Source organism: Ruegeria sp. CDSC054 (assembly GCF_059610645.1).
On the sequence record NZ_JBXWOA010000015.1, the window covers coordinates 1 to 57,671 of the forward strand.

Sequence of the window (57,671 nt, forward strand, 5' to 3'; positions counted from 1 at the left end):
TCCTGCTATTCGCCGAGATCGCAGGATAGGTGTATCCAGTAAGTCGCTGACTTTGGCCGTTCCAAATATTTGCGACAGAACCGTTTACAACAGATGCCTTTCCGAGGTTGCCCACCAGCGCAATGCGAATGCCATCACAGCTTGGTCGTCATTTTGTAACCAGAAGGAAAATAGAGTTTGGCGTGAGTTACGTTGTTCTCCACCAGCCAAGTGGTTCTTTCGATGGTGAACAAGGCCGTTCCTTCGTTTTCCCCTAGGAACTCCGCAACCTCCAGATTGGCGTTGGTCGCTGAAAACGTCAGTTCGATCTCGGTAAACGGAACCTCACGGACAAGCCACTCGTTTGGCCCAATTTCTTCGAACGACTGATCGCGTGCCTGAGGAATGGTCGCAAGATTGATCCAGCGCTCTTCGAACTGAAAGGCTTTGTTTGAGGCAAAGTGCATACATCTGAGATGTAGAACCTCACCCCCTTTTGGGATTTTGACCTGAGCGCGCAACCAGCCGGGGGCGGCGATGATCTCGCGCTCTACAAGCGAATATCGATAGGCGGCCCCGAGGTTGGTGATTTCTTCCCGAATAAGCGGAATTGTGATCCGGGCCTGGCGCGTCGGGGCTGTTTTAACCCGTGTTCCTGCCTTGCGCTTACGCTCAAGAACACCATCATCAACCAGTTCGCGCATTGCACGGTTTACCGTGGCCCGTGCACAGCCAAATTCCTTGGCAAGCTGAATCTCACCAGGCACTACCGCGCCGGGAGGCCAGGTGTTGTCGCGGATGCGGCCAAGGATGTTTGATTTTATATCCTGATAGCTCACCCGCACGACAAATGGCCTATTATATGTCTAAATTTATTGCATAATGTTTGTACTCGTATGTGGCGAGGGATTGCAACCGTCGGCGCGTCCAATTCGAACAACAGCAAGCATATGCAGCTTTCCTATGATCGACCCGAAATGCGAGCAGCAATGAAGCATGTCCGAACCAGAACCCTGGGGCCCATCCTGTGGAAAAACGGCATGGGGACCACGCGAGAAATTGCACGGGCAAGTGGCGAGCAGGGCGTCATCTGGCGTGTGAGCCTTGCTGAAGTCGAAGCTGACGGGCCATTTTCCACATTTCCGGACATGTCTCGTATCCTGACCGTTGTCGAGGGAGATGGCTTTGATCTGGTTGGCCCTGCAACACCGTTGAACGCGCGGTTTTCCGATCCACTGAGGTTTTCAGGCGATCTTGAATTGTCGTGTCGGCTGACAGCGGGTCCAGTGCGCAATTTTAATGTAATCTATGATCCTGTTCAGTGCGCTGCATCCGTGGATTGCCTGACCGGTGAGGACACTCATGAGATCCAAGCGGGTCCGAACGAAGTTCTGTGTCTGTTTTCAGTGTACAAGGGCTGCTCTATCGACGGACACAGGGTTGAGCCCACTGAGGCTGCGATCCTCAAGGATGGCAATTTCACAGCCATCGGTTTTGAAGACAGCATTACATTATTGGCGCGCCTCAAGAACCGATAGCGGGCAAGAGAACCTCAACCTACTATGGGAGGTAACTTGGCTGTCACGCATTGAAATTAGCCCGGGGTGCATTTTTGCGCGCGAAGTTCCGACAGGTGGCTCAGCAATGCGTTCGCTGTTTTCCACGTCACCTGCTCCTTTTCTTCGGCGGTCAGTACTGCCGGAACAACCGCATGCGTATAAGGATCGTCCGTGAAGATCGGATAATCCGATCCCAGCATAATCCTGTCTGCACCCAAAAGCTTAACAGCTGCCTCCAACGCACGTGGCCCAAGCGAAGCGCAATCGTACCAGAGCCGACGCAGACGCTGGGTCGGGAACGGATCATCCGGGTTGCGATGCCGCGCAATGCTTTCTAACCGCTCAAAAATAAAGGGGAGCGTGCCGCCCAAATTGACTATCTGAAAGGAAACAGCCGGGTAAGAATCCAACAGGTCTGACATGATCATGGTCAAGGCGACCTGAGAAGCGCTGGATTGCAGTTCCACTGCGGACAGTCGGTATTGCATCAGGTCCGCGGGGCGCGGCGGCGGGTTTTGCCCGACTTTCAGACCAGGGTGCAGCATGATGTGACAGCCGTATTCGTTTGCCGCTTCCAATAGCGGTCGCAATGAGTCAGCTTCGGCCAGAGAGTTGAAATAGTTCGACGGCAAAATAATTCCCGGCAAACCCAGATCGCGACGAACACGGCGAAGCTCTGCACAGGCAATATCAAGATCATCCAGCGGCACTCCGGCCAGCCCGATCAGGGCACCATCGCTATCAATTCCCAACTGGGCAAGGTGATCGTTAAAGGCAGAGATGACCGGTGCAATTTCCGTGGCGGGCAACAGATCAGCGCCAAGTGCTCCGGGGAAGGTCAGCAAGCGGTGCGTCAGTCCCTGCTTTCGCATTTCGGCCAGACACACTTGCGGGTCATGATAGGCATCGGTGAACGGAAATTCTCCATTCATCGCTGACATCACAGTGACCCCATCTCTGCGCGTTCGGAGGCGAGGATGCGACTTTCGGGCGCGCAAAGTTTCGACCAGCCCACCACCGTAGTAATGGGAATGCATGTCAATGCGCATATCGGTCTCTCCTGACATCTCGATTACTGACGTAGCGCACAGAAAAGGCCCACCGATTGATTATCACAGCGGGCCTTTTACAGTGTCAAAGTCAGAACGTTACAGGCCCCATTTTGCGGCGGTCGCCGCGAAGAATCCCTGCGACTGGCGCAGTTCGATCCAGCTGTTCACGTAGTTGATCCATACCTGATCGCTTTGGGGCATCAGCATCGCGATCGGTGTCGGTGCACGCGCCTCAGTTACTTCAATCTGACGCAGGTTTGGGAATTTTTCGAGCAAGGTCGAACCTTCGATATTCGATGTGATGAAAACATCAGCGCGCCCTGCCAGAACCTCTTGGAAACCGCGTGCCGGTGCCTCAACAACCTTGATATCAGCGTCAGGGAACCACTCGCGGACGCTTTTCTCGAATGTCGTCCCCAAGGTGGTCGCAACCTTGAATTCCCCGTTGTTGATCGAGTCCCAATCCGAGAAGTTTTCAGCCTTTTCTTCAGTCGTAAAGGGATAGATTTCAACTGAGATATAGCTATTCGAATACCCGGCAGCTTTCAGGCGGGGCGGGCTGATAGAGGCCGAACCTGTAATGTGATAGTTCCCGGCAACGACACCGTTTACCAGGGTCTTCCAATCCGTTGCCACGAATTCAAGCTCCACGCCCAGATCTTCGGCGAGTTGGGTCATGACGTCGATATCATATCCCTTGTAGGAATTGGTTGCCGGATCCCGGACGGACATCGGGTTCCAGTCGCCGGTTGTCCCGACTTTCAGCACCCCATTGTTCAGTATGTCATTCAGAGCCGATTGGGCATTGGCCGCCCCTGTGAGCATTCCAAGTACAAGACCCGCGGCCAGGCCCATTGATTTCAGCAGCTTCATCGCTTCCTCCCCTTTTGTTCGCGCGTTCGCAACCAGATTTATGTCTGTATTTATCACATTTTGTATAGTTTTAATTTGAAGGCAAAGCTAGTCTTACGCTAACAATCTCAAAGGGGCAGGTCTATGTCAGATGCATCGCCGGTCATCACAATCCGCGACTTGAATAAGTGGTACGGAGACTATCACGCGCTCAGAGACATCAATCTGGATGTCTCGCTTGGGGAAAGAATTGTTGTATGCGGGCCTTCGGGATCCGGCAAATCAACGCTCATACGATGTGTGAATTCTCTGGAGGAGCATGATTCCGGTTCGATCACGGTCGACGGGATCAAAATGACGGACAAAAAGGCCGCCGAAGAAATCCGATCCGAGGTTGGCATGGTGTTTCAGCAGTTCAACTTGTTCCCCCACCTGACAATTCTCCAAAATCTGACGCTAGGACCAATCAAGGCACGTGGCCTGTCGAAATCGGACGCGGAAGAACGCGCCATGACATATCTCGAACGAGTCCGGATTCCTGATCAGGCGCACAAGCGGCCAACCGAACTTTCCGGTGGTCAGCAACAACGGGTCGCCATAGCGCGCTCACTTTGCATGGAGCCCAAGATCATGCTTTTTGACGAGCCCACCTCGGCGCTAGACCCCGAAATGATTTCAGAAGTGCTCGACGTGATCGTGGATCTTGCCCAAGAGGGAATGACGATGATCTGCGTCACCCACGAGATGGGGTTCGCGCGCAAGGCAGCGGACCGGATGATCTTTATGGATCAGGGCGAGGTGATCGAAACAGGTACACCCGAAGATTTCTTCGAGGCACCTAAATCAGAACGTTGCAAGCTTTTCCTCAGCCAGATCCTTCAGCACTAAGGGGTATCACATGAAACGTACAACGCTTGTCGCTCTTTGTGCGCTTGTCATTCTCGCCGGTTGTAGTTCTTCGGGCAACTGGGGATGGTACGTCGTCAACCCCTCTACAGAAACGGGTCAGAACAACATCCGATTTCTTTTGTCGGGTTTCTGGTCGACGATCAGCCTGTCGTTGATTGCCGCCGTTCTATCAATGGCCATCGGGCTTCTGGTTGCCCTGCCGGGCATGTCTTCAAACCGATGGCTGCGGTTACCAAGCAGGGTCTACATTGAATTCATCCGCGCCATACCGCTCCTGCCGATGTTGTTCTGGGTATTTTACGGATTCCCGGTTGTTCTGAAATCAATCGGTATCAATATCAGCATCGACGCGTTCTGGGGCGCGATCATCACGCTGGCCATTTCGGATAGTGCATTCACCGCCGAGATCTACCGCTCGGGCATCCAGTCGATTGACAAGGGTCAGACCGAAGCGGCAAAAACTGTTGGCCTGAACTACCGCCAGACGATGCAGTATGTAATCCTGCCGCAGGCGATTAAGCGGATTCTACCCCCGTTGGCGAACCAGTTCATCTATATTGTAAAGATGTCCGCCTTTGCCTCGGTGATCGGGATGCAGGAGTTGACGCGCCGTGCCAACGAGTTGGTCGTAACGGAATACCGACCGCTTGAGATCTATACGCTTTTGATCTTTGAATATCTTGTTCTCGTCCTGATCATCAGCTTCTTCGTGCGCTGGCTGGAACGAAAAATGAGATCGGACGAAAGCCGCTGATCAATGAACAAAGCTGGCGAAATCCGCGGCGACGGCCTGCGCCGCGGCATTGACGAGTTCACGCCCGTGTTCGGGTCGGGCCAGTTCAGAATAGGACCCAACGCGCCCATCGGGAAAGTCGCGCCGATGTTCATCGGGCGGCCCATGGCGGTCACCCGCGTGGGCCGCGATGTACTCGGCAGAAAGCTTGCGCGGAGGACTCGTGACTCTGGCCTGAACAACGCGATGGGTGGCCTGTGTAATCGCGACCTCGGATGGGGTGGCGTGCATACCCTCCCAGTCGCCGTAGTAGCCACGTCGGAGTTTGTTGACCCGGTCAAAGTCCCACCAGCTCCGAATTCGGACTGTCGCACTTACGTCGTGGGCCGCCTTCCGCAAGGGCTCAAGGTTGGCACCGTGGCCGTTCAAAACATAGATCATCGAGAATCCATGGTGGGCCAGCCCATGCATAACCTCTCTCGCCAGATCGCCGTAGAGACCGGTGCTCAGCGAGACGGTGCCCGGAAAGCTCATGTTGAACGGCGCAGGGGCGTAAGCCAGTTCGGGTGCCACTATCGCGCTAGCGATATCGGCCGCAGCCCAGGCGATCTCGCGCGCGCAAATGGCATCCGTACCGATCAGACCGATGGGTCCGTGCTGTTCGATGGACCCGGTCGGCAGAATAACTCCCTTTCGGGTTTTGAGGTATGTCTCGACCTCGGTCCAGGTCATCTCTTCCAATCGCATATTGCCAGCTAACAGAACCATTCAAGAAAAGGAAAGACACGATGTCCTGGAGCGGATTTCTCACTGAAACAATGGAACGTATAGGCGTTTTGCAGAAACAGGCGCCGGATATGTTCGAGGGGTTCAACTCGATGTCCAAAGCCGCCAAACGCAATGGCGCGCTGGATGAAAAGACCAAGGAGCTGATCGCCCTGGGCATTGCAATTTCGACGCGTTGCGACAGTTGTATCGGGTTTCACACCAAATCGCTTGTCCGGCTCGGCACTACCCGCGAGGAGTTTTGCGAAGCATTGGAGATGATCGGCTATATGGGTGGCGGTCCTTCGATCGCCTTTGGCGCAAAAGCGCTGGAAGCGTTTGACGAGTTCACTGGTGCCGGTGCTTAGGGGCCAAACTAAGGCAGCGTGCATCTTTTTCTGTCATCCGTCAGAGCTGTTGACCCACTGAACAGTACCTTCATCTGGTTTTGTTGCCAAGATTTGAGCCCGTTGAGTTGTTTGAGCACTCGCTTGTGAGTCAGGTGGCGAGCTCAGCGAACTGCTGAAATGGACAAAGTTCGGGCGTGAGTTGGCCGCTATGGATCATGTGCGACACTTCGCTTCCGTCGAGCGTTGCCGCCGCTGAAGCAATGGTCTTGAACCTGCACATGTGGCGTACCCTCTGAATGAATGGGATGTGTCGCAAACTTTTGGAAGGGCCAGTGGCGGCGATTTACTGGCACGCCTATGGTTCTGTTGCAAATTTTTGAGCATGGCGAGCTGAATCAGCGATCGTATCGGTGTTAACCGGCGAGTTCGGCAAAATGTTTGAATGGACAGACTCCAGGCGTAAGTTGCCGTTTGCGCACATGTTTTGAGAACTGGGGCAAGCCGCGGAGCTTTTGAGCCGCAGATCCAATTGAATTCCTGAGTCAAGCTGGTCAATTTCGAACCAGTTGTTTCCAATTTTGCACGAACTCGCGTGGTAGTTGCCGTTATGACATTGCGTAAATGGATTTGATCTGAGGAAACTCCATGGCAACGCCCGGCAATTTTATCTTTTTTGTGACAGACAATCATGCGCGCAACTTTCTTGGCGCAGCGGGGCATTCAATTGTGCTCACCCCGAGCCTGGACAAACTTGCCGGGCGTGGGGTTCGTTTTGAAAACGCTTACGCCGCCACAACTTTGTGTTGCCCAGCTCGCGCAGCGATCGCCACGGGCCAGTATCCTCACCAAACCAGGTTCTGGGATAACGCGACGATGTATGATGGATCAGTTAAGACCTGGCACCATCGGCTGCGCGACGCAAACGTGCCAGTCACTGCAATTGGGAAACTGCATTATCGGTCAAAGCAAGATGACAATGGATTTGCCGAGGAAATTCACACGATGCACGTTGTCGATGGCATTGGATCCCCGCTGACGTTGTTGCGAGCAACTGAAGATGGAGTACCAAGTCGGGCGGGTCACAAGGCAATCTATGGGAATTCTGGGCCGGGAGAGACAGATTACCAGATTTATGACCGCCAGATCACCGAACGCGCAATCGACAGGTTGCGCGACAATGCCGACAACGCTGAGCCGTGGGCCTTGATCGTGTCTTATCCCAGTCCGCATCCCGCGTTCCGGGCGAAACAGGAGTTCTGGGATCTGTACCCTCCGGAAGACATGCCTTTGCCGTCCACGTGGGATGCGTCTGATCGCTATGACCATCCAGCTATGGCGTATCTTGCGTGGATGAATCAGTTGCCTAAGGGCATGGACGAAGCATTCTTGCGAAATGCCTATGCCGGATACTGCGCCCTGATCACTCAGACCGACGCAGAAATCGGCAAAGTAATTGATATGGCTGAAGAACTGGGCCTGACTGACAAGACGCGGATAGCTTACACATCGGATCACGGAGAGGCAATCGGTGCTCATGGTATTCTGGGCAAGGCCAATCTGTATGAGCATTCCGCCGGTGTTCCACTAATTTTGGCCGGTCCAGGATTGCCGGAGGGTAGGACGGTATCAGATTGTGTCAGTCATGTGGACCTGTTCCCGACTATTTTGGATCTGTTTGACGTGCCAACCCCAAAGGACGGGGGCCTGCCGGGTTGTTCGCTTTTGCAAGTGATCAATGGCGAGCAGCCAAAGAGAACGGGGTTTTCCGAGTATCATGCGATGGGAAGTGTAAATTCCAGTTTCCTGATACGGCAGGGTGACTGGAAACTGATCTATCACGTCGATATGCCCAACCAGCTTTTTAATCTGGCGACTGACCCTGATGAAGCAATCGATTTGCTGGCCGGTGGGAACACCCACCCAAAAGAGGCAGAGCTTTCGGCACTGCTGTGCGAGATGGTCAATCCCGAAGAGCTGAACGCGCTCAGCAAGGCTGATCAGTTGGCCCGGATTGATGAGTTGGGCGGCTATGACGCGGTAAGAAACTCCGGCTCCATTGCGGCCTCGCCCATTCCCGGCAAGAAAGTCAATCTGGAGAAGATCTGAGCCTGCCGATTAGTCGGCATCCAGTATCTTGTCCAATTCTTGCCTATACGCCAGAACCTCATGTCGGATCGCTTCTTTCATGAGTGCAGCGGCTCCGTCGACTTCATTGTCGACGGGGACGACGAAGCCAACAGGAATAGAATGCTGTGTATTAATGCGGCGCAGCACATGGGTTTCCCCAAGCAGGGCCTTGGAGAAAATGCCGTCCGTAATGGTCAAACTGCCGACTGCCAGCCCGATATTGATCGCGACGTCAACCGTTCCGCTTTCTTGCCGAACGTTTGGCATCAGCCCCGCGCTGTCGAACACCCGAGCAATGCGTTGACGCATGATCGAACCGCTCTCTATCAGCGACAGAGGTTCATTGGCCAAAGCCTGAACAGGAATTTCACGTTGGTCAGACAAACCATGTGTCCGAGGTAAAGTAACGCACAAGGGAAAGTCGATGATTGGCTCTCCGCGAACGCCAGCATGCACAACGGGAACCGTCGTGAGTGCAATGTCGAACATGCGCGATGCAGCCCAACGTTTGATACTATGTCGGGCCTCAACGCTGATGCTGACACGAGTGTTGGACTTGGTCTCACGGTAATAGCGGCGAACAGCGTTTGGGAGAATTTGCTCGGCCATTCGCGGAAACCCGAGTATCCGGATCGTCTGCTCCTTGGTCGCGCCATTCCGAATGGCATCGGAGATTCGCGGCAGCCCATCTACGACACTGAGCGCTCGAATTGCTTCGGGCAAAAAGGTTTCAGCTGCCTCGGTAGGGATAAGGCGCTGCCGTTCTCTGCGAAACAGTTTCAGTTCCAGATCACGCTCTAACGCCGATAGCATTCTGCTGGCCGCAGATGGCGTCAAATGCAACTTCTCAGCGACGCTTGCAATTGTCCCTGCCTGCATGACCTCAACAAACAGCCTGAGTGAGGGAATTTTGGGCATTCTGGCGGACATTTCTGAACCCCGACTTGGTGCCAATTTGGTGTGTTTTGGGAACCAACTTGCCGGAATTATTCAATCCGTGCACGAGCTAATCCATCAGCTCGTGATCCGAATTTCTTCTAACACTCATATCAAAAAGGTATTTTTGAACCGAATCCCGCGTTGATACTGTTTTTACCAAATCTGGGATCTCTGATTGGATCCGTCGGTTCGAAAGTGGGGCACAAATGAACAATGACGCAATTGCGGCCGCCAAAGAGGTCATGCATCGCCATGTGCAGGCACTGAATGCGCGTGATGCCACGGGCATATCAACGACGCTCCACTTTCCACATTATCGATTGTCCGGCGAGGCGGTAAAGATCTGGGAAACCCCAGACAGCTATTTCAGCGATTTTAAGACGAGGGCTGGGGGCGATTGGGGCCATACCGAATGGGGGCATCTGAACGTGCTGCAATCCAGCGAAAGCAAAGTGCATTTGGACGTAATGGTGAACCGGTTCGACCACGACAGGCTGCCCTTGGTGTCTTTTCCTTCGCTGTGGGTGGTTACACGGATTGATGGTATTTGGGCGGCGCAGATGCGGTCATCGTTTGCGCAGGATCTGCGTTGAACTGATATCAGATTTTCTTCTTTCTCTGGCACGGCTATAGTGGTTTAGACTGCTTAAATTGCTAGAGTTTGATATGAACATCCGTCAGCTTCGCTATTTCATTTCAATCGTTGATCAGGGCAGTGTTTCCAGTGCCGCGAGGGTACTGCATATTGCCCAGCCCGCGTTGAGCCAGCATATCGCAAATCTGGAAGAAGAACTTACCACCGAATTGCTGATACGCTCATCACGGGGGGTCAAACCGACAAAGGCTGGCGAAGTTCTGTATCAACACGCCCGCAAGATAGTGGCGCAGATGAAGCAAGCCACCGATGACGTCCGGAAAGAGGCGGATACGCCCCGTGGTGAAGTTTCGATCGTCGTGCCGCCGATGTTGGGCGTTCATGTTGCGCCGTTGTTGTTGGAAAGGGTGGCCGAGAAGTATCCCGAGGTCGAGCTTCGAATTCTGGAGGAGCTGGCGTTGAACGTGAAAGAGATGATTGAAAACAGCCGCGTGGATCTGGGTATCCTGGCGACCCGCGAAAAAGCGTCCAAGGCTGAGTATCTGCATCTCTATACGGAACCTTTGTACTTGGTGACCCGACGCAAAGAGGGCGACAAACCCTGTTCCGGGGATGAAACCATCGATGTCAAAGCCTTGTTCTCTACGCCATTGGTCTTGAGCCAGCAGTCTCATGCTGTCCGCGAAATTGTCGAAGATGTGGCTGAAAAGATGGGTCGAGCGCTGAACTTGCGTGTCACAACAGAATCCGCCCGGCTGAGGCTTAGCTACATCCGCAGCGGTGTAACGTCGGGTGTGCTGCCGTGGCCGTCAATTGATGCACTTTGGCGCCGCGGGGAAATCTCTGCAAAACGTTTGGTCAAGCCAGATTTGATCCGCGAAGTTTACTTGACCTGGCCACGCAATCAGCCGCTGAACGCGGGATCGCGGGCCGTTCGGCAAGAGTTGCTGGATATCTGCCACGAACTGTTTGACAGCGGTATTATCCGAGGCACGTTTCGGCATGTGCAAACCGAAGGTCAGAAGCCGTAAAGGCGCGCCGGATTATCTGACAGGATTGCTTTCCGAGTTTCTGCGGATGGGGCCCAAGTCGCCAATTCATCCAACAAATCGCCGTCATTGGGCATAGCGACCGGAATATGTGGGTGCGGCCAGTCGGTCCCAAAGACAACCTGATCTGGGTTCGCCGCAACCAATGCCTGCGCGACGCGTGTGACATCTTCATAAGGCAGCGTAGCCCGACCAGTGATCCGATATGCGCCTGAAAGTTTGCTCCAGGCCTTGCCTGTGCCCATCAGGTTCAACAAAGCCTGAAACCCTTCTGAATCGATGCCCCCTGCCACTGGAAAGTGCCCCATATGGTCAAAAACGGTCTGCAGCGGCAGGGTCGAGAAAAAGGCGTAAAGATCGGGGAAAGCGCTGACGTCGAGCAACACCTGAAGATGCCAGCCCATCGGCGCGATCTTGTCGGCGATAGTGCGTACCTCGGTCATCGCCTTTTCACCGCTGAACAGCAGATTGGCCCGGACTCCGCGCACGCCCTGATCATGCATGTGCTGCAACTCATCCTCGGTGATCGAAGCGTCAACCACGACCACAGCACGGTAGCGTTCAGGGTCGGTAGCCGTGGCCTCAAGCGTCGCACGATTGTCGGTGCCGTAAATGCTGGGCTGTACGATAACAGCGCGCTGAAACCCCAATGTTTTAAGCAAATGTTCATATGATGCCAATGACGCTTCCGGAGGGGTATACAATCTGTCCGGCACCATCGGGTACCGTTCTGGCGGGCCGAACACGTGGGAATGGCAATCGCAGGCCAATGGTGGCATTGTAAATTGCGGCGCGCGCGGTGCCCCATCCGGGGCCGCGCAGCTCGGGATTTCTGCGTTGGCCCCAGTCATGTCGAGGTGCCGTTTGACGCGACAAAGTCAGCGTTAACGCCCGGGGCAGGGGTTGCGCCAAACCCGCCACGTTCCAGTACCGCCTCAACACCGCCATGTTTCGCGATGATCGCCGCCTGATCAGCTTTGGCCTGACGGTCAACCGCATCCGGGTCACAAACCTTGAGCAGTTCAGTATGCAGTTGGGCACGGGTCGCTTCGTACTCGGGCGCGGTCCCCAGATCGATGACTTCACCCGGGTCGGTGTCAAGATTGAAGAGCTGTGGCTCATAGCCGGTGTAATAAATGTATTTCCACGGGCCCTTGCGGATCATGAATGCCCCCGACATGGCGCCGGCAGCATGATACTCTGAGAATACAGCGCGGTCAGGGCAATCTTCCTCAGCCGCAATCCGGAACAACGAGCGGCCGGGCAACTCAGGGTCATTGGCCTTAAGACCAGCGCACTCCAGTACGGTGGGAAAGACATCTGCCAGCGACACCGGTGTCTTGCTGACCTTGCCGCCGGGCACGTCTGGTCCGGCCATGATCAATGGAATGGCGGCGGCCTCTTCGTACATGTTGGATTTGCCCCACATGCCACGCTCGCCCATGTTGTCGCCGTGGTCGCTGACATAGATGACATTTGTGTTGTCGTTCAGCCCAGCAGCTTCGATCGCATCCAGAATTCGGCCAACATTGTAGTCCATGAAACTGACCAGCCCAAAATAACCGGTCAGCGCGGCCTGTGTGCGTTCCTCATTAAAATTGTCGTAGACAAAGCAATGGCGCAGTGCCTTGAGCCAGGGGTGGTCATCCTCGCGCGCAGGTTTCGAAGGTTTGAGATCCATGTCCTTGTACAGGTCATAAAACTCCTGTGGTGCGGTCAGCGGGAAATGGGGCGCAACCATCGAGATGAAAACTGTCCATGGCTTGTCGCCCGCCTGTTCATTGCCACGTTCGGCAATCCATTCGCATGCGGCATCGGTGATGTTGCGATCATAGGTGGTGTACGAAGTTTCACCTGCGCCTGCGCTGTCGGCCAGATCGCGGGCTTTCCAACGGCGCGGCAACGGCTCTCGTACACATCCCAGCACGTCGCCGACACCGTTGACCAGATGCATCGGGATCTGCTGGAAATCCAACCCGACTGGGTCAGATGCGTTGCGGTAGTGCAGTTTGCCGATCGAACCCACCGGGTTACCGTTTTGCTGCAGGTAATGGCCCCATGACTTCGGCTCGCCCGTGTAAGGTGTGGCATTGTCCCAATGGCCGGTCTGATGGCCATATTTACCAGTTGCAAAACTGGCGCGTGCAGGCACGCAGATGGGCGCGTTGGTATAGGCGTTTTCGAATAAGGTGCCCCGCGCGGCCAGCCGGTCAAGATTGGGTGTCTTGATAAATGGGTGTCCGGCGCATCCCATGATGTTGGATGCGTGTTCATCAGACATCAGGACAATCATGTTAGGGGTGGTCATTGCGGCCTCCATTTTGTGCGTGCGCTTCAATCCGCGCCAAAAGTGCGGAGCTGGGATGTGCGGGTTTGACGTTGCCATACCGCCCCGTCTGGGATCGGCAGGAAAACCCGGTCGCCAAAGCGCCAGTTCCGGCAGCGTTTAAGGGTTCGCGCCAAGACATTTCGAAAAGTTGGCTAGACATGTCGCGGTGTTCGGCTTCGTGGCCGAACAGCCCAGCCATGCCGCAACACCCGGTGCTGGCGATGTCGAGCGTCAGGCCGAAATGCCGAAACACTGCTTGCCAGCGCCGGGGGGTGGCGGGGTCGGCTGTTTTCTCGGTACAGTGTGAAAACAAGGTATAGCGCCCCGTGTCATCAACGGGCATTTGGGGAAGTGAGTGCAGAATGTCAGACAGGAATAGGTCCAATGACATGACTTTTCGCGCGCCCAGATCGTATTCCTTGTTCAGCAGGTCGGTCACGGCGGGTTCAAGGCTGATCAAGGGCAGATCGTCGGGCATGACCCGCAACAAAAAAGCGGTTGTCTGATCGCGCTGCGTTTCAAAGGCATCCATCATGCCACGCACCTGCCGTGCCTTGCCATTGGCCACAGGTGGAATGGCCCAGACAGTAAATCCCAGCTTCTTCAACAGGGCTGTTGATTGCGCAACCACGCCGGTGTCGAATGCGCCAGTGAAACTGTCGAGGATCAAAAGTGCCGGATTCTGACCCCATTTCGATGGTGTCGTGTCCGGATAAACAATGTGACCCCCGGCGTTTTGCACCGCCTGTTCTGCGGTCAGCGGCGCATAGCGCGGGATATCGACAAGGCCAAATCCCCGGTTCAACACAGCCCTGGTCAAGCTGTTCCCCAACACCAGATTTGCCAGACGCGGCAGCTTGCGGAAGGCAAGCGAAAGCCCCTCCATGTGGCGCAGCAGGTGATCGCGTGCAGGGCGCGCGCGGGTCTGGAAGTACTGATGCAAAAAGGCGGATTTCATCGCCGGGATATCTACGCGGACCGGACATTGACCGGTGCAGGATTTGCAGGACAGGCACGTGTCCAGACTGCGTTTCAGCGCCTCTTCAACAAGGGCGGCATCCTCGCCGGTTGAGCGCAGACGCGCCCATTCGCGGAATAGGCTGGCGCGACCCTTGGGGGCCTGAACCTTATCGTGCGTAGCCTTGTAGGACGGGCACATTGGATCGCTAGGTGCCCAGTTGTGGCACGCCCCGTTGCCATTGCAGGCAATCGCGCGTTCGAAGGCGCCAAAGTTTTCTTCGTTGATTTCCGCATCGCGAGGGCCGCGCATGGGTACGGCGTCGATCTTCATCACCGTCAGATCGCTTTCGGCGGCTGTCACCAACTTGCCGGGGTTCAGGCGATTGTCGGGATCAAACCAAGCCTTGATTTTGCGCATCACCGCATAAAGCTCGGGACCAACATAGCGTTCAACATATTCGCCGCGCACGCCCTTGCCATGCTCGCCCCAAATCAGGCCTCCGTGTTTCTGACACAGGTCCGATACCGCGTCCGAGACTTTGCGGATCATCGCCCGATCCTGCGGCTCTCGCATGTTCAGCATTGGGCGGACATGGACGCAGCCGACATCTGCATGCCCAAACATGCCATAAGATAACTCGAATTGATCCAGAAGCGCGCCGAATTCGGCGACAAAGGATGACAAGTTTTCGGGCGGTACAGCGGCATCTTCGACAAAAGGCAGCCCGATCCGCTTTGTCTCAACCGCGGCCAGCAGTCCTACAGAGCGTTTGCGCATTTCCCACAATGCTGACATTTCGTCGGGTTCTGCCGTGGTCACCTGTGCTGTGACATACACGTGGTTTTGGTTCAGAATTCGGGCCAGACGTTCTTGACCGGCTGTGACCTCTTCAACCGTTTCACCGATGAACTCGACAAACAGGAACCCGCCAGCATCGCCGATCTGGCCCAGCACGCCCTCAAGCTCGCTCCACATGGGCGAGGCGGCGGCAAGGGCAAGGATCTTGTCATCCAGAAACTCTATTGCGCTTGGATCTGCCTGCACCAGATGCGGAACATGTCTGAGCGCCAAAGTGCAGTCGTCATAAGCCAGAACTGTCAGCGCCCGTTGTTTTGGAATTGGTGTCAGTCGCAGGGTCAATTGCGTGGTCAGCGCCAATGTCCCCTCTGACCCGGCCAGAAGCTTGATAAAGTCGAATTCACCCGACGTGCCGCGCGCCTGATCAAGGTTATAGCCGGTCAGCCCCCGGTTCAGCTTTGGGAAACGTCGGGCGATCTCGGCGGCCTTGTCGTCCAAGTCCTGACGCAGAGCATGTCCCATTTGACCAAGCTCCGCATCAAGTGATCCGCGAGTGGTGACAGAGACAGGCCGTCCGTTGGCCAGAATTACATCCGCTGCGATGACATGATCAGACATGCGCCCATAGATCCGGCTGCCTTTGCCGCTGGCATCGGTGGCAAACATACCGCCGATTGTTGCCCGAGAAGATGTCGACACCGTGGGTGCAAAGAAAAATCCGTGGGGTTCGAGAAAAGTGTTGAGCTGGTCCAGCACGACACCGGGCTGAACCGTGACAGTTCCCGCCTGCAGATCCAGGGTCTCGATACCCCGCATGTGGCGCGACATGTCTACAATCACACCTGCGTTCAGCGATTGCCCGTTGGTTCCCGTTCCACCACCGCGTGCTGTCAGGGCAATGTCATGCTCTTGCGCCAATCGGGCCAGTATTGCGACGTCCTTGCCGGATTTGGGAAACAGAATCGCGTCGGGAGTAATGTGATAGATGCTGTTGTCCGTGGCGGCGACCAGACGAGCGCCTTCATCGTTTTCGACATCACCAGAAAATCCCTCTATGCGCAGCGCATCGAGATACCGAGACAAGGATTCGGAGGGGTGATCCAGCATGTTAGCGATCCTGCAGGGTTGGTCCGGGCGCAAATACGCCCGAACCCATGGTTTCAGGTTTGCGGCGTGGGCGCTTGGTTCGACGTCCGCATGCGGGCGATGATCCGAATACCAATGGCAACCAGCGGTATGGCAAAGAACACCAGCGCAACAGGACGGTGCAGGAAGATGCCAAAGCCGTCATCGGTCAGTAGCACCGATTGGCGCAGCGCTTGTTCGGCACCTGGTGCCAGAACAAAAGCAATGATCGTGGCAGCGGGGCTGAAGTTCAGAGTCCGCATGAAGTAGCCGATCAGACCAAAGAGGCAGGCAACGGTGACATCGAACATCGACGAGCGCGCCGTGTAGGCCGAGATCAGCGCCACCGCCAGGATCGTTGGATAGATCAGGCGCTGCGGCACCTTGTCGATCACACGACCGATCAGTGGACCACCGAACCAGCCAATGAGACCATATAGAGCGATCCCGATCAATCCGGCTGCGAACAAACCGTAAACGATGTCGCCCGAGGTCTCAAAGATCTTTGGCCCCACTTGGATGCCATGGATCAGAAACACGCCCATGAGCATCGCCGCAATGGTCGATCCGGGCACACCAAGCGCCAAAAGCGGGATCATCGACGGACCGGACACGGCGTTATTGGCCGCTTCAGGTGCCGCGACGCCTTCGATCGCCCCTTTGCCCCATTCATCTTTGTTTGCAGCTTTCGCCCTGGACGAACCATAAGCCACAAAACACGCCACGGCGGAGCCAACACCCGGAATCAGACCCACCATCGAACCGATCACCGAACCACGCCCGATGAAGGGCAGGCAGCGCTTGACCTCGGCCCAGCTTAGGCGGTCGTCATCGGGATTCTTGGCGCGGATTTCGTCATGATGTTCTTGACCTTTGCGCGCAGGGAAAACTTGAGCAAAAACTTCGGAGATCACGAACAGACCAATAAGAAGCGGTACCAGCGAGAAGCCGTTGTAGAGTTCGACCATACCGAAATCGAACCGCGGCTCGGATGTAATCGGATCCAGACCGATCATCGCCAGCGTTGCCCCAAACAGAGTCGATGCGATGCCTTTGAGTACCGAGTCTGAAATGACAGAACCGATGATCAGGAAGGCACAGACATAGATCGCGAAGTAATCGGGCGGACCCAATTCTCGGGTCAACTGCGCAATAGTCAGAGCGCCAAAAATCAGGATGAACTCACCGACAAAGTCGCCAATGACCGAGGCCACAGTCGCCGTTTTCAACGCCTTGCCCGCCTGTCCTTTCTTGGTCAGCGCGTGCCCGTCGATCACTGTGGCCGCAGCCGCCGTTGTCCCAGGCGTGTTGAACAGGATCGCGGAAATCGACCCCCCGAACCGTCCAGCCTTGCCGATGACGTAAAGAAACGCCAATGCCGACAGCGGGTCGATGTAGTACGTGATTGGCACCAGCATGGCGATCGCGGCCGAGGCCGTCAGCCCCGGCACAGCACCCACGATGACACCCAGGACCGCGCCAAGCACTACAAACATAAGCGTCTCGGGCGTGGTGAAGATGGTGTAGAAACCGTTCAGAAGTTCCATGTCATATCCCTCACTTCAGCCCGATCAGGGCCAGGGGGTTGAAAATGGTCGCCTCCGGTTCAAACACGGTCATCAGCTTGAAGAACAGCAGATAGAGCGCGACGGTCGCACAGACAGGCAACAGGATCAGGGCAGGGCCACGCACGGCGAAGATCAACGCGGCTACCAAAAGCAGCACGAAACAGGCTGTGACGTAACCAAAGGCGCCGAACATCCAGACGAAGGCGATTCCCAAAGCAAAGAGCGGCACTGCGTCGGAAAAGAAGCGTTTGATCTCAAAGCTTGACTTGTCAGCAGGGGCGACTTGCTTGCGCAGGCCAAAAACAGTCATGGTCACGCCGATCAAGCCCAGGGCGACACAGATGGCTTGTGGAAAGAACCTTGGTCCGATGCCTTCCTCATCAATGAAATCCAGCGAGATGTTGAAGGATTTCCAGAAAAAGAAAGCCGCGAGCACCACCAAGGCCAATCCGGCAAAAATGTTGTGGCGCGCAGTCTTGCGCGCCACTTCAATTTGAACACCCTCGGTCATTCCAGGGTTTCCAACAACTTGCCCCACTCGACCTTCGAGTTTTCGATAGCCGACGCGGTATCGGGGCCGCTCACGCTCGAAGTCGGCAGGCCGGCCTTGGAGAGGGTGTCGATATAGGCAGTTTCCTGAGTGATCGCGACCAAGGCATCGGACAGTTGCGCAACAACCTCGTCAGAGGTGCGAGCAGGAGCCATCACGATCATCGGGGTTGAAACTGGGATGAAGTCGACGCCCAGTTCCTTGGCCGAAGGGGCATCAGGCGCCGCCGGGTGACGGTCGTTTGACAACACGGCCAGCAGGCGCACGTCGTCCTCAAACCCACGGCCCAGGTGCGCGCCCATGACGCCAAAATCAACATCTGCGCTGGTCAGCGCAGCACGCACGCCTGAGCCACCTTTGAATGGAACGTCCTTGGCTTTGACGTCGTTGGGGTTCAGAACACCCAGACCCGCCATGTGCCAGACGTTGCCGCGACCAGTGTGACCCCAACGCAGTTTGGTGTCCGAAGTTTTGGCTGCTTCGATCAACTCGTCCAGCGATTGGATCGGCGAACCAGTGGGGACAAAGATGCCGGCGGTCAGCTCACCAATGGTGCCGACCATTTTGAAGTCTTTTTCCGAAACAACCTGTGGTTTGATCAGATTTTTCAGAACCATCGAACCCGCGGACGCCAGATAGAGGGTGTACCCGGTGGGCGGCTGGTCTGCAACAAAGCGACCACCAACAAGGCCGCCACCTCCGGGTTTATTGACGACAACAACGGGCTGCCCGTCCAGATGTGCGTCAGCCGCGCTGGCCAGCGCACGGGCGTAGGTGTCGGTGCCGCCGCCTGCCTTGAAGCCGACGATCAGGTCGATCGGGCGCTCGGGAAAATCCGCAGCCTGTGCCATGGAAGCGGCAACCGCTAGGACAGTGCCGGTTAAGGCTGTTTTGATCTTAGCAAGTGTGAACACGTTTGTTTCCTCCCAAACATGAGTTTCGACCGTATGAGGTCATTGGATTTTGAATTGCATCGAGATTAGCGAGGGCTTGCTGATCGCAGAAATATTATATGCGTATCCCGGCTATCATGTTTTCCGATGCCCAGTTAAACGCGCTCCAGTAGTACGGAAATACCTTGGCCGACACCGATGCACATTGTGCACAGTGCTAGCGCAGCTCCGCTCCGATTGAGCTGATTTGTGGCCGTTAGAGCCAAACGCGCACCTGACATGCCTAGGGGATGACCAAGGGCGATGGCGCCGCCATTTGGATTCACATGCGTCGCGTCATCGGGCAACCCAAGGGCGCGCGTGACCGCTAGGGCCTGTGCAGCAAAGGCCTCGTTCAACTCGATCACGTCGATCTGGTCGATGCTCATGCCAACTCGGCTCAGCAGTTTTTGTGTAGAAGGTGCAGGGCCATAGCCCATGATGCGCGGTGCAACACCTGCCGAAGCGCCTGCCACGATCCGTGCCCGTGGCGTCAGCCCGTGACGTTTGATGGCCTCTTCGCTGGCGATGATTAAAGCCGCCGCGCCATCATTGATCCCGGACGCGTTGCCCGCCGTCACCGACCCGCCCTCGCGGAACGGTGCGCGGAGTTTGGCCAGGCCCTCGGCGGTTGTTTCCGCGCGAGGGTGCTCATCAGTATCGATAACTTTGGGATCACTTTTGCGCTGAGGTATGATCACTGGTGTGATTTCTTCAGCGAAGACGCCAGCCGTCTGCGCCGCCGCCGTCCGCTGTTGCGAGCGCAAGGCGAATGCGTCCTGATCTGTGCGACTGATCCCGAAATCTTCGGCCACGTTTTCGGCCGTCTCAGGCATCGAATCGACGCCATACTGGGCCTTCATCAACTTGTTGACGAACCGCCAGCCGATGGTGGTGTCATGCACTTCATTGGCACGGCTAAAGGCGCTGGTGGCTTTGGGCATCACAAAAGGTGCCCGGCTCATGCTTTCGACACCGCCTGCGATGATCAGGTCTGCATCTCCCGATTTGATCGCGCGCGCGCCATAAGCAACCGCATCCAGGCCCGAGCCGCACAGCCGGTTCAATGTCGTGCCGGATACGTTTTCGGGCAATCCCGCCAGCAGCGACGACATACGCGCAACGTTGCGGTTATCTTCGCCCGCCTGGTTGGCGCAGCCATAGAGCACATCGTCCACAGCGGCCCAATCGACGTTCGGGTTCCGCTCCATCAGCGCCTTTAAAGGCACAGCGCCCAAATCGTCGGCCCGAACAGAAGACAACCCGCCACCATAGCGCCCGATTGGCGTGCGGATGGCATCGCAAATAAACGCATCTACCATCAGATCACCCCCGCGTCGCGCATTGCCTGAATGGCAGCCGCGTCATGGCCCAGATTGCGCAGGATCTCATCCGTGTCTTGTCCTTTCTTGGGTGGAGCAGATTGAAACTCGTTCAGACCGGCAGAGAATTTGGTGGGGTATCCGGCCTGAAACGTCTTGTCCTTGCCTTCGCCCAATTCACCAAACATACCGCGTTCGATCAAATGCGGGTCTTCGAACAGGCGCATGTCTTCATACACCACCGCCCAGGGCAGATCGGTCGGACCAAAAAGCTCTTCCCACTTGGTCAGGGTTTTCGACGCGAACATGTCCGACATCAACTCATGCACTGCCTGTTTCTGCTGGTTTCGCAGCTTATTGGTGCGGAAATCCTCGCGCCGCAGGTCGGGGAATTCGTCACCCATCATCTCGGCCAAGACCAACCAGAACTTGTTCTCGAATAGACCGATGGCGATGTGTTTACCATCTTTGGTTTCAAAGATGTCATTGTCGGGCATCACAAAGGACATCCGATCCGGATCACCGTCGCACAGATCATGCGCAATCCGCACAAGCGGTGAGGACCAGTTGACCATCGCATCGGTGATGGACACGTCCAGATACTGCCCTTTGCCGCTCATCTTGGCAGATCCCATGGCAACCGCCAGCGACAGCGCGCCATACATCGCCCCGGCGTAGTCCGACAGTCTGACCTTGGGACGCGCGAGCTTGTCGTTGACCTGAGAGGGCACCGCAAAATAACCCGACAGTGCCAAAAAATCGATATCATGACCTGCGCGTTGACGATAGGGACCGGTTTGACCAAAGCCCGAGAGTGAACAATAGACGATGGCCGGGTTTTGCGCCTTTACCGCTTCGTATCCGAAGCCCAGTCGGTCCATTACGCCGGGACGAAAGCTTTCGATGACGGCATCTGCGCTTTCCAAAAGCTTGGTCAGTATCGCTTTGCCCTCGTCTGATTTCAGATCCAGCGTCAGCGACTTCTTGTTGCGGTTCAGGCGGGCGAACATGTCGTTGCCCAGAAAGCGCCCCGGGTCGCCGTGTTTGGGCTCCTCGATCTTGATGACCTCAGCCCCCAGATCGGCAAGCGTCTGGGTTGCAAAAGGCCCGGGCAGCAAGCGCGACAAGTCTATGATGCGCATACCGTTCAGAAACGACCACTCATTCGTCATTGTGCGGCCTCCGGGTTTGCGGTTTTCCATTCTTTCTGGATGCCTTTTCCGATCGTGTTGCGTTGAATCTCCGAACTACCGGTGAGCACGCGGAACATACGCAGGCGGCGGAACACCCATTCTACTGGATGGTTCTTTGTCATGCCGGTTGCCCCATGGATCTGGATCGCTTTGTCAGCAACCTGAAAGGCATTTTCTGCCACGAAAACTTTGCACATCGACGCCTCGGTCCGGATGTTTTCCCCCCGGTCGGCCTTGGCGGCGGCTGCGTGGACCATCGAATGAGCAGCAAAGTTGGCGGTCTTCATGTCGGCCATCATGTGCTGGATCGCCTGAAAATTGGCGATAGGCTGTTTGAACTGCACCCGGCGGTTGGCGTAGTCCACCGCCTGTTCTAGCGCGAACTGGGCGTGCCCTAGCATTGTCGGGCATTGCAGCAGACGATTAATGTTGATCCGCTCCATTCCCAATTTGAAACCACCACCCAGTTGCCCCAATATGTTGCGCGCAGGCACGCGAACGTTCTCCAAGATAATGTCGTTGTCGATGTGTTGACCCGACATGGGTAGGTAGTGTCCTTCGATCCGGTATCCGGGCGATTTTGCATCTACCAAGAATGCCGTCACGCCGTTGGTTCCGGCCTCTGGGTCAGTCACACACATGACGATGGCAAAATCCGCCGTGCGCGAGGCGGTGATGAACCGTTTGTGGCCGTTGATGATGTAATCATCTCCGTCCTTGACCGCGCTGGTCTGAATACGCGCAGCATCGGATCCGGCATTGGGTTCGCTCAACGCAAAACACCCTGCTCGTTCGCCGCGGGCTGCCGGGTAAAAGAACTCTTCGTTCTGCCCTTCTGTCGCTTGTGTGATGATATACCCGATCCTCATCGGGCCACCGTTTTCACCCAAAACGCAGCCATAAAGCGCCGCGTTCGACCGGGTGGCATCCTCTTTCAGAGTACACAGCTGATCGATGGACAGACCTAAGCCGCCGAACTCTTCGGGCAGGTTGCAACCATAGATGCCCAATTCGCGCGAGCGTTTCCACCATTCTTCGAGCTGAGCACGTTCGAACCGAGTTTCATGGGTCAGCCCGTTCTCTTTTTCGAACGGGAGCATTTCATTGTAGAGTAAGTCGTTGACCTTGGTGCGAAGCTCGGCAAATTTGCCCGCTTCCAGGCCAGCTGTTGCGCGGTTCAACCCCTGATTCATGATTACACCTTCCGATCCGAACCGGCCCAGTATCCATCACGCACGTGACGGCGCAGGATCTTGCCGGCGTCATTTTTAGGGAGCTCGACCACAACATCGACCGAATGCGGTTTCTTGAACTTGCCCAACTTGTCCACGCAATGCGTTATCAGGGCATCGGTATCAATCTCGGCGCCATCGCGTGCCACAACAACGGCCTTGACCGCCTCGCCGAGGTCAGCGTCAGGAACGCCGACAACGCAAACTTCGTAAACCTCAGGGCGTTCGAACAGGGCATTTTCAACTTCGTTGGGGTATACATTGAATCCGCCGGTGACGATCATGTCCTTCTTACGGTCGATGATAAAGATGTAGCCGGTGTCGTCGATATAGGCGATGTCGCCAGTGTGATAACGCCCGTCTTTCAGAACCGGAGCAGTCAGCTCGGGTGCGTTGTAGTAGCCCTGCATGACATCCTCGCCCTTAACCACCAGCTCACCAGCCTCGCCCACGGGCAATTCGTTGCCTTCGTCATCGATCACCGCGACTTCAGTCTCAAAGAGGGCACGACCGCAGGAGCTAAACAGTTCGGGCCGCCCGTTCAGGGCCAATTCATGGTCCGCTTCGGTCAGCAGCGTAACTGAAGAGCATACCTCACCCGCGCCGTAACCTTGGTTTAGGATCGGGCCAAAGAACTCGACCGCTTCTTGCAAACGCGCCGGGGAAATGGGGGCCGCACCGTACCGAAGCAACTTCAGTGAGGAGAGGTCGTAGTCGCCTCGGTTTGGTGCGGCCAGAATGCGGTTGATCATAGTCGGGACCAGATAGGTCTGCGTAACCTTTTCAGCCTGAAGCGTCGAAAGATACGTGTCTACGTCGAACCGCGACAGGATGACGTTGGTGTGGCCCTGTGATAGCAAGGGCATGATCGCCATTCCGGACACATGGGTAATGGGTCCCACGTGCAAATACGTTTCATGTTGATCAGGATACAGCCGAGAACGGAAAGTGATCTTACGCAGGATTGCTCGGCGATTGCGGAGGGAATGCATCGCAGCCTTTAGCACACCTGAAGATCCGGAGGTGTAATGGTGCACCATGATGTCATCTGGCGAGACATCCGCGCAAACGGTCTCGGTCTTAGCCTGAGCTAAAGCATCCTCATAACTACCACCGTCGCCCATCACCAACAGCTGCAAGTTTTCGTTTTCATTGAATGCCTGCTGCGCCGCTGCCAAATGCGCCTCGTCTGTCAGCAGAATTTTGACTTCACTGTCCTTGCAGACGTGAACAACTTCGTCTGCTGACAGGCGTGCATTGATCGGCACGCGGGTAAAGCCACCTTTGAGCAGAGCCACCTCGGCCTCGACGATTTCGGACCGGTTCCAAGCCAGAACCGCTACACGATCACCCTTGGTCAATCCTGCATCCGACAACGCGTTCGCAAGCCGGTTAGTACGCTCTTCCAGTGTCGCATAGGACAGTGATACGCGTTCGTCCTTTACGGCAATCCGGTCGGCCCAGAACAGGGCGGCGCGTGTTACAAGATTTCCCAGGTTCATGTTCAATTCCTCGCATTATCCGATCCAGGCCTCGAAATGCGGAGGCACAGCAAGATTGAAAGGAAGGGTAGAGAGCTAGCTGTAGACAAGAAAATACTATTTATAGCTGCCTAAGATAATAAAAACCTATTGCGGAATGATGCCATGACAATGCTTGTCGCTCTGCAATGTTATAGTAATTTATTATGGCGGTGATCACACCATAGTATTTTCCACGACTTTGGTGCTTCAGCTAAACATACAAGGCAAACCAAAGGCTGATCGAAGGGGAAAGTCATGAATGCGGTTACTTTGACGCGCAAAGATCAGGTTGGCATCGTCCGGGTCGACGCCCCCCCGGTGAACGCCATTTCCCAGACAGTGCGGCAGGGTTTGTTGGAAGCATTTGACGAGGTCACAAACGACCCGCAGATTGCTGTTGCGGTGCTAATATGTTCCGGCCGGACCTTCATGGCAGGGGCAGACGTAAGGGAGTTCGGCAAACCGCCGATGCCGCCCCATCTTAACGATCTGGTGTCCTTCATCGAAAGCTGCCCTAAGCCTGTTGTTGCGGCAATTCACGGTCAGGCACTTGGTGGTGGACTGGAACTTGCGTTGGCCTGTTCCCACCGGATCGCGACCGCGAATGCGCGCTTTGGGTTGCCCGAAGTAACGCTTGGAATCGTGCCCGGTGCGGGTGGCACGCAGCGGTTACCGCGATTGGTAGGCGTGGAACAAGCGCTTAATTTGGCGGTTGAAGGTAAGCCGGTCTCTGCCAAAGTAGCCGTTGAAATTGGCCTGATTGACAAGATAGCAGACGATCTTGAACCGGAAGCGATCACCTATGCAAATGCGCTGATCGGGGTCGATACTGCCCCTCTCAAGCTCAACCTGCCGATTTCGGCTAACAGCTTTGATCCTGCCCTGTTCGATCAATGGCGGGCCATGTGTGCCAAACGCAAGCGTGGCTTCGATGCGCCCTTGGCGGTTATCGACGCACTTGAGGCTGCCACCGGGCCGGATTTTCAGGCTGGTCTCGACAAAGAGCGCAACTTATTTCTAACCCTGCGCCAAAGCACGCAATCAGGTGCATTGCGACATATCTTTTTCGCCGAACGCGAAACCTACAAAGTAGAGGGGCTGGATCTGTCGCAAGCAGGCGAGATTGGCAGTGTTGCGGTAATCGGGGCGGGAACCATGGGAGCAGGGATTGCGCAGGTCTTTGCCACCCAAGGCATTGCCGTCACTCTGGTCGAAATCTCGGACGAGGCGGCACAGTCCGGAATCAACCGAATCCGGGGCAATTTGGAACAAGGGGTCAAGCGCGGCAAGATGAGCGCAGCCCGTGCCGAAACCATTTTGACGCTGATTTCACCCACGACCGACTATGATGATATGGCTTTGACCGATCTTGTGATCGAAGCAGCGGTCGAAGACATTGTCATAAAAAAGAAAATCTTCAAACAGCTGGATAAGATCTGTCACCCAGGTGCCATTTTGGCGACGAATACTTCGTACCTAGATATCGACGAGATCGCTCAAGCGACCGATCGCCCCGAGCGCGTTGCCGGCCTTCATTTCTTCAGTCCTGCCCATATCATGAAGCTGGTCGAGATCATTCGCACCGATCAGACGGACCCGGCGGTAACGGCGACTCTGGCGGCGACAATGAAAAAGCTGGGAAAAACGGGTGTGATTGCTGGGGTCTGCCACGGGTTCATTGGTAACCGGATGTACCAAGCCTATCAGCGCGAAGCTGGGTTGTTGATGCTGGAATGTGGATCACCTGAACCGGTTGACGCCGCGCTGCGCCAGTACGGAATGGCGATGGGGCCGTTTCAGGTGCTGGATTTGTCGGGCATCGATATTGGCTATCTGATGCGTAAATCTCTGCCTGTCGGCGCCGTGCATCCTTACGCATTTCAGGTCCATGACCGGCTTGTTGAAATGGGGCGTAAAGGCCGCAAAACTAAGGCTGGCTTTTATGGTTACAACGAGAAGGATCCTTCGATAGACGAGGTTGTTCTGGGACTAATCCGGGAGGTGGCCGAAGATGCAGGGATCAATTCGCGCGATCTGAGCGCGGAAGAAATCGCGCGACGTTGTATCGACGCGCTGCAGCAAGAGGGTGACGATATTTTGAAAGAAGGCATCGCGGCTAAGCCAGGTGACATCGACGTGGTGTTCGTCAACGGCTATGGGTTCCCTCGATACCAGGGTGGTCCGATGTATCACAAAAATTCAGTCACCGACCAAGTTCCGGTCTAAATTCGGCGGTTGTCGGGACGGGATGCGTCCCAAACGGGACTGTTATGTTAGATGGCGTGTTTCGAAATTGTGGGATGCGGCTTGAACCTTAGGTGGGCACTAGGAAGTGTTGGCGCACGAATTCGATTTCACCTCTGACGCCTCGTTGTTAGTAGTGAATGTGGCCGCGTTTGATGGTTCGGATGGTATCGATGCCACTCAAGGTCGCTTTTGCCTTTCGTAAGGATCGGAAACTTTGCCGATATCCGAGGATGCGCTTCATTGCGGCGTGGTTGCTTTTAACTAGGTTGTTACGCCACTTCTTGTCGATGTGCCTGTTGCTGTCAAAATGCAGATCATAGCACTGATAGATCATCACGGATGACGCACCGGTATGTTGGTGCATTGTCTGTGCAGATCTAGACTGGACGATGTACCCGCACCCTCTCAATTGCCTTGCGAAGAAAAGCTCGTTCAGCTTTGGCATCCCGGCTTACGGTTAGTCGGAAGTCGACCATTTGAACGTTTGCATCCATGGCGCGCTACAAATAGCACCTTTTGCCACCGACCGGAATGTTGGTTTCATCGGCATGCCAATCGACACTCGCCCGACGCAGATACTTCTCGGTCCGCCTGGTCAGCTCAGGCCCGAATTTTTGAACCCACCGCTACACGTCGATCGATCTAGCGAGATGCGACGCTCTGACAGAAAATTAACCACATCTTGATAGGTAAGCGGGTAGCTCAAGTACCAACGCACGGCACAAAATATGATCTTACGCGGGAAGCGGTGTTTCTTGAAAGGGGAACTACGCGGCATGACCAACCTCAAACGCAAGAAACTGGCCAAATGAGCCGATTAACGCGATAGTCCCCAAGCGATGGGGTTATCGTCTGCCAGTTGACTTCATTGGCAAAGCGGTGCTGCAGGCCCACATAGATGCCGCAGACCCCCAACAAGATCATGATGATATTTTTGAACACCAGGCCGACATTTGGAATCCACTGCAGGTTCTCAATATCGCGCATGGTGATCAGAATTTTGATCCAGCGCATTATTATGACAATGATAGCGATACCCCACGGGCTGAGCTCGAAACCCAAAATCTGCGCCCTGACCAAAGCAAATAGGTAAAAGACCGCGGGAACCTTCGGGCAATGGTAGCAATAGGCCGAACTCGCAGTGCTAAGTGCAACTCAGGGTTGGGTGTTTGCTAAAGAGAAACAAAAGGTTGCTCCAATCGTATGTTTGCGTGCGCCGATTAGTATTTCAAATGGAAGTATTTCGACGAAACAGACCACATTGGAGACAGATCATGTCCAAGTCGTCGTCTTTGGCGGTGTTAATGTGGCGGGCAAGATTTTGGACCTAAATCTAAACCCCCGCAAGATTGGCGAACCTCTTTCGAAGAGCCCCTGGCCCGTGACCTTGAAGGGCCCACTACAAAAGCCGAAGATCAAGGTCAAAGACGGTCCGAAACGACTGAAACGATCGGATGGTGAGGACAAAATGCCAGCAAAAAGAAAACTTTGCGTTCCGGACATTTTACAACTGCAGTAGTGGCGGAGGCAGTCGATAAAAGAACACTTTTAACGTACAAAAAGAATGACATCGCTTTCTGGAAGCGATTTTTGCTTCGGGTTTTCTCTCGATATATTCCGCACTTTAAGCGAGCGCGTTGGGTTGAGTTTTGCCGTTCTCTACGGCGCGAGTGATTGACCGGTGGTTGGCATAACGGACAAATTCCGTTTCAATTCCATGCTTCATTATGAAGCTGAAACGGAGTTAAGGACCGCGAAAATAACTACGTCTGAAGGAGGAGTGACACGGCATTGATCGCAGAGAACGCTGCACCGTGTACTGTTGACTGAGCGTGACCGCCAAGTGCCTCACCAAGGAAAAAAGCTTGTTTGAGACAGGCCGGAGAATTTCTTCTATGTCCGAACTACCTTGATTGGACATTGAATAACTACCTTCAATAAACGGTTCCTTCGACCAGTTCTGAGCCCGTGCCGAAATGAAGCTGTCGTGCACAACATTGCCAAAGACCTCGGTCAATTCTCGCAACACGTCTTGAACCAACTCCGAGTGGTCCATTTCAGAACGCGGAATAGCTCTGTCCCGGGCCGTGAATAGCCCCAGCAGGTTCTCATTCGTCGGCTTTCCAAAAGCAGCGTCGTAGTATGTCTTTTCGGACCAATCATTGGAAAGAACGCTTGTTCGAGAACCCTCAAACAAAATGTCAGGGTAAAACCGCTCGTGGAACTTCATGAAGACTTTGAAGCCGACGCCGAATTGAGTATCAAGTAAGTCCTCAAACCTTGTATTGACGTCGGCTGAGGAGGTTACGATTTGCCCCTTTTGCGTCATGGAAATTGGCACTGTGATTAGCACTTTGCCTGCTTGGTAGGTCTTTCCGCGAAGTGTTCGAACTACAACGCCGTCTCCACTCAAATCGACATAGCTAACCGACGCGTTCAATCGAATGCTATTTTTGATACTCGCCAAGACGAAGCGTTCCAAGAAGCCGTACCAAGTCGTGTCATAAAATTTGAATTCGGCGTAGGCATGACGAAGCATATTAAAATCTCGTAACCGTTCATTGTGCCAGAATTGGTAGGTTTCAGGTCGGTACTCAAGTGTTCCAACACCAAGCGATTCTGACCCTTGGCCAATGATTTCGCCCAAGATCGTAGGCTCATCGTGGATCCATTCAGCGCCAAGATCCAACGGGACGTCAGCGAAATCCGAAAGACGTCGAACCCTTCCTCCCCATCGGTTCGACGCCTCAAGAACTTGCACACCGATGCCAGCGTTCACCAAATGATACGCTGCCGTCAACCCGGCTGCACCGGCGCCGACAACAATCACGCGTTTGGGTTGACGAGCCCGCAAGATACTTGGGGCTTGTTGCCACAAACGCCAGAGACGCTCGCGAATTTTCTTCGGTCAATCATTTTGGAAACATCACATCTCAGCAAAGCTTTGGTCAATCATCTCTGGGCTGCAGCTAAGTGACCCAAGATCTATTTTTTAAACCAAGCGCCCGGTGTCAGCCCGAAGCGGACCTTCAAAATCCGACTTTGCAATTCTCGTGTTACGGACGAAGCGGTCCTTCATAAGCGTTGCTTCAGTGTCAGCTTTGCCCCGCCGAGCTGCCGTTATCAAACTCTGGCGGATACCAATCCTTCAAGACGGAACTCCGGCACTTTGTAAGCTGTCGAGAACCAGTCGACGCGCCTCGATACTCCTGATTGGCAGTACTTGCTCGTATCGCGTCGTCGTCACATCTGGGTGCTTTCTTAGCAGTTCTTCAGCAGTATTTTTTGCATCATCTAGTCGTTCGAGCTTTGCGTAAATTGTTATGAGGACCCAATAGGTAGAATCCCATCCAGAGCTCATCGCCAGAGCACGCTGTGCGAGTTCTAGTGCTCGTTCTGGTGCACCCGCAACTAGGTGACCAAAGGCAGTGACAGTTAGGTAGCCAAAATAATTCGGATCTTTCGGGCAAAGATCAAGTGCACGGCCCAGTAGATCAAGGCCGTCGCTGAGTTCGTCGCCAAATACAAGAGCGCAGCCTGCCATCGCATTGACGAAACCGGAACCCGGATTGATATCCACGGCCCGCTTTACAGCGTCTAAACCTGACAAATAGTCCGTGCCAGTCATAGCAAGGACGAACCCACCAAGAACAATCGAATGCGCATCATCACTTTCGATGTTTAACACTTGGCGAGCCTTTGAAACCGCCAGGCCAACATCATCATCACCAAATGGCGCCCACAGTCGAGTCGCACGCTGCACTAAACACCAGCCAATATGTGCCAAGGCAGGCGAAAAATCTGGATCTATGTCTGTCGCTTTGGTCAACAACTCAAGCGCTTTCAGGTTGGCATCAGAATGAGATGCATAGACATGTGGCAGCGCCTGGAGATAAAGATCGTAAGCCGCCATGTGCTCCACCGGTTTTCGGCGTGCGCGTTCAATTTCAGCTTTACGTATGGTCGGTTCTAAGGCGCCTACGACCTTGGAGGTGATTTTGTCTTGAAGTGCAAAGACATCATTGAACTCTCCGTCAAACTTCTCGGCCCAAAGGTGATTTCCCGTCTTTGCGTCAATTAATTGACCTGTAATCCGAATTCGGTCACCCGATCTTCGGGCGCTGCCTTCCAGCACATATCTTACGCCGAGGTCGCGCCCGACCTGCGTTATGTCGACGGCGCTGCCTTTGTACACGAAACTGGAGTTCCTCGCGATTACAAACAGCTGCTCGAATCTGGACAACGCTGTAAGGATGTCTTCCGCCATTCCGTCCACGAAGTATTCTTGATCGGCGTCTCCGGACATATTCGTAAACGGAAGGACTGCGATAGACGGTTTGTCACGAGCATTCCGGACAGTATCGCCATATTCGCCAGTTGCAGGGGCAGCGGGAGTTCCAACTTCCAACGCGTAGACCTTCAACGGTTCGCTGATGTTCTTGAGTGACTTCCTCCCCAAGTCAGTAACCGACAGGTCGAGCCGGGCTCGAACCTGACGATACGCGTCTTCAGATATGCAGATGGCACCAGGATCAGAAATACCTTCCAGTCGCGCAGCGATGTTCACGCCGTCGCCCATGAGATCGCCGTCACCTTCCTCCACTACGTCTCCGAGATGAATCCCCATCCGGAAGTCTACGCGGCGCTCCTGAGGTACACCGGCATTTCTTTCGTTCATCGCGCGTTGGATTGCGATAGCGCATCTTACAGCCTCTACCACACTTCGGAATTCAATGAGCGATCCGTCTCCGGTTCGCTTCACCAGGCGACCTTTGTGTACATCGATTGCCGGCTCGACGACCTCGCTACGAAGGGTTCTTAGTCGGGCGAGAGTGCCTTCTTCGTCAGCACCCGTCAGACGACTGAAACCAACTATGTCAGTTACCAAGATCGCTGCAAGCTTGCGATTCTCCAGCATTGCTTCGCACCCCACCGGTTCGTTTGGAGTTCTGGATTAAACTCAATAAGAACAACGTCTAGCGCGCTGCTGTGCGCGACCTTTTCCGAGGCTTCGCAGTCACGGTTTGCGATCACTCGGTGATGCCTGATCAGCCCTGTTGGCTACCGGACATAATCCATCGGGCACATTCCACTCCAAGTTGAGTTTTTGCAGTCTCTTCATACTTATCTATGAGGGATTGCGGCAATGTATCCCGCCACCGGCCATTCATCCCTTTGTGAATAAATGTGCGGGCGCCTCCCTGCCAAAATGCACCTCCTAAAGGCGCCGATTGAGCTGCGTTTGTTTTCATATAGTCGAACGAGCAGTGTTCAAGAGCGCGTTCCATTGTCTCTTCGTCAACGGTCACATCGATGAAGTCGGCTATCCGAGACATTTGTCCTTCCAGATCAGCCTTCAAATCAGAAAATGAACCAGCAACACGTTTGGCAGGTCCCTTATCTCCCACCACGAGCGGACGCTTTCCCAGAATGACCAAAACGGCGCGCCGTCGTTTTCCAACCAATGCTGGAAATACTCGATCTCTGAGCATGCAGGCGCGCCAATAGCCGGCCCTACGCGCCCCGGCGAATTGTTCAGCGCGTCGTACCAAGCTTCGTTTGCGTTTGCATGATGGTTATACAACGACCAGACAATATCGCGCCCGTCGCGCCCAACATAAATGTACTTGCATTTGTCATGGAACACGAGCGCATCGACGGGTAAATGCGTTTTCATAAAGCGGCGTTGGGTCTGCGCCTCGATCATTGCGAGTTTCACTTCTTTTGGCGGGACGCGCAGGTCGACCCAAGGGCTCATTTCTGAAACGGCAATTCCTTCTTGTGCATCAAACAAAAGCTGACCCACGATCTGTTGCATCCAAGTGGTTCCTGACTTTGCATAAGTCCCAATGATGATGTCGTCGTCGCGAAACCTTACGTCTTCCCACACTGTGCTATCGATGTGATGATTATGAATGTCTCGGGTTTTTTTCCGGTAAGCCGCGCACTGCAGGATCCTCGCAAGTTCAACAGTTGGGTGCTAGGATACCTACAAGCCCCCTCTGCACAAATACAGAATAGTGATGTGCTATTCTGCATTCCTGCAGACTGACGTGTGAGAGACCGGCGATGTTCAATTGGAATGACATTAGAGTTTTTCTCGCGGTAGCTGAGGAAGGGTCGACACTCGCAGCAGCCAGTGTTGTTGGACTGAACCAAACAACAGTAGCTCGCCGTATTGATGCGCTTGAGCACTCTTTGAAGTTAAAGCTATTTGATCGTGACAATCGCGGATATGAAATAACAGCTCAGGGCATGGTGCTACTGGATGTAGCTAGAACCATGCGGAATTCAGCAACATCGGTAATTTCGACCGCCGAACAGCTGACGCGTGATGATCAAGGTGTGATCCGTTTTGCCGGTAACGCTGAGGCTATGCAGCGATTTGGCGTTGGTTTGGTATCAAGCTTTCGGGAAAAGAACGCGGACATTGCATTTGAGTTGATGATCGACGTCGCTTGGAACAAGGATCAGCCACCTCTCGAGACCGGAAAGGCCGATCTGGCACTTCGACCATTGGACGAGATTTCGGGTGATGCGCTCGTCGCCAAGAAACTTGCCAGGTTCCCCTTAGGCGTTTACTGCAGCCAGTCCTACGATCAAAAATACACGGCGCCAAAAACACTTAAAGAGATAAAAAACCATAAGTTCCTAGTTTATTCGAACGATGTCGCGAAAGTTATGAAAGCGGTCGATTGGTTAAACCTGCAACTCAAAGACAGTCAGGTTCTTTATCAGGTTAACGCCGTAGCCAGCATGGTTGCGGCTTTGCAAACAGGGGTCGGTCTAGGGTTGCTACCATGTGTGACAGGTGATGCGCATCCCGATCTCGTGCGGTGCTTCCAGCACGATGAGCTTCACCATACTCTTTGGTTGGTCGCTTCTCAGGAAAGTTACAGACGCCCGGCGGTTCGAAGCTTCATGGCTTTTGCCGGCCAACACTTTAAAAAGTTTGAGCGTGATTAATGTTCGGTTAGATCAATGTAGTAGGCAGCATCTTTTTGGATTTCATAAATTGGTCCAATACGTATTGAGCGGCAAGGCCTGCAGCTGAGCCTCGCATCCCGAAGACGCACCAGCCTATGAGGCGCCAAATACCAAACTGGACTCGCCAGATCAGGCTGCACGTAGCCGCTTCGATAATCAGCCTGCCGTTATGAGACTTGGTTAGACCAAGTCAAGGTCCGCATCTGCCTGGCCTGCGATCCTAATTCAGAGCGCAGATTTTCGCAGGACCCACACAAACCGACGCGGAATACCGGTCGCTTCAGGTAGGATTCTGCGAGCTAATCGACTATTTCGCATGCAATCTGCGGAATATGCGCTTGATTGCGGATATTCGATTGCTGAGCAGAAAATTGCAGAAAGGGCTCAGGTTGCCGTTCTCTGCGGCTTGCGTGATTGACTGGTCGCAGCCCAAACCGGACATTCAATCCAAGACTTCGCAGATTGAGTGACACGCAAAGAACTGACCGCACATCGGCAAAAGCCGCGTGTCAGATTGCCAGCAGCTGCGTGCTTCATGTCAACAACCCAAGTTTCAGAGAAAGAACTCTGCCCGTTCTACTACCCAAACCATTGCGACCAGACTTGCGCAAGCGGCAACGGCGGCGCGAGAGCCGACCCAGATACGACCTGGTTGTTTGCGCAACAACAACACCAACGGCCAGACCAATAGAACGATCATGACTTGTCCAGTCTCTACTCCAACGTTGAAGGCCAACAGGCTGTGCCAAACGTTTGGTGCATCCACACGTAGAATTTGGTGCAACATGAACGAGAACCCAAACCCGTGCAGTAACCCAATGCCAGACGTGATGGCAAAGGCCTTGAGGTCGCCATGTCCTTTCTCTGGCGGCCAAACCGCCATTGCAGCGGCGTAGATTATTGAAAGTGCTATTGCCAATTCGACAGTTGGGATAAACCACGCCCCGCTCGGCGCGAAGCCAAAGAAACCCAAAATCAGCGTTACCGTATGGCCTAGGGTGAAGCCTGTGACACGGGCGAGAAGGCTGTGTAAATTCAAAGCACCGATGATCATGCAAAGCACAAAGAGAACATGATCGGGGCCTTCCAAAATATGCCGAATACCTTCAACAAAGAAGGTCGAAGCGGCTGCGGTCGCAGATCCGGAAACATCAACCGGGGTATGCATCAGGCCCCGCGCACGAAATGTCCGAACATCCTGCTCGTTATAATCGAGGATCAGGTTCGCCGTTTCTTCTTGTCCAGGAAGCCCCGGATCAGAAGTGTAGGATAAACTGTATGCTCCAATTTCTCCCGTCACAAAGCGCAGATGAACGTCAACCATCACCTCGCCAACATAAATCTCCGTTGTTGGAAAATCATCTCTTTGAGCAAGTGCCGCGCGTGCCTCATTAAGCGTAGCAAATCCGGGCTCTTGCCCCAATGGATGCAGTCTTATCGAGACGATTACTGATGTTTGTCGGTGACCATCGATAGATAGCACAAAGCCGTTTACAGCAATACGAGCCAAGCCGGTTGGGTCTTTGTGAAATGCGGCCTTATCCAAGTAGTGCATGAGCACGCCATCTTCGATTTGATTGTATGTGTAAGGTGCTGGTTCGGGCAAACCGTCCGGGCCTTCGGGACCGACGAGCTCCGCAACCAAATACGGCATCGGAAGGCGCAAATAGACATCTAAGCCATCTTCCGAATGGGCCACATGATGAATGCGGACATTCTGGTTTAGATTGAAATGCGCCTCTGCTCTGCCTGCGCACAAAAAGATCATGGCAAACAGGAACGTGGCAAAAAACAACCTAACCACTACCACAGAATTACCCTCCTGTTTTGGCGCTTATAATCGTCAGGTCATCAAGCATCCATTGGTCGCCATGCCGCGAAACATCTAGCAAGCCACGATAAGAAACCGCTTGCCTATGTAGATGCCCCCAATGACCTCCGCTTACACGGGCAGTCCAACTGGCGAGGGCCTGATGCTGATTTCTTTCTTCGCCGGGCGTGAAGCTCTCGACATTCAGGTCTGAAATCGCTTCGACGCGAGCCATGGCGCCAGAGGGCAAAGTAACCGACAAGCCACGACGCATTTCTGCTTGAACCTTGTCGCGATTGATTGCTTCGACATATGGCTCCATCGTCGCCACGGCATTATCATCTCGCGTCTCAAGCATCGTGGTTCCGATGTTGGTCACCAGCCCTTCTAAGATTTGACGCGTTGCGATCTCATCCGGCTCGGGCGCTGTCGACAGGTTTTGCAACGAGTATGTGACAATCGCAGCGGCACCGAATGCCCCAGTCAGACCAAGCAAGATCAGGCGCTGACCGTTTGTACGCTGCAACGAAAAATAGGCGCATATTAAACACAAAACGCCTAAGCCTAACGCAATCGAAGGCACCTGAGTTTCACCTGCGACTTTGACAACGACCGGGCCCGTTCTTGGGTTTGTCCAAGTTTTTAGGTGATTGCTCCAATTTACTACGGGGTCAGTTGCATAAATCTGGGAAGGGACCGCCCCAGCCGGATCGGAGAGGGTGATCGGGATCACATCCAGACCATCCGGGAAAAGCTCCCATGCTAGATCAACTCGGTTCGGCAAGGTCGCAACCGGATAGGAAAGGACAACACCCAGCAGCATCGTCTTTCGGATTGCCTCCGCTTCATCCGGAAGAACACGCAAACCTTCGGCCCCAACTTTGATACGTGAGACCTGCACCGTTTCCGGTTTCATCGGCATGCCGTCGACGGCGAGCGGGTTTCTGGTCTCAAAAAAGTCCGAGACGCCAGACTTGATCCTGACGATATCATCTGTGGTCAGCCGGTCAGTATCCCCAAAATCCAAATCCGCCCAAGTCTCATAGTCTTTCAAACGCAAAATTATCTCGTGCCGGACGACGCGTGGTTCCACTGCCAGAAAAGACATCATCGGGGACTTGTGGTGTCGGGTGAGGTTTGGATTCTCAAATTTGCTGAACCAAGGATCGTCCCAGTCCGGCAGCATCGTCTCAGCCTGAGAAAGGTAACGATAGTCTGTCACCGGAACGCCCATATGCTCGGCCACAACCCCAAGTGAAGCCAAAGGAATCCCGTCTGGGCTTAGGGGGGGAATGAACGTGATCCGTTCGGGTTTACCAGCGAATGGAAACTCCATATCCACATAGACGACATTTTCGCTGCGGGGTCGCGGTCGATACTGTGCGCTCGCTGCTGTTTGCCGGGAAATTCTGGGGCGCACATCAATCGTATTCGTTGTGCTGGTCAGTTCCTCTTTATCTGCCCAGATTTGAAGGTTTTGACCCGTTCGCTCAGCCAGCGACGTACCTGAACCATCATCTGGAATGACGAATATGGGATAGTCGCTCAAATCGACCTCAAGGATAACGCGAACATGATCTGGCTGCACCGAAAGTTCGACAAAGTTCGGTGCGGTTTCTCCGCCGTAGGGGGACACAAGATCTGCAATCGATTGGCTTGCGCCAAACGCAAGACTCGCAAGCGCTGAGCCCACCCAAACCCATGTCTTGCTGTGTCCGCCAATCTTAGAAATGAAACGCGACGGCAGCATAGATACCATTCTGGTCCACATCATAGGCAAACTCCCCGCCCGAGCGGTCAGTGGAATAGTCAATTCCGTAGAACTGATAACCAAACCGTAGGGACGTGTTCTCCCAGCCTTTCCAGTCGAAACCGGCCAGAAGCAGGTATTGCAGGTCATCGCCATTCACGCCGAAGCCACTTAGTTCGGCGCGGCTGGCGAAACTCCATTTATCGTTGATTTCCATCGCATAGCGGAGCGCGATCATCGGCTCGAACCAATCCTCCGTTCCGCCCAGCGTTACACCGGGTCCAGGGCCGGCTATGTCGATTTCCTGTTTAAGCCGGTTCCACTGAACGCCAATTGCGGCGTCTGCTGCATAGCGTCGACCCGAAGCATTGACCCCGTTCGCAAATCGGTAAGCCCCCTGAATGTTTACAAAAGTCTGCCTGACATCAATATCAACGTCTGCTCTTCCGCCCGGTAAGGTTCCGTCTTCGCCAAGCCTTACGTAGTAGACCTCGGAGATGATACCGAAATCACCGTTCCAGCCTTCGTAGCGTACGGAGGCGGCGCCTTGCAGAACGTCCAGCACCTCGCTCAGGCTCAGGTCCAGATCGACGCTAGTACCATCAATGGTTGATGTGCCAGACGTGCTGAGCGGAAGGAATAGGTAGGGGGTGATCGAATGCCGCCAAACACCTTCATCATCTTCAGAACGTGCAAGAGACTGGGCGTTGGCCACATGAGAGATCGCGACGAGCAACCATCCAACACAGAGCAAATAGCGAGAAATTAATGAGGTAAGACGCATAGAGAATTCCGATCAGTATTGAAAGAACCGGCGCGTGTTGAAGTCGCGCCGGTCAAATTTGACTTTAGTCATCGTTCGGATATGGGAAGTCTTTGCCAAGCGCTTCTGAAGCTTCCTCATAGATTGGGCGCAGCACATCGTCCACGTCCCAGAAACCAGAGTTTGTGAAGTCGGAATATCTCATTGCCTCGATGGGCACTCCGGATTCTTCAGAATACGCGACGCGGTCCTCGTCGTTGGGGAGTTCTGCTGGAGCGGCCGAAGGGGGTGCCCAAGTGCGCTCCTCTGTCACCGCCATGCGCACCCTGATTTCATCCTTCGTGACGTTCCAAACCATGAAGTCGTCCGCAAGGCTCAGAGGTCCGTCATAGGTCTGCCTAATGCGCTCGTAGACGTTGGTGCTTGTGTCGAAGTCGTTGAAGAAGTGATAGGCAACAGCAATACGCGGTCTCACCTCGTTCATAATCTTCCCAAAAGCTTCAGGCGCAGTATGAACCTGAGTGCCGACAAGCAAGGCGGACTCGGGAGTGAAATTCATCTTTGCAACCAGATCAGGTACCGCCACAAAGCACTCGTGGATTGCGATGTCCGCGTCCTTCGCGTATTCGACGAACCACTTGTTGGGGTAAGAATCTGAACTGAAGACGAACTTCAGATTGTTCCACACCAATGAATAACTGACTGGGCCATCGAGTGAATGGATCGCAGGAAAAGAACGGATCACAACACCGTTTTCTTCGTACACGATTTCGTTCTCGCCCCTATAGTCGAACTCGTTCACCTCCATGGTGAATCCTCGAAAATCAATCAGTCCAGCACGGCCCGACAGATCCCAAGTCAGCATCTTTTGCATGTGCTCCATCGCATATGCCGTGCCCAGTTCTTCGACTGGCCCGCTTGGGCCCCATATACGCAGCGGAACGTTTCGCCCCATCAACGCGCCACCGATGAACAGGTCATGCAACGCGCCGAAATGGTCAGTATGAAGATGGCCGATAAAGACCTTGTCCAAATAATTGTACGGGATTTGCAGGGAAGAAATTCGCTCGGCCGATCCCGAACCAATGTCGAACAAGAACTTGTCTCCGTTGCCCAGTTCCACAAGGAAACACGCAGCAGCCTGAGCGGCCCGCGTTGTAGGCATTCCTGTTCCACACGCGATGACGCGCATCTCGTCTTCGGCGAGATCTTCAGTATTGGGGTAGTAAACATCGCGTGGACGATCACGCACCATGGTCGGTGAAACTTCTTCTGTTTCCTGCGCGTGTGCTGCCGAAGGGGCGACTAAATCGATGACCGATTCAGTGAGCGCTTCAGGAGAAACAGCCCAAGCACCAAATATCGCACCAATTACGAAGTGCTTGCTAAGGCTCCTGTAGTTCAAATGATGGGCCATGTGTCATCCTCCAGTCCCTTGGTGATTGGCGAGCGGGGAATGCGGGTTGTTGCGCTCCGGCTCGCTGTTTTGGTTACAAGTCTAAGGTTTAGGGACATTCACGTAAGTGACTCACGGTGAATAACGGGGTGACTCACGCGCCGATAATTGCAAAAATACGAATATGGTGAGGAGTTCTGAAAACATCTCAGGCGGTCAGAAGCGCGCTGCCCTCGGCAAATTGCTTGCGGATGCTCATCTAGATGGATCCGATAGGCTTCAGGCGTTCCTGACGTACATCGTCGAGGAAGAGCTCGCCGGTCGGGGAGATCAAATTCGCAGCAAGACTATCGCTCAAGATGTTTATGAACGCGATACCTCAGAGAGGACTGATCCGGAAAACATCGTTCGCGTCGATGCACGGCGGCTTCGTCAATTCTTGGAACTGCATTACGAGGGTATTGGAAAGGATGATCCGGTACGACTGTGTATCGATAGCGGTGGATATAGGCCGCGGTTCGAAACTGCCTTGGAAACCGGTGCGGTATCAATCTCAACAAAAGCCAAACGCTTTGGACTGCCCATAGGGGCGTTCACCATTGGGGCCGTCGTTGGTGCGTTGGTCGCAGTCGGTCTTGCCCAAGATGGACAGGAAACCGCCTTTGCCGAAGTGAGTGGCATAGCTGTAACTGACTCGAACGCGAACTTGCAGCGCATGGCAATTTACGAGAAATCCCCAGCAGCATTGCAAGCATTCAATTTGGCGCAACAAGCGCGGAAAATGATATTTCCGATCTTCGACCGACAGCGCCAGTTACTTGTTCTGTCTGTGTTCGAAGGTGTGATCGAGATCGATCCAGAATATTTCGGTGGATATGCCGGTGCAGCGCAGGCACTCGCGTCCCTTGCAGTGATAACCCCGCCATCCGATGCCAAGACCGAATATGTTGATGCCGCCATGAAGCTGGCGAACCAAGCGGTTAGCCTTGCCCCAGACCAAGCCTGGAGCCAGTCTGCTAAAAGCTGGGCAAATTTTGCCAATCGCGACTATGACGCCGCGCTGCAACTCAGTAGACGCGCATCAAAACTTGATCCAAATGATGGTGCTGTGCTCGACTTTCTTGGTGCTGTGGCGATGTTCTCGGGCGAATTCGAGGAAGCAATTGCAACGGCTGACAGGCTCTCTCTGCTAGGTCCCAGTAACCAACGATTTGCTAACAGAAATATCTCGGGCGCGACGTACTTTCATCTTGGTGAATATGAAAAGACTTTAGAGCGCTTTGAAGAGGCAAAGCAACTTGGCGATCCGCTCAGCGCTCCTTCACTTGCTTATGTAACGGCAGCGCTGTCAGCCATGGGGCAAGACCATGCGGCTAAAGCCAAACTGGCTGAACTTGAGCGTGCGTGGCCGGAAGCACCGATAGGTGCGATGCTTAAAAGTATCCACAAAGACGTCGAGAACGCAGAAGCGGTGCTACGCGAGTTACGAAAACAAGGCTGGGTAAGCCCAGTAAGATAGGGTGATGCATAACAGCGGGTCGCAGTGCCAAGGTTAAAATAATCTCTACTGGCACGGACACTCAGGTCGAAACGCACATCACCTGCGCGGAGTTGAGATCGATAACGGAAGCCCAGATAAGGGACGTTCTGCGCGTAGCTGCCGCTAAAAACAACTAGCACTGCAACCGTAGCGAAGTTGTACGATGTGGCGCATACGAAACTTATCGGGCGAATCGCAGCAATTGGCCAGACCACATCGCTAGAGGAGCCATATTCACAACCTTCAGTAGCGAAGGCACGTTAAGCAAATCCTGCAAGGATGACTATTGTCAGTTGCCATTGGAGGCATTCGGCTTAAACGTCGACTGCTTATTTGGTCCCAAGCGTTCGGATTTAGCTTCCCAAATTATCCCGCATTAAATCCCGCATAGCTTCTTCGACCTCAAATGACTAAAGGCTTCTTAAATGATTATTTTATAATAAATTTATTAGATCTCATTGTTTTAACTGGACTCTCTATGTCGAGTACATCTCCATTACCATCGATCGCACGCCATAGCCAATGTTTCATGCCGTTAATAGGGACGACCATTTCGTCCATATTCCAATTGTCGTGCGGTCGGGGCCGGTCGCGTCTGATACACGTCGCGAACCGAGACCCGAAACGATTGACCCAGGGATAAACCGCTTCACGACTAACAATGACGCCACGCTCCGCCAGGAGGTCCTCGACATCCGCCGTGCTGAGAGCAAACCGGTGACATGCCCTCACCGTATAGGCGATGATTTCGCAAGGAAAACGGAAGCCCTTCAGCCGCGGCAATGAGGTTGGTAAGGTCATGGGACCGCGCGATCCGAGAAGGACAACGCGATCAACTTGGTGTTGCTTTTCAAAGAGATCATGCTGAAGCTTACCAAAAAACTATACGCTGAGAACAAACGTCGGACCCCGCGTACTTGTCAATCCAGACAAAAAGTTTGCGACACATCTTTTTTTACCCCGTGGCGGGTACCCACAATCCACCGATCTCTGTCTTCGCAATACGTATGGTCAATACCATAGCGACTACCCAGCCGGTCACTACGGCCGCTGCCGTTCCGAACCACACCCCGGTTTCGTTGAATCCCAATATGCCAATAAACACCCAAACAAAGAACGCGACCCCAAAGGCCTGGCGATAAAGGCTGATCCAAACGGTCCAAATAGGTTTTTTGAAGGCCTGCAAAAGTGAGTTGATTGAAAATAGCATCATGTAAAAAGGCAGGATCAGACTGTCGACTCGTAGATATCCCACACCAACGCGAACAACCTCTGGGTCCGCTGTAAAAAGGCGCATCACTAAGGGACCACCAAGCCAGAGGATCGGGATCGCAACCAGTGACATGTAAAATCCGATTCGCCAGCAATAGAACAACGCGGCGCGCACCCGCTGGCTGTCCCGAGCACCGAAGTTCTGTGAGGCGATTGGCAGTAGGGCACCCGTGACGCCAAGAATGGGCAGCAACAAAACTTGTTCAAGCCGTATAGCGATTGCGTAACCGGCAATTGCATGTTCACCAAACAGCTTCAGCGCAAACTGTAGGACAAAGGCTGACAACAGCATGATCGTAAACGAAAAGGCAGTGGGCAGAACCTGCAGCGAAATTTCTGCAAACCGTTTTAGGCGTGGTCTGAAATAGGCCGCGCGCATACGTTTCATTCGCCTTCGCCGAAGAACCTGCTGGATCAAAAAGATCATCACGCCTGTCTGGCTGATCACCGTGGATAAAGCCAAACCGTTGAAGCCGATGCCCGAGATCACGCCCGGAATTCCGTAGATCAGAAGGGGATTCAGGATGATGTTCGCCAGAAACGCGACGATAAGTGCCCGTTGCATAGACACTGCGTCGCCATGGGCCTGCAAGATGCCATTACATCCATGAGCCAGAAGAAATCCCGGCATTGCCAAAAGCAACCAATAGAAATAGCGAAGCCCGGCTTCACGATAAACGCCTGGTTCCGAGACAAGCTTGATTAACAATGGGCCGAACCAAAGCCCTGCCAGGGCAAGCAGGCAAGACGCAACGATTCCGTAAGTTATCCCTTGGGCCGCTAGGCGTCGTGCCGCTCGGTTGTCGCCTGCACCCAGAGCGTTTCCAACCAGTGCACTCATAGCTGCACCCAGCCCGACGCCCACGGAAATAGAGATGAAGAAAGCTTGAAAGCCAAGTGCCAGCCCAGCTTGGGCGCTAGTCGACAACAGCCCGGCAAAGAAGATGTCGACGATGTTGTAAAGTGTATTGAAAAGCATTCCGACCGCGCCGGGTATCGCCAATGTTCGGAAATGGCCTGCAATGGACCCTTGGGTCAGATTAAGGTCGATTGCCTGAGCCATGTTAACTGGGTGTCATGGGCGCTCGGCCTGAACTGTCAGAAAGACAAACTCAGGGGTCAGAACATCCTCGAACCCGTGGTTAAGTTCAGCGTCCACACTAATCGAGTCGCCGGCTGACAGCGTAAAGCGGGCCTCGCCATATCGGTAAACGGCTTGGCCTTCGAGTGCTTGTACAAACACTACGCCGTGGCCGACATAAGTGGGCGGCGGCCCGCCTTCGCGCAATAAAGTCACACGGCGCGCTTGAAATCGCAGGTCTTTACGAGAATGCAGTGAAAGATTGACATATTCGTGGCTGTGCCCCGCCGAGATTCGGTTTGATTTCAGTCCCTCACCATGGCGCACGAGAGTGTAGTCTGTGTGATCTGTACGCGCTTCGCGGAACAAAGAAACAATCGGAACTTCGAGCGCTTCGGCCAGTGCCGCCAGAGTGTCGATTGACGGAGAAACCAACCCATTTTCGATCCGGCTGATCATAGCGGCTGAGATACCGGACTGCTCTGCCAGCCTACGAGCGGATTGCTTCCGACTTTGGCGCAGTTCCTTCAGCGAGGCGCCGATGGCACGGTCGATCTGTCTGCCTGGAGTGTCTCCTTGCATGATCCGTCCTTTCAGTCGCTGCTATAATATCCCACCACATCGCCATCGGTGGTAACACCTAGGCCATTCAGCAATCGGTTGGCGTAGTTGAAATACCCTACGATCTGGTTGATTTCGAGAATCTCGCCATCCTCCCAACCGGTGTCTTTTAGGGCTGCCACATCAGAATCGACCATCGTACCCGGCGAAAGTGTAAGCTTTTCAGCATAGGTCAGGGCCGCCAAATGTGCGCCGTCGAACGCATCTTGAGGGCGATGTGCCTCGAGTGCGGCTTCGATCTTGTCGGCGCGTGCGGCGTCGTCGATCAAGTGCCGGGCGTTGGACCAGTGGTTGGCATAGGAATAGGGGCAGGTGTTGAGAGTTGATACGTATGAACTGATCACTTCCTGAAACCACATGGGAACTCTGTTGGCCTTATCGTGCAGACAGGCGCGATACAGAATCACATGCCCCTTCATGGTGTTAGGCCGCAGGGAATGCACACGCATGACATTGTCGACAGTACCGTGCGGTGTACGCGCCAGATCCAGAGTGGCCTTCAGATGCGTGTCAGCATCTTCGTCAGATATCATCCTGATCCAGGCAGACATTTGCGGTTCCTCCCTTGGTCGTCAGTATTATCTGAGGGCAGTTCAAAATTTGTCCTCTGAGTTTTTTATTGACGAGTATTGCATATTAAGCAACCATATTAATTAGTGTGCAACGTATTTGAGGAGGCTCAGGCCTTGCCCGACTGCCCCAAACAATCGCAGCGCCAGTCCGGCCTCGGCTGTTTCGTCAGGCCTGGCACCACGAGATGCCGGCCTGCCTTTGCAGGAATGGTGGAGGAAACTCCTTTGTGCGCCCGGTCCATCAAAAGACAAATTCGCATGGTGTCCCGAACCCAAGCAGGTACGACATGAACCAAGCCACTCCGATGATTGAAGTGACCAATCTGGATAAGTATTATGGCGCGTTTCACGCGTTGAAAAACATCGATCTGACGGTCCATCAGGGTGAAAAAGTCGTGATCTGCGGCCCTTCGGGATCGGGAAAATCGACGCTGATCCGGTGCTTTAACGGGCTGGAGTGGCACAACTCCGGCCGCCTCGTGATCGATGGAATCGAGGTTTATGACGGAGCCAAAGAAATTCGCGAACTGCGGCAGGAAGTCGGGATGGTCTTTCAGCAGTTCAACCTGTTTCCACACCTGACAGTGCTAGAGAATCTGACGATTGGTCCGATGAAAGTGCGCGGGATATCCAAAGCGCAGGCCGAAGAAACCGCACGCAATTATCTTGAACGTGTTCATATCCCGGAACAGGCCGACAAGTACCCGGCGCAGCTGTCGGGCGGGCAACAGCAGCGCGTAGCAATTGCGCGGTCTCTATGCATGGAAACTCGGATCATGCTGTTTGACGAACCGACATCCGCGCTGGACCCCGAGATGATCAATGAGGTGCTGGATGTGATGGTCGAGCTGGCCGACACCGGCATGACCATGGTTGTCGTCACTCACGAGATGGGTTTTGCCCGTAAGGTCGCTGATACGATGGTTTTTATGGAGGCGGGCCAGATCGTCGAAGTCTCACCACCCGAACAGTTTTTCACCAACCCCTCGAGCGAACGCTGCCGTTTGTTCCTAGATCAGATCTTGGCGCATTGACATGAGCGATCTGGGCATTTCCCGGCCAAAAGGCCAGCCGCTGCCTAAGCAGCCTTTTTTAAAGCGGTTTTTTGACTCGACCCTGATTTCGGTCGGGATCTATGCCATTATCGTCGGGCTGATCGCCTATGGTGCATATACAGGCGCGCAGGGCATGGGGTACAACTGGCAATGGTACCGGGTGCCGCAGTTTCTGTATCGCAATACCGAGGTCGGTTTCGAATGGGGTGAGATTCCCATCGGGCTGGTCGCGACCATCAAGTTGTCGGTCACGGCTTTCATTTTGGCTATGGTTATTGGACTGCTTGTGGCGTTGCTGCGCCTGTCGGACCTGGTCATCGGGTCTGCAATTGCGGTTGGATTTCTGGAGCTGATCCGAAATATCCCGCTGCTGGTCCTGCTCTACCTTTTCTATTATGTTCTGGGGCCGATCTTTGGATTTGACCGATACACGGCCAGTATCCTTACCCTGGCCGTGTTCCATTCTGCCTTGATTTCGGAAATCTTTCGGGCCGGGATCAACGCCGTCCCCACAGGTCAGTGGGAGGCCGCTAAATCCATCGGGATGAGCCCGTCCCAGACTTATCGCTATATCATCCTGCCACAATCCGTCCGCTTCATGCTGCCGCCGATGACCGGCGAGGTCGTTCATCTCATAAAATCCTCGGCCATTGTCAGCGTGATTGCGGTGGCCGAGCTGACGACCTTCGGACGCAACATCATTTCAGACACATACATGAGTTTCGAAATCTGGTTCACCATCGCACTGGTTTATCTGGTGGTGACCCTGATCCTGTCGATTGGCGTAAGCCATCTGGAGAAGAAATATGCCGTCGACCAATAACCCAGAAAATATGTCGGACAACAAGGAGAACCAAGATGAAGCTTTCTCGCAGAATGCTCGGGGCTGCCCTCGGCGCGGTCGTGGCTACCGGTGTGGCGACCTCAGGCTGGGCGCAGAGCGCTACGCAGGAACTATCCAGCGAAAGTGTGATTGAAACTATCAAGCAGGATGGCGTGATCCGGATCGGTCTGTCGCTGTTCGTGCCATGGTCGATGCGCGACAAGAATGGCGATCTGATCGGATTCGAGCTGGATGTTGGTCGTCAACTGGCCGAGGATATGGGGGTTGAGGTCGAATTCGTGCCCACCGCTTGGGACGGTATCATCCCGGCGCTGGTCTCAGGCAATTTCGACGTGATCATCTCGGGCATGTCGGTGACGGCTCAGCGGAACCTGACCATCAACTTTACCGATCCATACGCCTATTCGGGTCTGGCCATTCTGGCCAATAAGTCGATGACCGAAGGCATGACGCTTGAGGATTTCAACAATCCCGAAGTGACCTTTGCCGCCCGGCGTGGTGCAACACCTGCGGCGGTGATTGCACAGAACTTCCCAGACGCGACCTTGCTGTTGTTCGATGAAGACGGTGCCTCGACTCAGGAGGTTCTGAATGGGAACGCTCATGCTTCCATGGCAGCGCAGCCAACTCCAAACCGCGAGGCTGGGTTGCACCCTGAAACGCTGAGTGTGCCGTTCGAAAATCTCTATGATCCGCGCGGTGAAGCCTTTGGTGTGCGAAAGGGCGACCCGGACGCCATGAACTATTTCAACAACTGGATCGCGCAGCAGTGGCGTTCCGGTTGGCTGAAAGAACGTCATGACTATTGGTTTGCTGGAAACGAATGGGCTGACCAGGTCGCCCAGTAACCCTGACCCACCCGGGGGGCAGCGATGCAGCCCCCCGGATCTGATACGGAGCGTCTCGCGTGCAGGATTTCCTCAAAAAACTCAGATGGCCGGACTACCTGATCGCCGCGGTTCTGTTCGTGTTTTTCGGGTATATCTGGCTGTCGATCGAAGGCACGCTCAATTATAGGTGGCGCTGGGACGTCATCCCCAGTTACATTGTCGGCTGGCATTCAGGTCGTGAGGAATACTTTGCCAATTTGTTGCTGCAAGGGTTGGCCGCAACGGTTCGCATCAGCCTCTATGCCGGAATCCTGGCGTTGATCCTGGGCACCATTCTGGGTGTAGCCCGCTGTTCATCAAATCTGACCATCCGCATGCTGGCGCGCACCTACTTGGAATTCTTGCGCAATGTGCCGCCGGTTGTTGTCGTTTTCATTTTCTTCTTCTTCCTGTCCCAACAACTGATTGATGCGTTGAATCTGGAACGATGGGCGCGCGGTATCGCGCGGCAGGAAAACAATCAGATATGGGAGTTCTTTTTCGGTGAAATGCGCCGCTTCCCATCGCTTGTTTCGGGCGTCATTGTACTGGCCCTTTTTGAGAGCGCATTCGTTGGTGAAATTGTGCGTGCCGGCATCCAGTCGATCCCAAAAGGTCAGCGGGAAGCGGCACGCTCTATCGGTATGAGCCGCCTTCAGGAACTGCGCTATGTGGTACTGCCGCAAGCGATGAAGAAAGTGGTGCCACCGCTCGCCAATCAGTTCATATCGCTGATCAAGGACAGTTCAATCCTGTCGCTGATTTCTGTACAGGAACTGACTTACAAAACAGTTGAGCTTGTGGCCTCATCCCGCATGATTTTTGAGGCGTGGATCACCACGGCCGCTTTTTACTTTGTGGTTTGCTTCGGCCTTAGCCGATTGTTTGCGCGGCTTGAAAAACGGTCGGACAAGCGCTGACGTAAAGGCCAGTATGATCTGCCTCTATGATTTCCGGCTTTCGGGCAGCTGTCACAAAGTACGACTGTTGCTGTCCATGTTGCAGCGGGATCATCAGATCGTCGACGTAGACCTGCTGAACGGTGACCAAAACCAGAGCGCGCTTTTACAGATCAATCCGCTGAACAAGGTACCGGTTCTGGACGATGATGGGTTCGTCCTGCGCGGCAGTACTGCCATCATGGTCTATCTGGCGCAGAAATACGGCGCAGGCGAATGGCCCCCGACCACACCGAGAGAACACGGCGACATACAGCAATGGTTGTCGTTTTCTGTGAATGAAATCTTTCACGGCGTTGCAATGGCCCGGGCGATTGTTCTGTTTGAACGCGACATCGATCTGGCCGAGCCGCAGGCGCTTGGGCAGAAATCCCTGAAGATTATGGAGGAACACTTGTCAGACCACCGCTGGCTGGCCTGCGACCGTCCCACCCTCGCAGATCTGGCCTGCTATCCTTACATAGCTCTGGCTTATCAGGGTGGAATATCGATGTCTCCATACCCGGCGGTGCGCGCTTGGATCGCGCGTGTTGAGGCTTTGCCGGGATATGTCCCGATGCCGGGGTTGCCGGCACCGGGTTAGGGGCAATCGGGGCTATGCTCTGATCTGCACCATGCCGTTTTCGATCCGGGACTCAAACACTTTCATCGGCCGCGTCGCAGGCGCTGAAACCGGGCGCCCGTCTCGCACATCAAATGCGCCCTGATGCAGGGGGCACTCGATGACATAGCCATCGAAATACCCGTCACACAGATCCGCGCCGCCATGATTACAAAGCGCCAGTGAGGCATAGATACCACCGGGCGTGTCGTAGATTGCGATGATACGTGAGCCGAGTTCTACCCGTGTGACCCAATTTTTTTCCAACCGAGCAGCTTCGATCACGTCTTTCCACGGTTTTACATCTGTCATGGATCACGCCTCTTCCTTGTGCCGGATCTGACGCAGGATTTCGCGGTGGGCAGCCAGATAGCCGCCGGGCTCGATATGGATGTGGTCTTTTAGCTTCTCATGCAGACGCGGGAGCGCGTGAAACGGGACCGAAGCGACATAGTGATGTTCCGCGTGGTAATTCATGTTCCAGCACAGAAAGGACCACGGTGCCGAAACCAGATTGGTGCGCGTATTTTCTGACATCTGCGCGACGGTCGGGCGTCCGACATGTTCGGTCATCCGGATGAACCGCATCACCGGCTCGCCCAGAAACAGGGGGATGAACCAGTACCAGATCAGCCCCCACCAGCCCGTGATGGCCATTCCCAGAAAGATCGCCGCATAAATAGCCAGCATTCTGCGGGCATCGCGATATACGGCCTGATGTTCGACTTTCGGAATGAACCGCAACTCGGTCTCGCTGAGATTGCCGCTGGCGTGGCGAAACAGTTCCGTGAATTTGCCGCGCCAATAGGGCAGGGCGGACAGATAAAGCAGATATTCTCCCATTGTTTCGGGCAAAGGGATCAGTTCGGGGTCTTCCCCGGTCAGTTGCGTATAGGTGTGATGATCGCAATGTTCGTAGCGAAAGAACCGATGTGGTAGAATGATGATCAGGCCGCAGATCTGACCTACCAAATCATTCAGCCACCGGGTTCGGAACACTGTATAGTGCACGCATTCATGCTGTAGTGAGAAATGGTGCACCAGAACGATGCCTTGCAGGAACATTGCGGGCCAGATTAGCCAGCTGTTCCAGGCTAGGGTGACAAGGGTAGTTGTGCCAGCCAGCACCAGTACCCAAAGCGCCAGATGGCGCAAGCCGGGGCCGTCGGACCGTTGCATGAATCCTTTCAGTTCTTCACGCGTGAGCTTGCCTTCGGCCAGTGCCTGAGACAGGGGCGTAACGATTGCTTGTGACATGTGAGTTCCACATTTTTGCCGGTGCGGGGGCTGCGCCCTCATCGCATGTACCGGCACCGGAGACGGGAGTGCTCCGCACCATAGGACCTTGTCAGGTGGACCTATTGCAATCAGTTTAGCGCGATGGCACGTGTTCGATCAAGCGGGAAGGCTCAGCCAGTGCGGCGTAGACCGATATCCAGATCGGGGTCGGCGAACAGGGCAGCCGCGCAGGGGTGCTTGTCCAGAATGGTGGCTCCGCCGGGCAGCCGGTCGGCGTGGAAAGCCCCGTTTTCCCAGTAGTTCACACCGTCGATTACGATCGTCGGATCAAACACGTTCCAGCTTATTTCGCCTGGGGCATAAGCACCGCAGGTGTGGAAGTGCAGAATACGCGGATTGCCGAAAGCGGACCCGCCCCAACGTTCGAAATTCTCGCGCATGTCCCATGGGTAGCCGCAGCCCGGGTGGATGCCCGCATGCCAGGAATGCACGAAGTTGCGGTCGATGCCGAACTGACCCGCGACCCGGTCATAATGAGCTTCGGCCCGTGCGGCGTCGGCAGGATCGCCGTCAAACCCTGTCAGGCGCCCGCTTTCCAGCATCGCAAAAACCGGTCTTTCGAACTCCACCGTATAATCATCATAGTATTTTGATCCGGTGCCCGTCAGAAATTTCAACGCCACCCTGCCCGAAAAGCTGTGTGCCGGGACTGGCGTGAAGACCGACATGGGGAAGCGCAGGATCGACGTATCGCCTGTCGTATCCAGGTTCATCTCAGGTCGTCCCTGAAAGTCCGTACCCAGAGGGCAGGTGACCCGTACGTCGGCGGCCCTATTCAGAACGCCGTTGATCCCAGCCTTGATGTCGAGGAAGGCATCGTGATGCCCGTTGGAAAAACCAGAGCCAAAAAGCTCGCGGCTTAGGGCGAAGCTGACGATGATCTTCTTGCCCTGCGGCATTTCCGAGAACCGGAGTTGATCCCCGAGACGGGCCAGAAACAGGATAATATCGGCGGTTTCGAACCGCGCCAGGAGATCAGCGGACAGGTGTGGATTGTCCGGATTAAAACCCACATCCACTGCATCAACCGACAGCCCCATGGATCGCGCGGCATGCGTGACGATTTGGACACTATCCGCATCGAAATAGCCGTGTTCGGGAGGTTCATAAGCGATCAACAACCGGTCGCCTGCCGTTGCGTGGGCGCAGTTAGTCAATAGATTTCGCGCGCCGCGCTCGGGTGTGATGTCCGACATTCGCGTCTCCTACGGGTTCCGGTCAGCATAGATTAGGCTCGGGTTGAGCGCCTAATCTATTTGAAAGTGATTATGCCTGACATTAGGGTGACTAATATGATCGTAAACCTGCCCTATTCCGCCCTGCGCGCCTTCGAGGCAGTTGTCCGGCATTCCGGCTTTTCTCCTGCTGCAGCTGAGCTGGGCGTCAGCCAGAGCGCGGTCAGTCAGCATGTGCGGGCGCTTGAGGAATGGCTTGGTCTCGAACTGCTGGTGCGTGGTGCGCGGTCATCGCGTCCGACCCGCGAAGGGGAACTGCTGGCGCTGGCCATTTCTGAAGGTTTGGGGCGTATTTCGGACGTTTGTACCCAGCTGAGGGACAAGACCCGCACCGACAGGACCATCGTGATTTCATGTCTGCCGGGTTTTGCGTTCAACTGGTTGTTTCCGCGCCTTTTAAACTTTGACCTCGCTCATCCGGACCTGTCGATTTCCATTGCCACAGATACCGGGCAATATCCGTTTTCAGGGGCGGACGCGGATATCGGTATTCGCTATGGTCTGGGTGATTATCCTGGCTATCAGGTCGATTTGCTGATGACCGAGCAGCTGTTTCCGGTCTGCGCTCCCTCTTTGATACCAAGCTTGCGTGGGGTCGAAGATCTGGCGCAACACACGATGCTGGTGGATGAGAACCTGCATCATGGGCCCGCAAGTCCAACGTGGGATTTCTGGGCGCGGCAATGCGGACTGACGCTACCGTGGCCCTTGCGAACACGGAGGTTTGGGCAATCCAATTTGGTTGTTCAGGCGGCCATCGAGGGGCTTGGTGTCGCTTTAGGGCGGGAACCTCTGGTCATCGACACGCTGTGCGATGGACGTTTGGTGCGACCAGTTCCGGAGCTGACGCAATCTCCGTTGTCTTATTGGCTGGTTCGACCCCATGAAACTAAGGACAGCCCGAAAGTCGGTGAGTTTCTGAACTGGATCCGTGCCGAGGTTGAGGCGCAGCCAGACATTCCGCCAGCCGCGGGCGCCGGGAATTAGCCTGACTTATACGAGTCATTACCATTCCAGCATGGTGCAAGATCGGCTTGCCGCCCATACTTGCACAAGCCATCTGACAATCTGGAGAGCATTCCAATGTATCTGAGAAACTGCTGGTATGTCGCCGCCTGGAGCAAAGATATCGGTCGCGAGCTGAAGGCCGAGACGTTTCTGGGCGAGAATATCGTGCTTTACCGGCAGGAGGATGGCAGGCCAGTCGCGTTGGAGGATGCTTGCCCGCACCGCAAGCTGCCTTTGTCCAAGGGCAACCTTATCGGGGATGTAGTGGAATGCGGCTATCACGGGCTTAAATTTGACTGCACGGGCAAGTGCACCGACAGTCCGACGCAGCGTGGCATGACCCCGCGGCGGGCGGTGGTTAGATCATATCCGGTTGTGGATCGGTATCGGTTCCTTTGGATATGGATGGGCGATCCGGAACTGGCAGATCCCGACAAGATTTTCCCGATCGAGAATTTTGACGATGACAGCTGGGGCAAGACTGACGGTGGGGTAATGGATATCGACTGTCATTACCTGTGGGTCTGCGACAACCTGCTTGATCCCAGCCATGTCGCCTGGGTGCATGTATCTTCTTTTGCAGGCGCTGGAACGGATGAAGAGCCGCTGAACGTCGAGCGGACCGACCGTGGCGTCGTCGTCTCGCGCTGGATCGCGAACAAACCGCCATCGCCCTATTACGCCAAACTGGTGGCATTTGACGGCGATTGCGACCGGCTGCAGCATTATGAGATGTGCATGCCCGCGATCGGGTTGAACAAATCCATCTATACGCCGGTCGGAACCGGCGGGTATGACAAGCAACCCATTGCTGAAACGTTCATCAATATCTCCTATAATTTCATGACCCCAATCGATGAAGACCGCACCAGATACTTCTGGTTTCAGCACCGAAATTCCGATCCCGAAAACGCGGAAGTGTCCAAATTCATGAATGACGGTGCGCGCATGGCGTTTCTTGAGGACAAGGACGTTCTGGAAGAAGTCCACAAGGGTATGAAGTACGCCAAGACGCCCAATATCGATCTCGGGTTGGATGCGGGCGCCAAACTGTTTCGCAAAACGCTTGATCGCGCGATCGAAGCCGAAACCACCCCTGTGAGTACAACAGTTCCGGCTTGAGGCGCCTTCTGGGAAGGTTACACACGTAGTGTCAATAGATCGGGTTATTTGAAGTTGACCCCGCCCTGCCGACCTAATTTTTGGCAAGAAGGGCGGAGTTTGCCACTTGCTTGTTACGACGCTCTGTAGATCACTGGAAACCGGCCCCCGGCGAAGGGCGCACCGGGGCGCAAGCTGTCGTCGTGAAGCCATTCGGTGACAGTATCGCGGGGCTCATAGCTTGCGCCGTCCACAGCGAACCGGATCGCATAGCCGCGTCTGCGCCGGGTTGAGGTGCGGTTGCCCATCGCTGAATGTACAATCATACCGTCAAATGCCAGCGCATCACCGGGTTTCATTTTCGGGTAATGAAAGATGTCGTAGTCGGCGCGGTTCATCTCGAAATCGGGCATGTCGATATAGTCTGGGTTGTCCACTTCCAGATAATGCAAAAAGCCCCCAAGTTGGTCTGTTTTGAAGGGCCGGTATTTGGCGCCCCAAGCATGCGAGCCTCTTACGAACTCCAACGCGCCGTTGTCGGGGTCCACGGGGTCCAGCGCAATCCACATGGTCATGATCGGGCCTGAGACCGGCCAATAGGGTTGGTCCGTATGCCAGCCCGTTTGTGTCTTTGTGCCCGGTTCTTTGGCAAATATCTGGTCGTAGATCAGCGAGGTCCAGGGGCTGTTTGCTACCTCTGCCACACGCTGCCCAATATCAGAATTCAGGCAATAGTCTTGAAACACGCCAGGATTTTCACGCATGTTTTTGTAAGCAAAGTAACGGTCGCCTTTGGCAACTTCGTCATCGACAGCCTGGCGCAGCTTACTCAGCCAATCCTGTGACAGCACTTGTTTCAGCAGCACGACTCCGTCGCGCGCATAGGTATTCTGAACGGTTTTCAGGTCAGGTGTTTGTGTCATGTAACGTCCATTTCTGTCACCTCATTCACAGAGGCGGTTGCAGAGGGCAGGCGCGTTGCGCCCGGTTTTTCTGGCGTTACGAGGCGGGTGAACTGCGGCAGTTTATGATGAAGCAGGGCCAAAGCGACCGGGCCGACCATTTGCCGGCGAGACGTCGATGGAACTGTTCCACGCGAAAGCTCATTGCGTCACCTTTCTCCGATACCTTAGCCGCAATTTCCGCATTGGAATAGAACCCGTGGCGAGTTGTTTTGGATGTCGATAAATTTATTGACTAAATGTGCACAGTGATAAATATTATTACCATCATGCAAAATTATTCTGTTTTCTCGCTCGCCCGTAATGCGCTAACCGGGCACCGGAACTGGCCGCAGGTCTGGCGCAGCCCGCCGTTGAAAGACCGCTATGATGTCGTGGTGATCGGGGCAGGGGGTCACGGGCTGGCAACTGCCTATTATCTGGCCAAGGAATTTGGCATCACCAATGTCGCCGTGTTGGAACGCGGCTGGCTGGGCGGCGGCAACATCGCGCGAAATACGGTGACCATTCGGTCGAATTACATGAGGGATGAGTCAATCCCGTTCTATGTCAAATCCGTCGCCATGTACGAAGGGCTCACGGACGAGTTGAATTTCAACATGATGCATTCCAAACGAACCATGGTCGATGTGGTTCAGACCTGGCCCAAGCTACGCGAGCTTCGGCGGCGGCAGTTGGTGATGGACATCTACGGCTCGACCTACGAACAGATCACAACCGAGGAATTGCGCCGCCGCATTCCTGCGTTGACTGGCGGCGGCCCAGATGCACGGCTGCCTGTGATCTGCGGCATGGTTCATACGGATGCGGGCGTGAACCGGCATGATGCGGTGGCCTGGGGCTATGCCCGCGCGGCTGATGCGCGCGGGATTGAGATTCATCAGCAAACAGCGGTGCAATCCCTGCTACGCGGGGCGGATGGGTCCATCGAAGGGGTCGAGACCAACCGGGGCACAGTTCGCGCAAAGAAAGTGGTCGTGGCAGTCTCAGGCCATACAACGACGCTGACCGAAACTGCAGGCCTCAAACTGCCGCTGCGGACGATGAACCTGACGGCCTTTGTGTCTGAGCCGGTCAAGCCGCTGGTTGATGTGATCGTGAATTGCCCGGACAGCGGGTTCTATTTCAGCCAGTCCGACAAAGGTGAGATGGTCATCGGCGGCGCGCCCGATATGGGGCAGAGCTTCCGTCGAGACATAAAGCAACATGTATTCGAGGATACCGTGACTGCGATGCTGTCGCTTTTCCCCAGTTTCAAGAAGCTCAAACTGATGCGGCAATGGGGCGGGCATCTGGATATAGCCCATGATGCATCACCCATCATGGATCAGACAGATGTGCCGGGCCTGTTTGTCACCGCCGGATGGTGGGGAGGGTACAAAGCAATCCCTGCGGGCGGGCTGACGCTGGCGCATCTGGTGGCCAAAGGTGAACCGCACCCATTGATGGCACCCTTCACACTGGGCAGGTTCCGGCATCTGGATTTCGTAATGGAAGCCGGAACCACCACTGCGCGATAGGAAAGGACAGGATCATGATGCTCATAACCTGCCCGTTCTGTGGCAAGCGCAATGAAAGCGAATTTATCCATGGTGGCCCGGTAGGGGCGGTCCGCCCAGATCCCAATGCCGTCAGCGATGAGGAATGGGTCGAGTATCTGACAGTGACGCCGAATCCATTGGGTCCGGTTCAGGAGAAATGGTGGCACGCACGGGGATGCGGTGAATGGTTCACCATCTGGCGTGATACACGGACCCATGACATTGTGGAGGCACCCGATGGCACAACGTAACCGCCGCGCCTCGGCCGGGCGCATCGACCGAAACCGCCCTTTGCATTTCACCTTCAATGGCAAACCATATGAAGGGTTTGAGGGCGATACGTTGGCCTCGGCCCTGTTGGCCAACGGAATTCGTGTCACCGCCCGCAGTTTTAAGTATCACCGCCCGCGCGGTATTATGGGGCACGGGGTCGAAGAACCTGCGACTCTGGTGGAACTGGACGGCGAGGATGCCTCGGGCAACCGTCCCGCGACCACCGTACCACTTCGGGACGGGCTCAGCGCACGCTCGGTCAATTGCTGGCCGTCGCCCGAGTTCGATCTGGGCGGGATCAATCAGTTGCTCTCGCGGTTTATCCCCGCAGGGTTTTACTACAAGACGTTCAAATGGCCGAACTGGCATCTGTTCGAACCTTCGATCCGCCGGGCTGCTGGGTTGGCGGCAGCACCCAAAAGCCCCCCGGCTTCGGACCATTTTGAAGCCCGAAACGCCCATGCCGATGTGCTGATCGTGGGGGCGGGCCCAGCCGGGCTGCAAGCGGCGCTTGAGGCTGGTCGCGCAGGAAAACGCGTGTTTTTGGCCGATGAGGGCGCCGAGGCGGGCGGTAGTTTATTGAACCGCAGCCTGTATATCGGTGGGCAGTCAGCCGTGGACTGGGTCGCGGATGCGGTGGCTGAGCTGCGTGGGATGGAGAATGTCACCCATCTGCAGAATGCAACCGTCTGGGCCTATCGCGAGCACAATCTGATGATCGTGAACGAACGCGAACCCGAATTGGACGGAGTTCTGGAACGCAGCTGGCGCGTGCGGGCGGGGGAAGTTGTGATTGCAACCGGAGCCACCGAACGAGCCATGGTCTTTGGTGACAATGATCGACCCGGTGTCATGCTGGCCTCGTCGGTGCAGGCCTATGTCAATCGCTGGGGCGTTACACCCGGGCAGCGTGTGGTGCTGTTTACCAACAACAACAGTGTTTACGCCGTGGCGGCCGATCTGGCAGCAGCCGGCATGCAGGTTGAGGCCATCCTCGATTGTCGCAAAACCGTTCCACCTGAAGCTATGAAGCTGGTGCCGGATATTCCGGTTCATGCCGCAACCGTTGCTGGTGACGTACGCGGGCGCAAAGGCGTGCGCGCAGTCAAAGCCGTCCCCGTGACCGGAGGAGCGGGTCGCTGGATCGACTGTGATGTGCTGGGTTGTTCCGGCGGTTGGAACCCGACCGTTCATCTTTGGTCGCAATCCCGCAGCACGTTGCGATTTGATGAGGATCTGGCAGCCTTTGTTCCTGACCAGGCGGTTCAGAATTGTCGCGCAGTGGGTGCAGCGGCTGGTGATCTGACGCTGGATAGGATTGTTGGTGGCGGCGAAGACCTGGTCTACGCGATCGAACCTCTCTGGCGGGTCAACGTGCCGGGACAGCGCGGGAAGGCTTTTCTGGATGTGCAGAACGATGTCTCGGTCAGCGATGTGCATCTG

General features: G+C 54.7%; 48 protein-coding genes and 4 pseudogenes (1 of these 52 running past the window's edge). 20 read left to right on the forward strand and 32 right to left on the reverse strand.

Annotated features, from left to right (window positions below; all coding sequences use genetic code 11):
* Positions 1-134: 134 nt before the first annotated feature.
* Positions 135-818, reverse strand: a complete 684-nt coding sequence (gene hutC / locus AC2FGC_RS20735; RefSeq protein ID WP_496725764.1) for a histidine utilization transcriptional repressor HutC — start codon at positions 816-818, stop codon at positions 135-137.
* 201 nt (positions 819-1,019) lie between these two features.
* On the opposite strand from hutC, the gene AC2FGC_RS20740 reads away from it, so the two are divergent.
* Positions 1,020-1,517 carry a HutD/Ves family protein gene (locus AC2FGC_RS20740; protein ID WP_496783324.1) on the forward strand — a complete coding sequence of 166 codons (498 nt, stop codon included), beginning with the start codon at positions 1,020-1,022 and terminating at the stop codon, positions 1,515-1,517.
* A 56-nt stretch (positions 1,518-1,573) separates the two neighbouring features.
* Here the strand turns inward: AC2FGC_RS20740 and AC2FGC_RS20745 are convergent, their stop codons facing one another.
* Both AC2FGC_RS20745 and AC2FGC_RS20750 read right to left on the reverse strand, forming a co-directional pair.
* The gene (locus tag AC2FGC_RS20745) at positions 1,574-2,587 is read right to left on the reverse strand and encodes an amidohydrolase family protein (protein ID WP_496725762.1); all 1,014 of its coding nucleotides are present in this window, start codon (positions 2,585-2,587) and stop codon (positions 1,574-1,576) included.
* A 99-nt stretch (positions 2,588-2,686) separates the two neighbouring features.
* Positions 2,687-3,463: a transporter substrate-binding domain-containing protein gene (locus AC2FGC_RS20750; protein WP_496783326.1), complete on the reverse strand. Its 777-nt coding sequence runs from the start codon at positions 3,461-3,463 to the stop codon at positions 2,687-2,689.
* A 123-nt stretch (positions 3,464-3,586) separates the two neighbouring features.
* Here AC2FGC_RS20750 and AC2FGC_RS20755 point away from each other — a divergent pair, with 123 nt between their 5' ends.
* Complete coding sequence (locus AC2FGC_RS20755) at positions 3,587-4,330, forward strand: amino acid ABC transporter ATP-binding protein (protein ID WP_496725760.1); 744 nt, start codon at positions 3,587-3,589, stop codon at positions 4,328-4,330.
* A 10-nt stretch (positions 4,331-4,340) separates the two neighbouring features.
* Positions 4,341-5,105 (forward strand): amino acid ABC transporter permease, encoded by a 765-nt coding sequence (locus AC2FGC_RS20760; RefSeq protein ID WP_496725759.1) that lies wholly within the window; start codon positions 4,341-4,343, stop codon positions 5,103-5,105.
* On the opposite strand, the gene AC2FGC_RS20765 is transcribed toward AC2FGC_RS20760, so the two are convergent.
* On the reverse strand, positions 5,106-5,831 hold the full coding sequence (locus tag AC2FGC_RS20765) for a creatininase family protein (RefSeq protein ID WP_496783328.1): 726 nt from the start codon (positions 5,829-5,831) through the stop codon (positions 5,106-5,108). It abuts the gene before it with no gap.
* 41 nt (positions 5,832-5,872) lie between these two features.
* Between AC2FGC_RS20765 and AC2FGC_RS20770 the strand changes: the two genes are divergently transcribed.
* The gene (locus AC2FGC_RS20770; RefSeq protein ID WP_496725757.1) at positions 5,873-6,217 is read left to right on the forward strand and encodes a carboxymuconolactone decarboxylase family protein; all 345 of its coding nucleotides are present in this window, start codon (positions 5,873-5,875) and stop codon (positions 6,215-6,217) included.
* A gap of 627 nt (positions 6,218-6,844) precedes the next feature.
* Positions 6,845-8,305 carry a sulfatase family protein gene (locus tag AC2FGC_RS20775; RefSeq protein WP_496783329.1) on the forward strand — a complete coding sequence of 487 codons (1,461 nt, stop codon included), beginning with the start codon at positions 6,845-6,847 and terminating at the stop codon, positions 8,303-8,305.
* Between the two features lie 9 nt (positions 8,306-8,314).
* Here AC2FGC_RS20775 and AC2FGC_RS20780 read toward each other — a convergent pair whose 3' ends face one another.
* Positions 8,315-9,244 (reverse strand): LysR family transcriptional regulator, encoded by a 930-nt coding sequence (locus tag AC2FGC_RS20780; protein WP_496783330.1) that lies wholly within the window; start codon positions 9,242-9,244, stop codon positions 8,315-8,317.
* A 227-nt stretch (positions 9,245-9,471) separates the two neighbouring features.
* Here AC2FGC_RS20780 and AC2FGC_RS20785 point away from each other — a divergent pair, with 227 nt between their 5' ends.
* Positions 9,472-9,858, forward strand: a complete 387-nt coding sequence (locus tag AC2FGC_RS20785; protein WP_496725754.1) for a hypothetical protein — start codon at positions 9,472-9,474, stop codon at positions 9,856-9,858.
* Positions 9,859-9,931: 73 nt separating this feature from the next.
* Positions 9,932-10,891, forward strand: coding sequence for a LysR family transcriptional regulator (locus tag AC2FGC_RS20790; RefSeq protein ID WP_496725753.1), 960 nt, complete (start codon positions 9,932-9,934; stop codon positions 10,889-10,891).
* Here AC2FGC_RS20790 and AC2FGC_RS20795 read toward each other — a convergent pair.
* The 10 genes from AC2FGC_RS20795 to AC2FGC_RS20840 form a co-directional block, all read right to left on the reverse strand.
* Positions 10,879-11,760 carry an amidohydrolase family protein gene (locus tag AC2FGC_RS20795; protein WP_496725752.1) on the reverse strand — a complete coding sequence of 294 codons (882 nt, stop codon included), beginning with the start codon at positions 11,758-11,760 and terminating at the stop codon, positions 10,879-10,881. The two genes, AC2FGC_RS20790 and AC2FGC_RS20795, sit on opposite strands and share 13 nt — an antisense overlap.
* Entirely contained in the window at positions 11,757-13,217 is a 1,461-nt protein-coding gene (locus AC2FGC_RS20800) for a sulfatase family protein (RefSeq protein WP_496783333.1), read from the reverse strand. Before AC2FGC_RS20800 ends, AC2FGC_RS20795 begins: the two co-directional genes overlap by 4 nt.
* The gene (locus tag AC2FGC_RS20805) at positions 13,204-16,104 is read right to left on the reverse strand and encodes an FAD-binding and (Fe-S)-binding domain-containing protein (protein ID WP_496725750.1); all 2,901 of its coding nucleotides are present in this window, start codon (positions 16,102-16,104) and stop codon (positions 13,204-13,206) included. The genes AC2FGC_RS20800 and AC2FGC_RS20805 overlap by 14 nt, the downstream gene beginning before the upstream one ends.
* Positions 16,105-16,157: 53 nt before the next feature.
* On the reverse strand, positions 16,158-17,669 hold the full coding sequence (locus AC2FGC_RS20810; protein WP_496725749.1) for a tripartite tricarboxylate transporter permease: 1,512 nt from the start codon (positions 17,667-17,669) through the stop codon (positions 16,158-16,160).
* A gap of 10 nt (positions 17,670-17,679) precedes the next feature.
* The gene (locus tag AC2FGC_RS20815) at positions 17,680-18,201 is read right to left on the reverse strand and encodes a tripartite tricarboxylate transporter TctB family protein (RefSeq protein WP_496783335.1); all 522 of its coding nucleotides are present in this window, start codon (positions 18,199-18,201) and stop codon (positions 17,680-17,682) included.
* On the reverse strand, positions 18,198-19,154 hold the full coding sequence (locus AC2FGC_RS20820; RefSeq protein WP_496725747.1) for a tripartite tricarboxylate transporter substrate binding protein: 957 nt from the start codon (positions 19,152-19,154) through the stop codon (positions 18,198-18,200). Before AC2FGC_RS20820 ends, AC2FGC_RS20815 begins: the two co-directional genes overlap by 4 nt.
* A 134-nt stretch (positions 19,155-19,288) precedes the next feature.
* Positions 19,289-20,494 carry a 3-oxoadipyl-CoA thiolase gene (pcaF, locus tag AC2FGC_RS20825; RefSeq protein ID WP_496725746.1) on the reverse strand — a complete coding sequence of 402 codons (1,206 nt, stop codon included), beginning with the start codon at positions 20,492-20,494 and terminating at the stop codon, positions 19,289-19,291.
* Entirely contained in the window at positions 20,494-21,666 is a 1,173-nt protein-coding gene (locus tag AC2FGC_RS20830) for a CaiB/BaiF CoA transferase family protein (RefSeq protein ID WP_496725745.1), read from the reverse strand. The genes pcaF and AC2FGC_RS20830 overlap by 1 nt, the downstream gene beginning before the upstream one ends.
* Positions 21,663-22,880, reverse strand: coding sequence for an acyl-CoA dehydrogenase family protein (locus AC2FGC_RS20835; RefSeq protein WP_496725744.1), 1,218 nt, complete (start codon positions 22,878-22,880; stop codon positions 21,663-21,665). The genes AC2FGC_RS20830 and AC2FGC_RS20835 overlap by 4 nt, the downstream gene beginning before the upstream one ends.
* Positions 22,881-22,882: 2 nt before the next feature.
* The gene (locus tag AC2FGC_RS20840; RefSeq protein ID WP_496725743.1) at positions 22,883-24,421 is read right to left on the reverse strand and encodes a class I adenylate-forming enzyme family protein; all 1,539 of its coding nucleotides are present in this window, start codon (positions 24,419-24,421) and stop codon (positions 22,883-22,885) included.
* Between the two features lie 276 nt (positions 24,422-24,697).
* On the opposite strand from AC2FGC_RS20840, the gene AC2FGC_RS20845 reads away from it, so the two are divergent.
* The gene (locus AC2FGC_RS20845) at positions 24,698-26,668 is read left to right on the forward strand and encodes a 3-hydroxyacyl-CoA dehydrogenase NAD-binding domain-containing protein (RefSeq protein ID WP_496725742.1); all 1,971 of its coding nucleotides are present in this window, start codon (positions 24,698-24,700) and stop codon (positions 26,666-26,668) included.
* A 148-nt stretch (positions 26,669-26,816) separates the two neighbouring features.
* Here the strand turns inward: AC2FGC_RS20845 and AC2FGC_RS20850 are convergent.
* The 5 genes and pseudogenes from AC2FGC_RS20850 to AC2FGC_RS20870 all read right to left on the reverse strand — a co-directional run bounded on the left by AC2FGC_RS20850 (position 26,817) and on the right by AC2FGC_RS20870 (position 32,507).
* Positions 26,817-27,467: pseudogene (locus AC2FGC_RS20850) on the reverse strand (IS6 family transposase).
* Positions 27,468-27,475: 8 nt separating this feature from the next.
* Positions 27,476-27,793: pseudogene (locus tag AC2FGC_RS20855) on the reverse strand (hypothetical protein); the annotation flags it as partial.
* A gap of 640 nt (positions 27,794-28,433) precedes the next feature.
* Positions 28,434-29,567, reverse strand: coding sequence for a flavin monoamine oxidase family protein (locus tag AC2FGC_RS20860; protein ID WP_496783337.1), 1,134 nt, complete (start codon positions 29,565-29,567; stop codon positions 28,434-28,436).
* 270 nt (positions 29,568-29,837) lie between these two features.
* Positions 29,838-31,607: an adenylate/guanylate cyclase domain-containing protein gene (locus AC2FGC_RS20865; protein ID WP_496725739.1), complete on the reverse strand. Its 1,770-nt coding sequence runs from the start codon at positions 31,605-31,607 to the stop codon at positions 29,838-29,840.
* Positions 31,608-31,737: 130 nt separating this feature from the next.
* A pseudogene (locus AC2FGC_RS20870) lies at positions 31,738-32,507 on the reverse strand (sulfotransferase domain-containing protein).
* Positions 32,508-32,758: 251 nt separating this feature from the next.
* On the opposite strand from AC2FGC_RS20870, the gene AC2FGC_RS20875 reads away from it, so the two are divergent.
* Complete coding sequence (locus AC2FGC_RS20875; RefSeq protein ID WP_496783339.1) at positions 32,759-33,655, forward strand: LysR family transcriptional regulator; 897 nt, start codon at positions 32,759-32,761, stop codon at positions 33,653-33,655.
* A gap of 574 nt (positions 33,656-34,229) precedes the next feature.
* Here the strand turns inward: AC2FGC_RS20875 and AC2FGC_RS20880 are convergent.
* The 4 genes from AC2FGC_RS20880 to gntH all read right to left on the reverse strand — a co-directional run bounded on the left by AC2FGC_RS20880 (position 34,230) and on the right by gntH (position 39,416).
* On the reverse strand, positions 34,230-35,471 hold the full coding sequence (locus tag AC2FGC_RS20880) for a HupE/UreJ family protein (RefSeq protein WP_496725736.1): 1,242 nt from the start codon (positions 35,469-35,471) through the stop codon (positions 34,230-34,232).
* Positions 35,472-35,490: 19 nt separating this feature from the next.
* The gene (locus AC2FGC_RS20885) at positions 35,491-37,260 is read right to left on the reverse strand and encodes a hypothetical protein (RefSeq protein WP_496725735.1); all 1,770 of its coding nucleotides are present in this window, start codon (positions 37,258-37,260) and stop codon (positions 35,491-35,493) included.
* Positions 37,211-38,020 (reverse strand): hypothetical protein, encoded by an 810-nt coding sequence (locus AC2FGC_RS20890; protein WP_496725734.1) that lies wholly within the window; start codon positions 38,018-38,020, stop codon positions 37,211-37,213. The genes AC2FGC_RS20885 and AC2FGC_RS20890 overlap by 50 nt, the downstream gene beginning before the upstream one ends.
* A gap of 64 nt (positions 38,021-38,084) precedes the next feature.
* Positions 38,085-39,416 (reverse strand): guanitoxin biosynthesis MBL fold metallo-hydrolase GntH, encoded by a 1,332-nt coding sequence (gntH, locus tag AC2FGC_RS20895; protein WP_496725733.1) that lies wholly within the window; start codon positions 39,414-39,416, stop codon positions 38,085-38,087.
* A 163-nt stretch (positions 39,417-39,579) separates the two neighbouring features.
* Here gntH and AC2FGC_RS20900 point away from each other — a divergent pair, with 163 nt between their 5' ends.
* On the forward strand, positions 39,580-40,914 hold the full coding sequence (locus AC2FGC_RS20900; protein WP_496783340.1) for a tetratricopeptide repeat protein: 1,335 nt from the start codon (positions 39,580-39,582) through the stop codon (positions 40,912-40,914).
* Positions 40,915-41,412: 498 nt separating this feature from the next.
* Here the strand turns inward: AC2FGC_RS20900 and AC2FGC_RS20905 are convergent.
* The 4 genes and pseudogenes from AC2FGC_RS20905 to AC2FGC_RS20920 form a co-directional block, all read right to left on the reverse strand.
* A pseudogene (locus AC2FGC_RS20905) lies at positions 41,413-41,736 on the reverse strand (IS6 family transposase); the annotation flags it as partial.
* A 154-nt stretch (positions 41,737-41,890) separates the two neighbouring features.
* A complete protein-coding gene (locus tag AC2FGC_RS20910) occupies positions 41,891-43,270 on the reverse strand; it encodes an MATE family efflux transporter (RefSeq protein ID WP_496783342.1) in 1,380 nt (459 codons plus the stop codon).
* Positions 43,271-43,282: 12 nt separating this feature from the next.
* On the reverse strand, positions 43,283-43,870 hold the full coding sequence (locus tag AC2FGC_RS20915) for a helix-turn-helix domain-containing protein (RefSeq protein ID WP_282154157.1): 588 nt from the start codon (positions 43,868-43,870) through the stop codon (positions 43,283-43,285).
* A gap of 11 nt (positions 43,871-43,881) precedes the next feature.
* Entirely contained in the window at positions 43,882-44,460 is a 579-nt protein-coding gene (locus AC2FGC_RS20920) for a carboxymuconolactone decarboxylase family protein (RefSeq protein WP_496725730.1), read from the reverse strand.
* A 308-nt stretch (positions 44,461-44,768) separates the two neighbouring features.
* On the opposite strand from AC2FGC_RS20920, the gene AC2FGC_RS20925 reads away from it, so the two are divergent.
* From AC2FGC_RS20925 to AC2FGC_RS20945, 5 genes are read left to right on the forward strand one after another with little or no spacing between them, the layout of a single operon-like run.
* The gene (locus AC2FGC_RS20925; RefSeq protein ID WP_282121048.1) at positions 44,769-45,515 is read left to right on the forward strand and encodes an amino acid ABC transporter ATP-binding protein; all 747 of its coding nucleotides are present in this window, start codon (positions 44,769-44,771) and stop codon (positions 45,513-45,515) included.
* A gap of 1 nt (position 45,516) precedes the next feature.
* Positions 45,517-46,359 carry an amino acid ABC transporter permease gene (locus tag AC2FGC_RS20930; protein ID WP_496725729.1) on the forward strand — a complete coding sequence of 281 codons (843 nt, stop codon included), beginning with the start codon at positions 45,517-45,519 and terminating at the stop codon, positions 46,357-46,359.
* A gap of 35 nt (positions 46,360-46,394) precedes the next feature.
* Positions 46,395-47,228: a transporter substrate-binding domain-containing protein gene (locus AC2FGC_RS20935; protein WP_282121046.1), complete on the forward strand. Its 834-nt coding sequence runs from the start codon at positions 46,395-46,397 to the stop codon at positions 47,226-47,228.
* Between the two features lie 59 nt (positions 47,229-47,287).
* Positions 47,288-48,169: an amino acid ABC transporter permease gene (locus AC2FGC_RS20940; RefSeq protein WP_496699166.1), complete on the forward strand. Its 882-nt coding sequence runs from the start codon at positions 47,288-47,290 to the stop codon at positions 48,167-48,169.
* Positions 48,170-48,182: 13 nt separating this feature from the next.
* Complete coding sequence (locus AC2FGC_RS20945) at positions 48,183-48,791, forward strand: glutathione S-transferase family protein (protein ID WP_496725728.1); 609 nt, start codon at positions 48,183-48,185, stop codon at positions 48,789-48,791.
* Between the two features lie 12 nt (positions 48,792-48,803).
* On the opposite strand, the gene AC2FGC_RS20950 is transcribed toward AC2FGC_RS20945, so the two are convergent.
* The 3 genes from AC2FGC_RS20950 to AC2FGC_RS20960 all read right to left on the reverse strand — a co-directional run bounded on the left by AC2FGC_RS20950 (position 48,804) and on the right by AC2FGC_RS20960 (position 51,304).
* Positions 48,804-49,121: a non-heme iron oxygenase ferredoxin subunit gene (locus AC2FGC_RS20950; protein ID WP_496725727.1), complete on the reverse strand. Its 318-nt coding sequence runs from the start codon at positions 49,119-49,121 to the stop codon at positions 48,804-48,806.
* Between the two features lie 3 nt (positions 49,122-49,124).
* Positions 49,125-50,066 (reverse strand): fatty acid desaturase family protein, encoded by a 942-nt coding sequence (locus tag AC2FGC_RS20955; RefSeq protein ID WP_496725726.1) that lies wholly within the window; start codon positions 50,064-50,066, stop codon positions 49,125-49,127.
* Positions 50,067-50,218: 152 nt separating this feature from the next.
* Positions 50,219-51,304, reverse strand: coding sequence for a hypothetical protein (locus tag AC2FGC_RS20960; RefSeq protein WP_496725725.1), 1,086 nt, complete (start codon positions 51,302-51,304; stop codon positions 50,219-50,221).
* 96 nt (positions 51,305-51,400) lie between these two features.
* On the opposite strand from AC2FGC_RS20960, the gene AC2FGC_RS20965 reads away from it, so the two are divergent.
* Complete coding sequence (locus tag AC2FGC_RS20965) at positions 51,401-52,330, forward strand: LysR substrate-binding domain-containing protein (protein ID WP_496725724.1); 930 nt, start codon at positions 51,401-51,403, stop codon at positions 52,328-52,330.
* A gap of 96 nt (positions 52,331-52,426) precedes the next feature.
* Entirely contained in the window at positions 52,427-53,473 is a 1,047-nt protein-coding gene (locus tag AC2FGC_RS20970; protein ID WP_282154148.1) for an aromatic ring-hydroxylating dioxygenase subunit alpha, read from the forward strand.
* A 113-nt stretch (positions 53,474-53,586) separates the two neighbouring features.
* On the opposite strand, the gene AC2FGC_RS20975 is transcribed toward AC2FGC_RS20970, so the two are convergent.
* Complete coding sequence (locus AC2FGC_RS20975) at positions 53,587-54,375, reverse strand: phytanoyl-CoA dioxygenase family protein (RefSeq protein ID WP_496725723.1); 789 nt, start codon at positions 54,373-54,375, stop codon at positions 53,587-53,589.
* A 308-nt stretch (positions 54,376-54,683) separates the two neighbouring features.
* On the opposite strand from AC2FGC_RS20975, the gene AC2FGC_RS20980 reads away from it, so the two are divergent.
* The 3 genes in view from AC2FGC_RS20980 to AC2FGC_RS20990 are tightly spaced (at most 14 nt apart) and all read left to right on the forward strand, a layout consistent with a single transcriptional unit that may run on beyond the window.
* Positions 54,684-55,934 (forward strand): FAD-dependent oxidoreductase, encoded by a 1,251-nt coding sequence (locus AC2FGC_RS20980; RefSeq protein ID WP_496725722.1) that lies wholly within the window; start codon positions 54,684-54,686, stop codon positions 55,932-55,934.
* A gap of 14 nt (positions 55,935-55,948) precedes the next feature.
* Positions 55,949-56,206 carry a sarcosine oxidase subunit delta gene (locus AC2FGC_RS20985; protein ID WP_282121036.1) on the forward strand — a complete coding sequence of 86 codons (258 nt, stop codon included), beginning with the start codon at positions 55,949-55,951 and terminating at the stop codon, positions 56,204-56,206.
* Positions 56,193-57,671, forward strand: the 5' portion of a protein-coding gene (locus AC2FGC_RS20990; RefSeq protein ID WP_496783344.1) for a 2Fe-2S iron-sulfur cluster-binding protein. Its footprint extends 1,392 nt past the window's final position; 1,479 of the gene's 2,871 nt are visible here — the first part of the coding sequence; it begins with the start codon at positions 56,193-56,195; its stop codon lies off the right edge, out of view. Before AC2FGC_RS20985 ends, AC2FGC_RS20990 begins: the two co-directional genes overlap by 14 nt.

Bases quoted from the DNA above. Each gene is read 5' to 3' on its own strand.
- AC2FGC_RS20740 (WP_496783324.1), top strand. From the start codon at position 1,020: ATGGGGACCACGCGAGAAATTGCACGGGCAAGTGGCGAGCAGGGCGTC.
- AC2FGC_RS20745 (WP_496725762.1), bottom strand. From the start codon at position 2,587: ATGCGCATTGACATGCATTCCCATTACTACGGTGGTGGGCTGGTCGAA.
- AC2FGC_RS20750 (WP_496783326.1), bottom strand. From the start codon at position 3,463: ATGAAGCTGCTGAAATCAATGGGCCTGGCCGCGGGTCTTGTACTTGGA.
- AC2FGC_RS20755 (WP_496725760.1), top strand. From the start codon at position 3,587: ATGTCAGATGCATCGCCGGTCATCACAATCCGCGACTTGAATAAGTGG.
- AC2FGC_RS20760 (WP_496725759.1), top strand. From the start codon at position 4,341: ATGAAACGTACAACGCTTGTCGCTCTTTGTGCGCTTGTCATTCTCGCC.
- AC2FGC_RS20765 (WP_496783328.1), bottom strand. From the start codon at position 5,831: ATGCGATTGGAAGAGATGACCTGGACCGAGGTCGAGACATACCTCAAA.
- AC2FGC_RS20770 (WP_496725757.1), top strand. From the start codon at position 5,873: ATGTCCTGGAGCGGATTTCTCACTGAAACAATGGAACGTATAGGCGTT.
- AC2FGC_RS20775 (WP_496783329.1), top strand. From the start codon at position 6,845: ATGGCAACGCCCGGCAATTTTATCTTTTTTGTGACAGACAATCATGCG.
- AC2FGC_RS20780 (WP_496783330.1), bottom strand. From the start codon at position 9,244: ATGCCCAAAATTCCCTCACTCAGGCTGTTTGTTGAGGTCATGCAGGCA.
- AC2FGC_RS20785 (WP_496725754.1), top strand. From the start codon at position 9,472: ATGAACAATGACGCAATTGCGGCCGCCAAAGAGGTCATGCATCGCCAT.
- AC2FGC_RS20790 (WP_496725753.1), top strand. From the start codon at position 9,932: ATGAACATCCGTCAGCTTCGCTATTTCATTTCAATCGTTGATCAGGGC.
- AC2FGC_RS20795 (WP_496725752.1), bottom strand. From the start codon at position 11,760: ATGACTGGGGCCAACGCAGAAATCCCGAGCTGCGCGGCCCCGGATGGG.
- AC2FGC_RS20800 (WP_496783333.1), bottom strand. From the start codon at position 13,217: ATGACCACCCCTAACATGATTGTCCTGATGTCTGATGAACACGCATCC.
- AC2FGC_RS20805 (WP_496725750.1), bottom strand. From the start codon at position 16,104: ATGCTGGATCACCCCTCCGAATCCTTGTCTCGGTATCTCGATGCGCTG.
- AC2FGC_RS20810 (WP_496725749.1), bottom strand. From the start codon at position 17,669: ATGGAACTTCTGAACGGTTTCTACACCATCTTCACCACGCCCGAGACG.
- AC2FGC_RS20815 (WP_496783335.1), bottom strand. From the start codon at position 18,201: ATGACCGAGGGTGTTCAAATTGAAGTGGCGCGCAAGACTGCGCGCCAC.
- pcaF (WP_496725746.1), bottom strand. From the start codon at position 20,494: ATGGTAGATGCGTTTATTTGCGATGCCATCCGCACGCCAATCGGGCGC.
- AC2FGC_RS20830 (WP_496725745.1), bottom strand. From the start codon at position 21,666: ATGACGAATGAGTGGTCGTTTCTGAACGGTATGCGCATCATAGACTTG.
- AC2FGC_RS20835 (WP_496725744.1), bottom strand. From the start codon at position 22,880: ATGAATCAGGGGTTGAACCGCGCAACAGCTGGCCTGGAAGCGGGCAAA.
- AC2FGC_RS20840 (WP_496725743.1), bottom strand. From the start codon at position 24,421: ATGAACCTGGGAAATCTTGTAACACGCGCCGCCCTGTTCTGGGCCGAC.
- AC2FGC_RS20845 (WP_496725742.1), top strand. From the start codon at position 24,698: ATGAATGCGGTTACTTTGACGCGCAAAGATCAGGTTGGCATCGTCCGG.
- AC2FGC_RS20865 (WP_496725739.1), bottom strand. From the start codon at position 31,607: ATGCTGGAGAATCGCAAGCTTGCAGCGATCTTGGTAACTGACATAGTT.
- AC2FGC_RS20875 (WP_496783339.1), top strand. From the start codon at position 32,759: ATGTTCAATTGGAATGACATTAGAGTTTTTCTCGCGGTAGCTGAGGAA.
- AC2FGC_RS20885 (WP_496725735.1), bottom strand. From the start codon at position 37,260: ATGATGTGGACCAGAATGGTATCTATGCTGCCGTCGCGTTTCATTTCT.
- AC2FGC_RS20890 (WP_496725734.1), bottom strand. From the start codon at position 38,020: ATGCGTCTTACCTCATTAATTTCTCGCTATTTGCTCTGTGTTGGATGG.
- gntH (WP_496725733.1), bottom strand. From the start codon at position 39,416: ATGGCCCATCATTTGAACTACAGGAGCCTTAGCAAGCACTTCGTAATT.
- AC2FGC_RS20900 (WP_496783340.1), top strand. From the start codon at position 39,580: ATGGTGAGGAGTTCTGAAAACATCTCAGGCGGTCAGAAGCGCGCTGCC.
- AC2FGC_RS20910 (WP_496783342.1), bottom strand. From the start codon at position 43,270: ATGGCTCAGGCAATCGACCTTAATCTGACCCAAGGGTCCATTGCAGGC.
- AC2FGC_RS20915 (WP_282154157.1), bottom strand. From the start codon at position 43,870: ATGCAAGGAGACACTCCAGGCAGACAGATCGACCGTGCCATCGGCGCC.
- AC2FGC_RS20920 (WP_496725730.1), bottom strand. From the start codon at position 44,460: ATGTCTGCCTGGATCAGGATGATATCTGACGAAGATGCTGACACGCAT.
- AC2FGC_RS20925 (WP_282121048.1), top strand. From the start codon at position 44,769: ATGAACCAAGCCACTCCGATGATTGAAGTGACCAATCTGGATAAGTAT.
- AC2FGC_RS20930 (WP_496725729.1), top strand. From the start codon at position 45,517: ATGAGCGATCTGGGCATTTCCCGGCCAAAAGGCCAGCCGCTGCCTAAG.
- AC2FGC_RS20935 (WP_282121046.1), top strand. From the start codon at position 46,395: ATGAAGCTTTCTCGCAGAATGCTCGGGGCTGCCCTCGGCGCGGTCGTG.
- AC2FGC_RS20945 (WP_496725728.1), top strand. From the start codon at position 48,183: ATGATCTGCCTCTATGATTTCCGGCTTTCGGGCAGCTGTCACAAAGTA.
- AC2FGC_RS20950 (WP_496725727.1), bottom strand. From the start codon at position 49,121: ATGACAGATGTAAAACCGTGGAAAGACGTGATCGAAGCTGCTCGGTTG.
- AC2FGC_RS20955 (WP_496725726.1), bottom strand. From the start codon at position 50,066: ATGTCACAAGCAATCGTTACGCCCCTGTCTCAGGCACTGGCCGAAGGC.
- AC2FGC_RS20960 (WP_496725725.1), bottom strand. From the start codon at position 51,304: ATGTCGGACATCACACCCGAGCGCGGCGCGCGAAATCTATTGACTAAC.
- AC2FGC_RS20965 (WP_496725724.1), top strand. From the start codon at position 51,401: ATGATCGTAAACCTGCCCTATTCCGCCCTGCGCGCCTTCGAGGCAGTT.
- AC2FGC_RS20970 (WP_282154148.1), top strand. From the start codon at position 52,427: ATGTATCTGAGAAACTGCTGGTATGTCGCCGCCTGGAGCAAAGATATC.
- AC2FGC_RS20975 (WP_496725723.1), bottom strand. From the start codon at position 54,375: ATGACACAAACACCTGACCTGAAAACCGTTCAGAATACCTATGCGCGC.
- AC2FGC_RS20980 (WP_496725722.1), top strand. From the start codon at position 54,684: ATGCAAAATTATTCTGTTTTCTCGCTCGCCCGTAATGCGCTAACCGGG.
- AC2FGC_RS20985 (WP_282121036.1), top strand. From the start codon at position 55,949: ATGATGCTCATAACCTGCCCGTTCTGTGGCAAGCGCAATGAAAGCGAA.